The organism is Nonomuraea sp. NPDC051298 (genome assembly GCF_055586305.1).
This window is the reverse complement of sequence record NZ_JBVJIM010000015.1, coordinates 1-56,351: the sequence shown is the minus strand read 5'-3', so window position 1 is coordinate 56,351 and position 56,351 is coordinate 1. Positions and strand designations below refer to the sequence as shown.

Genomic DNA, 56,351 nt, shown 5'->3' with positions numbered 1-56,351 from the left:
CCGGGCAGGTAGTCGCGGACGGGACGGTCGAGATCCAGCACAGCGTCGTCGACCAGTCGCTGGATCAGCGTGGCTGTCCAGATCTTGGTGATCGAGCCGATCTTGAACACCGAGTCGGTCGTGGCCTCGACCTGGGTGCGCAGACTCAGCACGCCCGCGGCCTCGTCCCGGATCTCCCCGTCGGCCAGCACGGCGACCTGCGCGCCCGGTACGCCGTACTTCGCGACAAGCTCGCCCAGATCCCATCCCATCCCGCCAGGCTAGTGCCGTGCCAGGCCACGCTTGCCCTCCTCACGATGCGGCGCAGGCGGGGTGGCCCGACCGCGCCCGTCAGGAGACGGTCTTCACCAGATGGCGCAGCGTCTCGCTCAGCTCGGTCGTGCACGTGATGTGCCTGTCGGCGCCGGGCTGGAGGAGGCCGCGCCGCTCGGCGTCGTACAGGTCGGCGAGTTCCCCGGCGAGCTGGGGCGGGACACCCTCCCGCACCATCAGGCCGACCCATTCCTGCTGCGGGACGGTGACCACCTCCAGCGGCCTGCCGAGAACGGCGCCCAGCTCCTCGGCCACCTGCCGCTCGGTGTAGTGAGGGCAGTCCAGGCCGATGACCTCGTCAGCCGGGGAGGGCGCGGTGAGCGCCTCGGCGACCACCACACCGACGTCCCGCGTCGCGACCATCGGAGTGGACACGTCGGCCGAGTCGCCGAAGACCGGATAGACGCCGAGTTCGCGGGCGGCGTCGAGCACGGTCTCGACCTTCTCCTGGAAGTGCGGCGGGCGGATCGCGGTCAGGGTCACGCCCGTCTCCCGCAGCCGGCCCTCCATGTGGTGGAGCCAGCGGATCGGGCCCGTGCCCTCGGCCAGCTCCGCCCCGATCGACGAGAGCATCACCACATGGGTGATCCCGCTGTCGAGGACCGCTCCGGTGATCGAGTCGGCCAGCCGTCGGTGATCGGCGTCGGCATCGGCCAGCGCCGGGTCCGTCGGCAGCATGACGAACGCCGCGCGGCAACCACGGAAGGACTCCGCCAGCGCCGCCCTGTCGCCGAAGTCGGCGACGGTGATCTCCGCGCCCGCCTGCGCCCAGGCTCCGGCCTTGGCCTCGTCGCGGACCACGGCCCGCACCGCTTCTCCCTTGGCCAGGAGTTCCCTGGCCGCCGCGCCGCCGACGTGGCCCGTCACTCCAGTGATCGCGTACATCGGATACCTCCGGTGAGTCGTCGAGGTGAGTCACCACCCAGTGAACGCGCTCGCAGAGAGACGATCCATATCCCTTCAGCTCGTTCGCATTTCTGTCCGTCTACACTGGCGGTTGTGGACCCGCTCGCCGACCTCCTCGACGGTGTCCGTGCCCGCAGCGCGGCGTTCTGCCAGACCATCCTCGAGCCGCCGTGGTCACTGCGGATCGCCGACGAGGCCACGCTCGCCCTGGCCACCGCGCTGCGCGGGCACGCCTGGATCGTGCCCGACGTGGGTGAGCCGGTGCTGATGCGCACGGGTGACGTGACCATCATCAAGGGGCCGAAGCCGTACACGATCGGCGACGACCCGGCCACCCGGCCGGAGGTCATCGTCAAGCAGGGCAACCGCCTGGTCACCATGGACGACGTCGACGTCACCGACCGGCTCCGGCTCGGGCCGCGTACGAGCGGATACAGCCCCGACGGGTCGGCGATCGTGGCCAGCGGCACCTACCAGGTCATCGGGGAGGTGAGCGAGCGGCTGCTGAACGCCCTGCCGCAGATCGTGCTCGTGCCCCGGTCGAGCGTGCGGTCCCCGATCATGGAACTGCTGGCGCAGGAGGTCAACGGCGAAGGGCCCGGCCAGCAGGTCGTTCTCAACCGGCTCCTCGACCTGGCGCTGATCGCGACCCTGCGCGCCTGGTTCGCCCGCCCTGAGGCCCACGCGCCCGGCTGGTACCAGGCGCAGAGCGATCCGCTGATCGGCCCGGCGCTGCAACTGATCCACGGCGACCCCGCCCATCCCTGGACGGTGGCGCTGCTGGCCGGCAAGGTGGGCGCCTCGCGCGCGGCGTTCGCCCGCCGGTTCACCGCGCTCGTGGGGGAGCCGCCCATGGCCTACCTCACCGGCTGGCGCATGGCGCTCGCCGCCGATCTGCTGCGTTCCTCCGACGCCACGATCGACGCGGTCGCCCGGCACGTCGGCTACGCCAATCCCTTCGCGCTGAGCGTGGCCTTCAAGCGCGTGCGCGGGGTGTCGCCGAGCCGCCACCGCTCGGGCGAGTGAACCCGGCGAAGCTTCGCCCATAGGGGAGGTAAGCCTCCCTCTTCGGCCCAGGGCAGCCTGTCGCCGCTGGTCGCCCTGCCCGCCATGCCGCCGACCTTCGCCCGCCACGGCCGCGAGGCGGGGAATCCGCCCCTGGACAGCGATCCTTATAGCGCTCTAACGTCTATAAGTCTAAAGTGCTAGGACACTAGATAAATGGAGCTGCTAGTGATCGAGTTCCACCTGGACAGCAGGTCGCGTGTGTCGCCGTACCTGCAGTTGGTTCAGCAAGTACGGCACGCGTTACGGCTCGGCCTGCTGCGCGAGGGCGACCAGTTACCGACCGTCAAGGAGGTCGTGGCGCGGTTGGCGATCAACGCCAACACCGTCCTGAAGGCCTACCGGGAACTCGAGCACGAGGGCCTGGTCGCCCCCCGGCCAGGGGTGGGGACGTTCGTGACGACGACGCTCGCCAGTACCTCGCTGGCCGCGCACGGCCCACTGCGGCTGGAACTGCAGCGCTGGCTGGCCAAGGCCCGCCAGGCCGGCCTCGACGACGAAAGCATCGAGGCCCTCTTCATGACCACCTTTCGGACCACCGCTCAGGAGGATGTAGCGTGAACGCGGTCCTGCAGGCCCAAGGACTGGGCAAGAAATACGGAAAGCGCTGGGCGCTGCGCGAGTGCACCGTCGACATCCCGGCGGGCCACGTCGTCGGGCTGGTCGGCCCCAACGGCGCCGGTAAGACCACGCTGCTCAAGCTGGCCGGCGGTCAGCTCGAGCCGACGGCGGGCGGCATCACCGTGCTGGGCGGGCGGCCCGCCGGCGGCCCGGCGCAACTGGCCAGGGTCGGGTTCGTCGCCCAGGACACCCCTGTCTACGCCGGGCTGAGCATCGCCGATCACCTGCGGCTGGGCGCCCGGCTCAACCCCCGCTGGGACGACACCATGGCGCGGGAACGCATCGAGCGCCTCGGTCTCACCCTCGACCGCCGGGCGGGCAAGCTGTCGGGCGGACAACGCGCCCAGCTCGCCCTCACCCTGGGCCTGGCCAAGCGGCCAGAACTGCTCATCCTGGACGAACCGGTGGCCTCGCTCGACCCGCTGGCCCGCCGTGAGTTCATGCAGGGGCTGATGGAGGCCACGGTCGAGCACGAGTTCAGCGTGGTGCTCTCCTCCCACCTGGTCTCCGACCTGGAACGCACGTGTGACTTCCTGATCGTGCTCGTCGACTCCCGTGTCCAGGTGGCCGGGGAGACCGACAAGCTGCTGGCCACCCACCACCGGCTCACCGGCCCACGCCGCGATCCCGACCGGCTCCCCGCCGACCAGCACGTGGTCTCCGCCAGTCACACCGACCGGCAGAGCACGTACGTGGTGCGTACCGGCACTCCGATCCACGACCCCGCCTGGACGGTCACCCAGCTCAGCCTGGAGGACCTCGTCCTGGCCTACATGGACAAGCACGCCGCCGAGAGCCGGCGGGTCTCCCTGGAGGTGCAGCGATGATCTGGCTGACCTGGCGTCAGTTCCGTGGCTCGGCCACGATGATGGCGGCCGTGCTCGGCGTACTCGCCGTCGGCCTGGCGGTGACCGGGCCCGGCTTGGCCTCCGCCTACTCCACCGGGATCGCCGACTGCACCACGGACAACACCTGTGACAGCTTCTACAACCGCTTCTTCGGCGAGTACGACCTCCCGTTCCTGGCGCTGACCCTCGTCGTGCTGGTGCTGCCCGCACTCGTCGGACTCTTCTGGGGCGCCCCGCTGATCACCCGCGAACTGGAGGCGGGCACGCACCTGCTGGTGTGGAACCAGAGCATCACCCGCGCCCGCTGGCTCGCGGTCAAGCTCGGGCTCGTCGGCGTCGTCGCCGTGGCCGCCGCCGGCCTGTGCGGGCTCATGGTGACCTGGTGGTCCGACCCCCTGGACAAGTCGGCCGACGCGAGCATGGCCCTGATGGCGCCCCTGGTGTTCAGCGCGCGCGGCATCGCCCCGATGGGGTACGCGGCCTTCGCCTTCGTCCTCGGCGTGACCGTGGGCATGCTGGTACGCCGCACGCTGCCCGCCATGGCCCTCACCCTGGCCGTCTTCGCCGCGATCCAGTTCGCCCTGCCGTCGATGGTCCGTCCCCATCTCATGACCCCGATCACCGCGACCTACGAGCTGGGCATGGCGAACATGGAGAGCCTCAGCATCCCCCGGGAGGGAGGCGCGCCCCCGCGGATGCACCTGAGGGACGCCGTTCCCGACCAGCCGGGTGCCTGGGTCCTGTCCAGCGAGCTGCTCGACCCGACCGGAAAGATTGCCTCCGGCGGCAGCGGCGGCTCCGGAGCCGTCGTCAACGTCTCCTCGACGTCGGGACCCTGCGCGCCGGGGAGCGCGGCGGCGGGCGCCGGGGACGGCTGCCTGGGCGAGGTCAACCGGCTCGGCTACCGGCAGCAGGTGATCTACCAGCCCCTTGAGCGCTTCTGGCTGTTCCAGTGGATCGAGACCGGGATCTACGCCCTGCTCACCGCCGGCCTGACGTGGCTGTCGTTCTGGTGGATCAGGAGGCGTCTCTCATGACCGCCATCAGGGCTGCGGTCGCCGGGCTCGCGCTCCTGCTGGTCGCGGCCTGCACGGCGCCGGCGGCGCCGCGCAGCGAGTCGAGCTTGGCAGCGAGCACGGTCTGCGCGAAGCCCCAGGGCAGCCTCCCGGCGCAGACGCCCACCACCGTCGACGTCATCGAGCAGGCGTACTTCTGCATCCTCGAAAATTACTACAGCGGTGACACGCTGGACGCCCGCTCGCTGCTGACCGCCGGGTTCGTCGCGTTGACGCGGGAACTCAACCTCAACGGACGTGATGTCTCCGAGGCGACCATGCCGGCGCTGACCGGTAACAGGGAGTCGGACTGGACCGCGTTCGAGGCCGTCTACCGGAAGGTCACCGATCAGGTCCCCGACCTGCGTGACAAGCTGGCCGTCGTCACCCTGGAGGCCATCGTGGCCAGCCTCGACGACAATCACGCCAGGTGGGTGCACGGCGGCGGCGGGCCGCCCCCCGACTACCACGACGGCGACGGCTACGGCCTGGGCCTTCAGGCGAACGTCAACGGCCCCCAGGTGGACGGCAACCCCGGTGCCGCCCTGCCCCCACTGTTCGTCACCACCGTGGAGGGCGGCGCGGCGCAGGCCGCCGGAGTGCGTCCGGGCGACATCATCGAATCGATCAACGGATCGGCGCCCTTCATCGATGGCAAGCCCACGCCCGCGATCGCCGCTCTCTACCGGCGGTACCCCCAAGCAGACGCGGTCGAGCTGCGGCTGCTGCGGCAGAGCACCGGACGCCGCTGGAGCGTGACACTCAAGCCCAGCGTCTACGAGCGGGACCTGGCCGCCCTGCAAGGGGTGACGTCGAAGCTGCTGGACGACGGCAGCGCCTACGTGCGGGTGCGCGGGTTCGCTCCCGACGCGGCGGACCGGGTGTTCAAGGCGATCTCCCGGCTGCGCAACGGGCGGACGCTCACCGGTGTCGTGCTCGACCTGCGGGGCAACGGCGGTGGCAGCCCCACCGAGGCGATCCGGCTGGTGAGCGCGTTCGTCCATGACAAGGTCACCGCCTACCTGTGCACGGTGGACGCCAAGTGCGAGGCCCTGCGGACCGACGACACCGTCGAGCTGCTCAACCTGCCGCTGGCCGTGCTGACCGACCGCAGTTGCGCCTCGGCGTGCGAGCACTTCAGCTCCGCGGTCAAGGACCTGCGTCTCGGCCACCTGGTCGGCACCAGAACCGCCGGTGTCATCTCGGGCCCATCGGAGCCGTTCCAGCTCAGCAACAACACCATGCTGGCCTTCCCCACCAGGCACCACCTCGGGCCCAATCGCGAGACGCTCGACCGGATCGGCGTGCCGCCCGACCACCACGTGCCCCTGACCCCCGAGGACGCGGCCGCCGGGCGTGACCCGGCCCTGGCCAAGGCGCTGACTCTGCTGGAGAAGTGAATGAACCTCTCGATGAGACAGATGCTGGCAGCGGTCGCGGGAGTGGTCGTCCTCGCCGTGTCCGCCTGCTCCGCCCCCGCGCAGCCGCGCTCGGCGACCAGCCCGTCGCCGACGCCCACCGGCCCGGCCGTGCTGCCCGCGCCCACCGGCGACCACCCGGTCGGCACCACGATCCTGCACATGACCGACGAGTCACGTCCCGATCCCTGGAACCTCGACGTCGACGCCAGGGAGCTGAAGGTCACCCTGTGGTATCCGACCGAGCAGAAGGACGGGGAGCGGGCGCCCTACATGACGCCGAAGGAGTCGGAGCTCTTCCTGAAGGGCTCCGAGATCGCGGGCGTGCCGGACGACTCGCTGACCAAGACGCGGACGAACGCCATCAAGGACGCCGAACCCGCAGGGCAGAAGCTCCCGCTGGTGGTGCTCTCGCCCGGCTTCACCAAGCCGTTGAGCTCACTCACGTCCCTGGCCGAGGACCTGGCCAGCCGCGGCTACGTCGTGGTCGGCGTCGACCACACGTACGAGAGCTACGCCACGACCCTGTCCGACGGGCGGGTCGCGGACTGCATCGCGTGCGACGCCGACACCGACGCGGGCTTCGGCCCGAGGGTGGTTCAGGGCCGGGCGGCCGACGTCTCCTTCGTGCTCGACCAGTTGCCGGCGAAGTGGGACGGTTCGGACCTGGTCGACCGCTCCAAGATCGCGATGGTCGGCCAGTCGATCGGCGGGGCCAGCTCGCTGACGACCATGGTGGAGGACTCCCGCGTACGCGCCGGGATCGACATGAACGGCACCACGTACACCCGGATTCCCAAGAGCGGGCTCTCCCGGCCGTTCATGTTCATCGGTTCGGAGCAGCATGTCCCCGGTGGCGACGCCGCCTCATGGGAGCGTGACTGGAAACTGCTGGCCGGGTGGAAGCGCTGGGTGGTGGTGGCGGACACGGAGCACCAGGCGTTCACCGACATCCCGCTCCTGGGGCCCTCCCTCGGCGTCGAGCCCGTCTACGGCCTCCTGCCCGCGGCGCGCGGCGTCGAGATCGCCCGTGCGTACGTGGCGGCCTTCCTCGACCAGCACCTGAAGTCGCAGCCCCAGCCCATCCTGGACAAACCATCATCGAGCTTCCCCGAGGCCAAGTTGTGCCCTGAGGACTGCGCCAAATCCTGAATCCCCGTCCGAACACACATACCGACACACCATGGAGATCGACATGAAGAGCATCCTCGGTCAGCAGCGCTCGCGCAGGAGCATCATGGCGGCCGTCGCGCTGGCCGCGTTCGCATTGACCGGCGCGGCCTGCGGAGGCGGCCAGGCGCCTGACGGGGCCAACGTGTCCTTCGCGCCGAAGGGCGAGGGCGACCCGGCGGCCTTCGCCAAGTGCATGCGCGAGAACGGCGTGCCGTCGTTCCCCGACCCCGACACGGAGGGCGCCGCCGTGGACAAGGACGTAGCCGGCACGCCGGAGTTCAAGAAGGCCGAGGAAACCTGCAAGAAGCACCAGCCGCAGAGCAACCCGAGCACGACCCTCAGCAAGACCGGCGGCAGTTGAGCGTGATCCGCCGGACGGTCACACGGTGGCCGAAGGCGGCTTCCGAACCGACGTCTCGCGGTTGACCGGCCGTCACGTTGTCCACGCCTGGATGACTCGGCGAACAGCAGCGCGACTGGAGGACGGCCCGTCGTCGCGCCCGGGTTGCCGCAGACCTTTGCACAGCCCGACGCGTCGGCGGCCCGCCACCGTGCGGCAGTCGCCGCCCTCGTCCACTGCTGTGGGGGTGGGTCAGGCGGGGTCGAGGGCGTCGGTGTTGCCGACGTGCAGGCGGACGACACCGCTGACGTAGCGGCCGCCCTTGACGTCGCCGGGCACGACCAGGCGCGGGCCTTCCTCGTCCAGCTTCGCGCCGTCCTGGGCGACGGCGAGCAGGACCTTCTTGTCGGAGAAGGACGGGTCCAGCTCAGCCCAGGCCAGGGTGGCGCGGTAGCCGTCGGAGCCGGTGGCGGTGACCACCAGGCGTAGCTGCGCGTTCTTGATGTCGGGGTCGATGCGGGGCTCAGTCAGTTTGAGGACGTCGGCGAGCAGAGGGCCGGTGAAGGTGTGCTTTTCCGGGCCGTGGGAGGTCTGGAAGCGCACGCGGACGGTGTGCTGGGGAAGGGCCCGCAACCGCGCCATGGTGAACGAGCGCGGCTGGTCGACCTGTCCGCGAACCTTGACCGTGCCGGCGGTGCTCTGCTGGACGGAGGATGAGCCGACCGCTGATGCGGTGGCGGGAAGAGGCGCGAGCGTGGTCAGCAGCGCGGCCGCGAGCGCGGTCGTGGCGGCCCAGCGGTTGGAGGTACCGAGGGTCATGACGTGCTCTCCGATCTCGTGGATGCCATGGCAGAACGCTAGATCATGCCGCTGTTTCGGGGAAAGAGCGGTATTCAGACTGGAATGTGCGAAGGGGCGTGGTTGAGGGTTCGTGACGATGTGCCCGGTGAAGTCGATGGACGCTTGTGAGTCCGCACGCCTCTTGCCTTGTTCCGCCGTCAGTAGTGTCATGGGAACGACCAAGCGCTCGCTGGATCGCCGTGTCAGGCCCCGGGGCGGGCGCACGTTCATCGAGAGGAAGCCGACGCTGATGACGGTGACCTTGGACAAGAGCGTCGAAGACTTCGTGGCGACGCCTCGGCAGCTCTTCATCGACGGCCGGTGGGTGGACGCCGCCTCCGGCAAGACCTTCGCCACCCCGAACCCCGCCACCGGCCGACCGCTCGCCCAGGTGGCCGAGGCCGACACCGAGGACGTGGAACGCGCCGTGCGGGCCGCCCGCCGCGCCTTCGGCGGCCCGTGGTCGCGGCTGACCCCGTCCGAGAGGGGCCGGCTGATCTGGAAGATCGGCGACCTGATCCTGGAACACGCAGACGAGCTGGCCCAGCTCGAATCGCTCGACAACGGCAAACCGCTGGCCGTGGCACGGGCGGCGGACATCCCCCTGTCAGCCGACATGTTCCACTACATGGCTGGATGGGCGACCAAGATCGAGGGCAACACGATCACGCCGTCGGTGCCGTACATGCCGGGTGCGGCCTTCCACGCCTACACCCTGCGCGAGCCCGTCGGCGTCATCGGCCAGATCATCCCGTGGAACTTCCCACTGCTCATGGCCGCCTGGAAGCTCGCCCCAGCGCTGGCCACCGGCAACACCGTCATCCTCAAGCCGGCCGAGCAGACCCCGCTGACCGCGCTGCGGCTGGCCGAGCTGATCGCCGCGGCCGGCATCCCGGACGGCGTGGTCAACGTCCTGCCCGGATACGGAGAGACGGCCGGAGCGGCGCTGGCCGCCCACGACGGCGTCGACAAGGTGGCCTTCACCGGCTCCACCGAGGTCGGCAAGCTCATCGTGCACGCGGCGGCGGGCAACCTGAAGAAGGTCACCCTGGAGCTCGGCGGCAAGAGCCCCAACATCGTCTTCGACGACGCCGACCCCGAGATCGCTGTCCAGGGCGCGGCCAACGCCATCTTCTTCAACCACGGCCAGTGCTGCGTGGCCGGATCCCGGCTGTTCGTCCAGCAGAGCCAGTTCGAACGGGTCGTCGAAGGCGTGGCCGACATCGCCCGCGGCATCAAGCTCGGCTCCGGCCTGGAGGCCGACACGCAGATGGGCCCGCTGGTCTCCGAGGAGCAGCTCCAGCGCGTGACCGGCTACCTGGACTCCGGGCGCAGCGAGGGGGCCCGCACGGTCGTCGGCGGCGGCCGTCACGGCGACCGGGGCTACTTCGTCCAGCCCACCGTGATCACCGACACCCGCCCCGACATGAAGATCGTCCGTGAGGAGATCTTCGGCCCGGTCGTGGTGGCCTCGCCGTTCTCGGACCTGGACGAGATCGCCGCCCAGGCCAACGACACCACCTATGGCCTCGGCGCGGGCATCTGGACCCGCGACATCTCCAAGGCCCACGCCCTGGCGGGCAAGATCCGGGCAGGCACCGTCTGGATCAACTGCTACAACGTCTTCGACGCGGCCCTGCCGTTCGGCGGTTACAAGCAGTCCGGCTGGGGCCGCGAGATGGGCCACGCGGTGCTGGAGGCGTACACCGAGGTCAAGGCGGTCTGCACCCAGTTGTAGAGAGTTTCCCTCGGGATCGACGGACCCGGGAAACAACGGGTGGGCGCGCGCGGCGCGCCGCCAGGCGGAACCTCGGCCTCAGCACACGCCGCTCAGGAGAGGTTCACCGGGTGTCGAGCAGGTCGAGGGCGATGTCGACGATCATGTCCTCCTGGCCGCCGACGAGGCGGCGGCGGCCGACTTCGAGCAGGAGGGTGCGTACGTCGATGCCGTATCGGCGGGAGGCGGTCTCGGCGTGGCGCAGGAAGCTGGAGTAGGCGCCGGCGTAGCCGAGGGTGAGGGTTTCGCGGTCGACCTGGACGGGGCGGTCCTGCAGGGGGCGGACGATGTCGTCGGCGGCGTCCTGCAGGGCGAACAGGTCGCAGCCGTGTGTCCACGCGTTGAGGTTGGCCACGGCGATGAACGGTTCGATGGGGCAGTTGCCGGCGCCCGCGCCGTGCCCGGCCAGGGAGGCGTCCACGCGGGTGACGCCCTCCTCGACGGCGACGACGCTGTTGGCCACGGCCAGGGAGAGGTTCTGGTGGGCGTGGACGCCGAGTTGGGTGCCGGGGTCGAGGACGTCGCGGTAGGCGCGGACGCGCTCGCGCACGCCGTCCATGGTCAGGCGGCCGCCGGAGTCGGTGACGTAGACGCAGTGGGCGCCGTAGGACTCCATGAGCTTGGCCTGCCGGGCCAGTTCGGCAGGGGATGCCATGTGGCTGAGCATGAGGAAGCCGGCCACGTCCATGCCGATCTCGCGGGCGGTGGCGATGTGCTGGGCGGCGACGTCGGCCTCGGTGCAGTGGGTGGCGATGCGGATCGAGCGGACGCCCAGGGAGTGGGCGTGCCTGAGTTCGGCGATGGTGCCGATGCCGGGCAGCAGGAGGGTGGTGAGCCTGGCCCGGTGGATGTTGGCGGCGGCGGCCTCGATCCACTCCCAGTCGGTGTTGCTGCCGGGGCCGTAGTTGACGGACGCGCCGGCCAGGCCGTCGCCGTGGGCGACCTCGATGGCGTCCACGCCGGCGGCGTCGAGGGCGGCGGTGATGCGGCCGACGTCGTGGGGGGTGATGCGGTGGCGGACGGCGTGCATGCCGTCCCGCAGGGTGACGTCCTGGAGGTAGAGATTCACGTTGCCGCTCCCGCGATGGCGATCCGCTCGGCCACGCGCAGGGCGGCCGAGGTCATGATGTCGAGATTGCCGGCGTAGGCGGGCAGGTAGTGGGCGGCGCCCTCCACCTCCAGGAACACCGACACGCGGGTGGTGACCGGCTCGGGGGTGAGCGTGGTGACCGGCTCGTCCACGGGGGTGAACTGCACGTCCTGCTTGAGACGGTAGCCGGGGACGTACGTGGCGACCTCGGCCACCATCTCCTCCACCGAGGCACGAACGGCGTCGTGGTCGGCGTCGCCGGTCAGGCAGAAGACCGTGTCACGCATGATCAGCGGCGGGTCGGCCGGGTTCAGCACGATGATCGCCTTGCCGCGCCGCGCGCCCCCGACCTGCTCGATGGCGTGCGCGGTGGTCTCGGTGAACTCGTCGATGTTCGCCCTGGTGCCCGGTCCCGCCGATTTCGAGGCGATCGACGCCACGATCTCGGCGTAGGCGACGGGGGTGACGCGGGAGACGGCGTGCACGATGGGGATGGTGGCCTGGCCGCCGCAGGTGACCATGTTGAGGTTGTTCGCGGTGAGGTGGGTGTCGAGGTTGACCGGGGGCACGACGAACGGGCCGATGGCGGCGGGGGTGAGGTCGATGAGGGTCTTGCCGTACGGTTCCAGCTTGGCGGCGTTGGCGAGGTGGGCCTTGGCGGAGGTGGCGTCGAAGACGATGTCGATGTCGGCGAAGCCGTCCATGGCGATCAGGCCGTCCACGCCCTCGTGGGTGGTGGGCACCTTCAGGCGGCGGGCGCGGGCCAGGCCGTCGGAGGAGGGGTCGATGCCGACCATGGCGCCCATCTCCAGGGCGCCGGAGAGACGCAGCACTTTGATCATCAGGTCGGTGCCGATGTTGCCGGAGCCGATCACGGCCACTTTGGTGTTGTTCATGAAGGATCGTCCTCGAAGGTCACGGCCACCGAGCCGAGCCCGGAAATTTCGGCCTTTATGGTGATGCCGGGGGAGACCGGGACCATCGGTCCCAGCGCGCCGGACAGGATGACCTGACCCGCGCGCAGGGGGTCGCCGAAGTCGCGGGCGGTGCGGGCCAGCCACAGCAGCGCGTTGAGCGGGTCGCCCAAGCAGGCGGCCGGTCCCCTGCGAGACCAGCTCGTCGTCGGCGTACATGCGCATGGTCGCTTCGACCGGCTCGAACGCGCTCAGGGGAACGCGTTCGGAGCCCAGCGCGTACAGGCCGCTGGAGGCGTTGTCGGCGACGGTGTCGGTGATCGTGATGTCCCAGTCGGCGATGCGGCTGTCCACGATCTCCAGGGCGGGGACGGCGTACTCGACCGCCGCCCGCACCGCGGCCGCATCGAGGTCGCCGGTCAGGTCGGCGGCGAGCACGAAGGCCACCTCCGCCTCGATCTTGGGTTGCAGCAGACGGTCGGCGCGCGTGCGGCCGGACACCTCCATGTCGGCGAAGAGCACGCCGAAGTCCGGCTGGTCCACGCCGAGTTGCCGCTGCACGGCGGGGGAGGTGAGGCCGATCTTCCTGCCGGTCACGGGAGCGGTGCGGCGGCGGGCGTTCAGGCGGCGCTGAACCTCGTAGGCGCTGGGGACGTCGGTGACGAGGTCGCGGACCGGCCGGCACGGCCTGCCGGTGGAGGCCGCGTCCGCCAGCCGGTCCACCGCCCGGTCGATGGCGGTCATCGCGCGGCGTTCCCGGATGCCGGGGTCGCCTCGCCGGTCAGGAAGGGCTCCACGACGGCGAGGAAGTCCGCGGTGCGTTCGATCATCGTCCAGTGGCCGCAGCCGGCCAGGATGTGCATCCGGGCATCGGGCAGCAGGTCCAGCAGGGCGGCCGAGGAGCTCCACGGGACGACTTGGTCGTCGCGGCCGTGTACCAGCAGCACCGGCTGGGTGATCGCGTTGAGCTCCGCGCCGGACAGGGCCAGGTCGTCCACCCACCGCTGGCGCGGCGGCGGGAACATGGCCGCCCACGAGTCGCGTACCGAAGGGCGCGTGCTCGCCTCGTAACGCATCTGGACCAGGTCGTCGGTGATCAGCTCGCGGTTGTAGGCGAACAGGCCGATGACCCGGCGCGACTCCTCGATGCTGGGCTCGTACCGCCAGACCCCGTCCAGTCCCTCGGGCAGCGGCATCGCGACGCCCATGCTGCCCATCAGCACGATGCGGCGCAGCAGGTCCGGACGGGCCGCCGCGAGCGACAGCGCGATCGCGCCGCCCATCGAGTTGCCGATCACGTCGGCGCGGTCCACGCCGAGCTGGTCGAGCAGGGCCAGCGCGTGCCCGGTCCAGGCGCCCCGCCCGTACGTGCGCGGCTCCCCGGTGGCCGTGCCGCCGAAGCCCAGTTGGTCCGGCGCGATGACCCGGCGCGACGCCGAGAGGACGGGAATGATCTGCCGCCAGTTGGCCAGCGCCGTCACCCCGGGACCCGAGCCGTGCAGGAGCAGCAGCGGAGGCGCCGAGGCGCCGGACGGCGGTTCGCCGGTGTCGATGACGCTGGTGGCGACCCCGTCGATCTCGACGGTCCTGGCCGTCGGGGTCACGTTCACGGTCGTGCTCATTGGTCACTCCTCGTCGTTCGTGGTTGCGCCCGCCGCTGTGGCAGGCAGGGCGCTGAGCAGGGCGGTGGCCGTGTCGAGGTCGGTCACGTCGGCGAAGACGGTGCCCATCACGCGCAGGCTCGCCCGGTGCAGTTCGTCGAAGTAGCCGGCGACGGCGTCGGTCACGACCACGGCCTTCAGGTCGCGGAAGAACGCGTCGCGTACCGTCGACTCGACGCAGAAGTCGGTGCGTACGCCCGCCACCACGACGCGCCCGATCCCGCGCTCCTGAAGCATCCGCGCCAAGGGCGTCTCGTAGAACGCGCTGAACCGGGTCTTGACGATCTCGATGTCGCCGTCCCGCACGTCCAGGCCGGAGACCAGCTCGCCGCCCCAGGTGCCGGCGCGCAGCCCGGCGTGGCGCAGGAACGGGCTGCGCTCGCCGAGCAGCCCGACCTCTCCGTCGCCGGACCACTCCATCCGCACCCACATCACCGGACGTCCGCCCGCGCGGGCCGCGGCGACCAGCGTGTTGATCGCGGTGACCAGCTCGGGAAGGGCATCCACGGTGAGTCCCGCGCGGGCGAAGACGCCGTCGGGGTGGCAGTAGTCGTTCTGCACGTCGATCACGACCAGCGCGGTCCCATCCGTCCGGCCGCTCATCCGACCAGCCTTCGGGTCACCGGCTCGACGTCGATGGACAGCAGCCGCTGGACGTTGCCGCCGAGGATCGCCGCCGCGTCCGCCGCGGGCAGGCCGAGGTCGGAGACCGTCTGCAGCGGCACCTCGTCGGCCAGGTCGAACGGCATGTCGGTGCCGAGCAGCACGTGCCCGGCGGTGACGTCCTCGATCAGCCGCCGCAGCGTGGTGCCGTTGAACACGGCGGTGTCGTAGTACAGGCCGGTCAGGTAGTCGGCGGGCAGCTCCGGCGTGGTACGGGCCACCGGCTTGCGCCGCCAGCCGAGGTTCAGCCGGCCGCCGACGCCGTGCACGCAGCCACCGCCGTGCGCCAGGCACAGCACCAGACCGTGCCGGTCCAGCACGCCGCCGAGGATCAGCCGGGAAGCGGCCAGCGCGGTCTCCACCGGGTAGCCCAGCAACTGAACCAGGTAGTACGACGCCAGCCGCTCGGCGGCCGAGGCCCGGCTCGGATGCAGCAGGGTGAAGCTACGGCGGGCCGACAGCTCCCCCCACAGCTCCTCGTTCCTCGGGTCGTCGAGCTCGACACCGCCGCCGAAGGAGCCGATGGCGGCCCCGGCGAAGCCGAGCCGGTCGAGGCAGCGCACCAGCTCCGCAGTCGCCTCCGGATGTCCTATCGGCACCGTGGCCAGGGCGAACAGCCGGCCGGGCGCGGCGGCCACGAACTCGGCGAGTGCGTCGTTCACCCGGCGGGTCACGTCCATGACCAGGCCGGGATCCTCGCACATCGAGCCGAACACGAACGGTGGCGCGGAGACGAGCTGCGCGTCCACGCCGGTGGCGTCCATCGCGGCGAGCCGGGCGGCCACGTCGTACTGCTGGGGCGCGACCGGGATCCGCGACCAGCCCACCAGGCCGCTCAGCCGAGGGTCGAGCGTGATCGCGCCCTCGGACAGCGCCGCGAGGTCGGCGTGGCCCGAGGCGGCCAGGTCGCGCAGCAACGGCATGGGCAGAGCGTGCGCGTGCACGTCGATCACGGGGGTCCGGGTGGCCGGGCGGTCCGGCGCGGATCCGGGCCGCCGTCCGGGCTCAATCACCACGGTTCGCCATGTACTGGTCGTACTCATCGCCGAGCAACGATCGGATGAGGGCCATGGCCGGGGCGGAGGTGCCCGCCTTCTCGCCCGTGCCGTACACCAGACGGGCGAGCTGGCTGAGCAGGTAGGGGTGCAGCCCCAGCTCGTACAGCCTGCGGAAGTCCCGATCGCGGATCGCCTCGCGTTCCTCGCCGGTCAGCGGGTACTCGGCGAGCACGGACTCCTCGTCCGTCTCGAAGCGGGCCCGTAGGCCGTCGTTCCATTTCAGGTCCTGGACCAGGTCGTTGGTCCGCAGTTGTGGCCGGAAGTAGTCCAGCGCCATCACTTCACCTCCGCCGTGTCGTCGGTCGCCGTCATGTCCCAGCGCACCGCGCCGACGCCGCAGCGCCAGTCCTCGAAGGCGACGTAGCCCAGCGAGGCGCACGGCCGCTCGCCGATGGCGCCGAGGACGACGACCCAGGACAGCAGCTCGGCGGTGCCGCCGGACCCGGCCTCCTCCATGCGGTCGAAGGTGGCCTCGGCCAGTATCTTGTCGTGGTCGCCTGCCTCCAGCAGGTCCAGCCACCAGCGGTCGAACTTCTCGTCGATCTCCAGGTAGCGCGGGCCGCCCGGCTCGTGGCTGAGGCCGCCCGAGCCGAACAGGCCGACCCGCAGGTCGCCGGGCAACTCGTCGCGGATCGCCGCGCCGAGCGCGGCGCCGAAGGCGTAGCAGGCCCGCTCGTCCGGGACCGGGGGGATGGTGCAGTTCTGCAGCACCGGTACCAGTGGTACGCCGAGGTCCGCGAGCCCGAGTTTGGTCACGGGCACCGAGACGTTGTCATCGAAGCGCAGGTTCTCCCGAGCGCCGTCGACGGTGACGCCGGTCGTGCCGCGCAGCCGGTCGTACAGGGCGGTGGCCACCTCGGGGGCGCCCGGAATGTCGTAGTCCGGCACGCGCAGCCATGGCTTGAACCACTCGTCCGGCCCCTGGTGGCGATCCGCCAGCCCGAAGGTGAAGTCGATGCCGGAGCCCACCCGGTGGTTGGCGACGTGGTCGTTCCCGATGAGCAGGAGTACGTCGATGTCCGACTCCACGATGGCCTGGCGGAGCGCGGCGTACGCCTCGTTCACCACCTGCCGGTCCTCCTCCGGCGCCCTGTCGAACCAGCCGGTCAGCCCCGGCGCGTGGCTGGCGGCGACCGCCAGCGAGATCTCGGCCATATCGTCCTTGCCTCCTGCTCAGTCGTTCTCGGACAGCGCCGCCGCGACGGCGTCCGCCATGGCTTTGGCGTGGTGGTCGTAGTACCGCCACTCGTCGTAGGACGGGTGCGGGTCGCCGTGGTACCCCAGCGGCGTCACCTTGGGCGCGTGCTCCCCGCCCCTGCGCCACTCGGCCAGCTCCGGCGCCGACAGGTACGCGGCGGCCAGGTGCTCCTGCTCGTCCCAGTTGACCAGCTCCGGGAAGTACCGCCCGACCAGCGCGGTCTCGGTCTCGCCGCCGTGGGTCCTCAGCCGGCCGCGCCACTCCTCCGGCGGGTCGTACAGGCGCCACATGGGCTCCTGGCCGGTCTGCTCCAGCCGCTCCAGGGAGGCCCCGTCGTCGAGCCACTGGACGCCCGGGTGCCCTGCGGCGTGCTTGGCCCGCACGACGTCCGCGACCATCTGCTTGTGCCGGAGGTCTCCCTGGTGGTTGACCAGGAACACGCGGCTGAACCCGCTCTCCAGCACGGTGTCCAGGATGTCGGACAGCAGGCCCTCGGCGATTTCGCGGCGTACCCGGAAGGAGCCGGGGAAGGCCCCGGTGACGAAGTTGATGCCCCAGTAGTACGGCGGCGCGATCAGGCTCTCCACGCCCCGCTCGGCCAGCCGCCGCCGGGTGAGGCGGCACAGCAGGTACGAGCCGTACACGTCGGTGCCGAGCGGCAGGTGCGGACCGTGCGCCTCGATGACCCCCAGCGGCAGGAACATGGGCGGGTTGCGCAGCGCGGCGGCCTCGAGCTCCTGACCCGTCATCTCGGCGACGGTGTCCTCGAAGATCGAATATGACAAGGTGACCTCCCTTCCTGTGGGTTCTCGGCGACGGCGGTCTCGTGGATCACTCGTCTCCTCCCTCCCGCGCGACCCAGGACTCGCCGTCGAAGTGCTGCACGACGTGCCCGTGCACCGGTGGCGCCGTGGGGTCGGTGGAGTCGAGCGTGACGCCCGGCAGGAGTACGTCCGAGATCGAGTCGCCCTTGAGCGAGTGCACGGCGTCCATGAGGGCCTGCCGGGTGGGCGCCTTGGTCTGCCGCAGCGCGGCGACCATCGTCTGAGCCTCGCCGTAGGCGATCTCCCCGTTCACCAGGTTGCCGAGCGCCTTGGGGAAGGACTTGATGCGGTCGAGGTACTGGGCGACTCCGGGATCGTCCTTCCACTGCGGGTCGTCGGCGGCCTTGATGAACGAAGCCGAGTACAACGTGCGGAGACCGGTGAGCTTGCCCACCTTGAGGACGCCGGTGATGTCGGAGGTGTTGTTGGCCATATAGATGTCCGGTGACCAGCCGAGCGTCCCGGCGTGCTTGATGCCGCTGATCATCAGCGGTGGGAGCACGACGGCCATGAACAGCACGTCCGCCTTGGTGCCGGCCAGCGAGGAGATCTGGCTGTCGACCGTCGAGTCGGTACGCCCGTACGTCGCGATCTTGACGATCTCGACCTGGGAGCCGGCGATGCCCTGCTCCAGCCCGTTCAGGTAGCCCTGCCCGAGGTCGTCGTTCTGGCGCAGCACGGCCACCGTGATCGGCTTGTTCTGCGCCGCCAGGTATTTGCCGTACGCCTCGCCCTCGGAGTCGGGCGTCGGACCCCAGCCGATCGTCCAGGGGTTCTTGGCGCGGTCACTGAACTGCGCCCCACCCGCATGGGTGAAGAGGTGCGGCACCTTGTCCGCGTTGGCCCGCGCCATGATGGCCTGGTTCGGGCCGGTCCCCAGCGGGTGGAACACCGCGAACACCTCGTCCTGATGGACCAGCCGCTGGTAGTTCTGCACGCTCTTGGCGGGGTCGTAGGCGTCGTCGTAGTACAGGTATTCGATCTTGCGGGTCTTGCCGTCGGCCATCTTGACGCCGCCCTGCGCGTTGACGTGCGCGAAGTACGCCTGCGCGGCGGCGACCGTCGCCTCGCCGATCGCCGCGAGCGGCCCGGACAGCGGCTGGCTGGTGCCGATCTTGACGGTGGTGTCGGTGATGCCGGGGTCGGCGCCGGCCGAACCGGTCGCGTCCGAGCCGCGGCCGCAGGCCGCCAGCAGCAGCAGACTCGCTGTGCCCGCGGCCAGCGCCAGGTGTCGGGTGAACAGTCTCAACGCATCGCTCCAGGGGGTGGGAAGGAACATTTCAGTCAGGCGCTCGCGTGCTGCTCGGCGCTGGGCGGCGCGGCCGCCGGAGTCGCCGGACGCGCACTCGTCAGCAGGCGGGACCATCCGGCCCGCAGCGCTCCGCTGAGTCCGCTCGGCACCACGAAGAGCACGATCAGCAAGGCGACGCCGAAGAACAGCGCGGAGCGTCCAGGGGTGGCCTTGTCGGTGATGTTCGGCACGAGGATGTAGAAGGCCGCCCCGATCACGCACCCCAGCGGGCTGCGCACTCCTCCTACCACCAAGGCGACCAGCATGGAGATCGACAGCGTCAGGGCGAGCGAGTCCACGCCGATGTAGTGCACCGCGGTGAGGTACAGCCAGCCCCCCACCCCGCCGTACGCCGCCGCGACCGTGAAGGCGAGCACCTTGTAGCGCTGCACCGGGATCCCGACCGACGAGGCGGCGATCTCGCTGGTCCGGATCAGCGTCAGCGCCCGTCCCACGCGGCCCGCCAGCAGGTTGTGCGCCAGCAGGAACATCACCGCCCCCACCGCGAGCACCAGCAGGTACTGCCACTGGTCGTCGGCGAGGCCGCTCCACGCCGGCGCCCGCACCGTGGTGACCGCCAGCCCGACCGGTCCCCCCGTCAGCCAGTCCAGCCGGATCGCCAGCGGCGCCATGACCACGGGCAGCGCCAGCGTGATCACGCCGAACGCGAAGCCGCGCAGCCGCACCGCCGGTATGGCCACGATCACGCCCGCGATCACGCACAGAACCACCGCCAGCAGGAACGAGAGCGGCGCCGGCCAGCCCTGCGCGAAACCGTAGCCGCCGGAGTACGCGCCGATTCCGAAGAACGCGCTCTGACCGAGCGTCACCTGGCCGGCGTGTCCGGTGAGCACGTCCATCCCGCGGAGCGAGACGGCCAGCGCGATCACCAGCGCCAACTGCAGATTCGTGTACGGCGAGGCGTTGAACGGAATCGCGACCAGGACGGCGGCCGCCACCGCGCCCAACACCCATCTGGTCGTCCGCCGCGCTGTGAGCCTCGCGAGCCCGCCGCGCCATCCTTCCTCTGCAACGCGGGTCATACCCGCATCACCTCCCGCCGCCCGAACAGTCCCTGCGGCCGGATCAGCAACACGACCGCCATGATCACAAGAGGCACCGCGATCTGCAGGTCGGTGCCGACCAGCGGGATGTAGGTGCCGGCCAGGTTCTGCACGACGCCGAGCACCCAGGCGGCCACCACGGCGCCGATCGGGCTGTCCAGCCCGCCCAGGATCGCCGCCGCCACCGCGTAGATCAGAACGCTGTCGAGCATGCCCGGCTGCAGCGAGATCTTGGGGGCGATCAGCACCCCGCCCAGGCTTCCCACCGCCCCCGCCAGCGCCCAGCCGGTCATCAGCAGGACGCCGATCGGCAGCCCGGACAGCGCGCTGGACTGCGGATTGTCCGCCACGGCGCGCAGCGCGAGCCCCAGCCGGGTCCGCTGGAACAGCACCTGCATGACCACGATGACGGCGACCAGCACGGCCACCGTGCCGACGTCGTGCACGGTGAAGCGCGCCGAGCCGAGGCCGAGGGCGTCCGACGGAAACAGCGACGCGATGGTCTTCAGGTCGGCGCCCCAGATCCAGATCACCACGCCGTTGATCGTGGTCATGAGCCCGACGGTCACGATGATCATCGTGAGGTGCTCGCGCCCCTCGAAGCGCCGGATCAGCAGCCGCTCGATGACCGCTCCCATCGCGATCGCGATCACGACGGCCAGGACGACGGCCAGGACGATCGGCACGCCCGTCTGGCTCATCGCCCAGGCCAGATAGGTGGAGAGCACGGCCATCTGCCCCTGGGCAAAGTTGATCATCCCCGTGGACCGGTAGACGAGCACCAGGGCCAGCGCGAGCGCCGCGTAGATCGAACCCGTGGTCATCCCATCGATGACCTGTTGCACTATGTTCATCGACAGCTCCTCACGTGCCCAGGTAGGCTCGGCGCACGTCGTCCCGGCCGACGATCTCCGCGGCCGGCCCGGCCACCGCGACGCGGCCGGATTCGAGCACGGACGCCCAGTCGGCGACGCTCAGCGCCAGGGTCGCGTTCTGCTCGACGACCAGCATCGACACGCCCCACTCGGCGCGTAGCCCGACCAGCGCGTCGAAGACGCGACGGGTGATCACGGGTGCGAGGCCGAGCGACGGCTCGTCCAGGACCAGCAGTTTCGGGCGGCTCATGAGCGCCCGGCACACCGCCAGCATCTGCTGCTCGCCGCCGGACATCGTGCCGGCCGCGGCCTTGATCCGCTTGGCCAGCGCAGGGAACATCGCCAGACAGCGATCCAGATCGGCGCGAACCGCCGGCCGGTCGCGCCGCAGCAGGGCGCCGACCAGCAGGTTGTCCCGCACGCTGAGGTTGGCCAAGGTGCCACGGCCCTGCGGGACGTGCGCCACGCCGAGGCGGGCGATCCGCTCGGTGCTCAGGCTCGTGATGTCCTGCCCGTCGAAGACGATCTCGCCACGCCGCGCGATCATGCCGCACAGCGCGCGCAGGGTCGTCGTCTTGCCCGCGCCGTTCGCTCCCAGGAGCGCTGTCGTGCCGCCCTCCTCGACGGTCAGCGTGACGCCGTGCAGCACTTCGGCGGCGCCGTACCCGGCCCGCAGGTCGCGGATCTCCAGCAGCGCCATCACGCCGCTCCGAGGTAGGCCTCGACGACCGCCGGGTCCCGCTGCACCTGTGCGGCGGTGCCCTCGGCGACCTTCACGCCCTCCACCAGCGCGATCACCTTGTCGGTGATCGCCGAGATCATGCCCATGTGGTGCTCGACGAGGAGCACCGCGATCCGGTGGTCGACGCGGATCCGCTTGATGACCTCGGCCAGGTCCATCACCTCTTCGTGGGTCAGCCCCGAGGCGAGTTCGTCCAGCAGCAGCAGCTTCGGCCCGGTGAGCAGCGCACGGGCCAGTTCGACCCGCTTCTGGCCGCCGTAGGACAGTTCGCCTGCGGGCAGGTCGGCCTGGTGCTCGATCTCCAGGTAGCCGAGCAGGTCCCGGGCGGCGGCGATGGTGCGCCGCTCCTGCCGGACGGCCTGCGGCAACCGCAGCGCGTACGACAGCGGGCCGGAACGGATGCCGATGTGGCCACCGGTGAGAACGTTCTCCAGCACGGTGTACCCGGGCTCCAGGATCGGATGCTGGAACGTCCGCGCCACGCCGTACCGCGGCATCTCGTGCGGCCTGCGCCGCGTCACGTCCACGCCCTCGACGCGGATCCGGCCCGAGGTCGCCGGGTAGTAGCCGCAGACGCAGTTGAACAGGGATGTCTTGCCCGCGCCGTTCGGCCCGACGAGCCCGACGATCGTCGCCGGTTCGACGGCCATGTTCACATCCGAGAGGGCTCGGACGCCGCCGAGCAGCAGTGACAGTTCGGTGATTTCAAGGCTGGGCCGGAGGTCTCCGGACGGCGCATCGGGCTCAGGCACACGCGGGTCCCATCTCTCTGCTCAGGTGGGTACCAGGGGGGTACCGACCCAATGAATGCATCGAATATATAGTTTGGTCCGCGACGGTGACAAGAGGCGCTAAGTCCGGTTTATACCTCTTTGGTAAACCTGCTGTTACGGGGGATACACGGCGCGTTCAGGCGGACGAACTGGCCCGGCCGATCGCCGGTCATCGGCCGCGCGAGACCCACGAAGCGGGCACCTTCATCCGAAGCGGGGGCGCCGCCGCCCGGACAGCACGAAGATCCGGTCCACGCCGGTGACCGAATGTGTGGAAAGAGAGCCGCGACCTGCGCGCGGCGCAGTCGTCAGCGGCCCGCGGTCAGGCGCACGTGCCGCTCCCCGGCACGCCGGGCGGCTTCCACATCGCCTGCGCAGACCGCCTCCACGATGGCGATATGCGCCTCCCGGGCCTCGTCGCCGCCGAAGCCGGCGCCGGGGACCACCGCGTTCACCTGGCTCTCGATGAAGTCGAGCAGGCCGAGGTACATGTGCTGGAGCACGACATTGGCGCTCATGTCGGCAAGTTTGCGATGCAGCGCCCAGTTCGCCGTGAGGTAGGCGTTCGGGTCGTCGAGACTGTTCACCAGCTTCTCGAGCAGCGCTCTCAGCGCGGGGACGTCATCGTCGGTGCGATGACGCGCGGCCTCGACCACGACCATCGGATCCAGCGCGTCGCGCACCGCCAGGCAGTCGGCCACGGTGACCGCCTCGCTGCGCAGCTCCAGAACCTTGTTACCGAGCCGGACGAACCCGGCCGGTTCGCTGACAAAGATTCCCCCGCCGTTGCCCGGCCGCGTCTCCACCAGCCCGCGAGACTCCAGCATCCGGATCGTCTCGCTCACCGTCGCCGCGGCGACGCCGTACTTGACCCGCAGATCTTCGCGCGTGCCCAGCCGATCACCGCGCGCCCACTCCCCGGACAGGATCCTGCTCTCCAGCTCGCGCACCAGGGCCTCGGCTCGTGACATCTTGGGCGGCAAGGGCGCGACATCCGGCACGTGAGCAATCCCGATCTCTCGTGGGCCCCGTCGGACGCCCCCGCGCCCGGCGGTCGACCGGAGGAACACCGGTCACGTCCATTAACTATACTCGATAGGTCTGATCGCGACGCGAGGGCAGTTCTCGCAGCGCTCGGCACCCTCCTGCGCCGCTTCCCCGCACTGGAACTGGCCGTGCCCGCCGACCGGATCGGCCTGCGGCGCGCGCTGACCGCCCTGCCGGTACGCACCCGCCCGAGCAGTCAGCCGTCCTGAGGGGTCAACCGTCCGACGTGGGCGGGTACAGGCTGCGGAGGCCCTTGGAGAGGAACAGCAGGCCGAACACGATCATCAGGAGCAGGGTGAGCGCGCCGTTGTGCTGGATCAGCCAGCCTCGCATGCGTTGGAGTCGTTGGTCGCCGCCCGCGGTGAGCGCGGTGGCGTAGGGGGTGAGCACGCCGACGCTGCCGATGACGACGAACACGGCCGCGAGGACGAGCTGCCGGCCGAGGGGGAGTGGCTCGCCGGCGGCGGCGATGGCGCCGCCGGCCAGGGAGGCGAGGTTGACCGGGTTGGCCACGATGAGCATGGCGGCCACGCCGATGATCTTGGGGGCGGTCATGGTGTCCATGGCGGCGATCCAGCGGGGCGCCTCGGGGGCCTTGCCTTCCCCGCGGCGGGCGGCTCTGCGGATGCCCACGAGGGCCATCAGGATCAGGAGCACGCCGATGATCAGGCTGAGCCGGCCGAGCCAGGCGGGTTTGGCCTGGCCGGTGACCTCGGCGGCGCCGAGCAGGGCGATGAGGGCGAGCAGGACGGCCCAGCTCATGATCAGCCAGGTGGCCTCGAACAGCAGGGCCTTCGCCCGGCCGTTCGCGCTGATCAGCAGGGCGATGACGGCCACGACCGGGAACGGCGAGACGATCAGGCCCAACGTGTACGGCAGCATGTCGGCGAACGCCTCACCCATGGTCATTCTCCCGGTAGTCGCGAGTCACGTACCCCCTTTGAACTGGGATGATGCTTGACGATCCGAGGTGCCGCGCCGCCGACGGCCGACCGCTCGGCGTGCGTACCCGGAGCCGGAGCGGCCCTCGACCACGGTCAGGTCTCTGTCTGCATGCCAAGCCTGCCTTCTGACCTCGTCAAATGCTCAATGCTCGGTTTTCGGACCGCAGCGCCCACGGAAAGACTGGCAACAGGGGCAATCCGCCGCCCACGTGGCCCGGGCCGAACGGAGCTTGGTTGATGCGCGACAGTTCACACCGGTTTCCGATCCACCTCGACAGGAATCACCTGCCCGAGCCCGAGTGGGGCTACGCCAACGCGCACATCGGGACGTACGCGACCGAGTCAACCCCTGATTTCCCGTCGCCCCGGCAGGCCCCGGACGGGGCGCCGAACATCCTCCTGGTGCTGCTCGACGACGTGGGGTTCGGCTGGCCGAGTGTGAACGGCGGCCTGGTCAGGATGCCGACGGCCGAGCGACTGGCCGATCGCGGGCTGTTCTACAACCAGTTCCACACCACGGCGCTGTGCTCGCCGTCGCGCGCGGCGTTGCTCACCGGACGCAATCACCACACCGTCGCGACCGGGGTGATCCAGGAGATGGCCACCGGCTACCCGGGGTACAGCGGCATCATCCCGAAGGGCACCGCGACCTTCGCCGAGTTGCTCAAGCACGCCGGCTACACCTCGGCCTGGTTCGGCAAGAACCACAACGTGCCCGACAACCAGACGAGCGCGGCGGGTCCGTTCGACAACTGGCCGACGCACCAGGGCTTCGACTACTTCTACGGGTTCATCGCGGGCGAGACCGACCAGTTCTTCCCGTCGCTGTACCGTGACACCCAGCCGATCGAGCCTCCGGCTCGGCCGGAGGACGGCTACCAGCTCACCCGGGACCTGGCCGACGAGTGCATCGGCTGGATCACCAGGCAGCAGGCGATCGCTCCCGACCGCCCGTTCCTGGCCTATCTGTCTCCCGGCGCGGCGCACGCTCCGCACCAGCCGCCGCTGGACTGGCGTGGCCGCAACGAGGGCCGCTTCGACATGGGGTGGGACGAGTACCGCCGGATCGTGCACCAGAACCAGCTCGATCGCGGCATCATCCCGCCGGGCACCCGGCTCACCGAGCGACCTGAGCAGATCCCGTCGTGGGACAGCCGGCCCGCCGAGCATCGCCGGCTCTTCGCGCGTCAGGCGGAGAACTTCGCCGACTTCCTCGAGCACACCGACCACGAGGTGGGCCGGGTCATCGACGCGATCCAGGAACTGGGCGTGCTCGACGACACGCTCGTGATCTACATCCTCGGCGACAACGGCTCCAGCGGCGAAGGGTCACTGGTCGGCACCCCCAACGAGGTCATGAGCCTCAACGGGCGCCAGCCGTCGATCGACGAGACGATCGGCTTCGCCGACTCCTGGGGCCTGCCCGGCACGTCGCCGCACTATGCCGTCGGCTGGGCCCACGCCGGTGACACACCCTTCCAGTGGACGAAGCAGGTGGCCTCGCACTTCGGCGGCACCCGCAACAGCATGATCGTGTCGTGGCCGGCAGGCGTCTCCGACATCGGGAAGGTGCGCTCCCAGTTCCACCACATCATCGACGTCACGCCGACACTGCTCGAGATCGTCGGCATGACACACCCCACAGAGGTGAACGGCTACGTCCAGCGGCCCATCGAGGGAACCAGCTTCGCCTACACGTTCGCAGCCGCGAATGCCGGCGCACCGAGCCGTCACACGCGGCAGTACTTCGAGATGATGGGCAACCGGGCGATGTACTCCGACGGCTGGATCGCGTCCTGCCGGCACGGCCGCCTGCCCTGGGAGACCAGGGGCACGCACAGTTGGGACGACGACGTGTGGGAGTTGTACAACCTCGCCGACGACTTCAGCCAAGCTGTCGACCTCGCACAACAGGAGCCGGAACGCCTGCGGGAGCTCCAGGACATGTTCATGGCCGAAGCCGCCCGCTACAACGTCTTCCCCCTCGACGACCGCTTCGCCGAACGACTCGACGTGACCCTCCGCCCCAGCCACTTCGCCGGGCGGAACCGGGTCACCTTCCACGAGGGCATGGTCCGCCTGCCGGAGGGAAGCGGACCCAAGCTCGTCAGCGTCCCGCTCACCATGACGGCCACGGTCGACGTCCCGGATTCGGGCGCCGAGGGCGTGATCTTCGCCGTCGGCGGCGACACCGCCGGGTGGTCGCTGTTCTGCTGGGAGGGCAGAGCCCGGTTCCACTACAACTACTTCGGCCTCCGGCGCTACGACCTCAACTCGCCCGACGCGCTCGCACCCGGCAGCCACACGATAGAGGTGACGATCACGCCACGGACCACCCGACCGGGAGACCCCGCGGACGTCACCATGTCGATCGACGGAGCACAGGCGGGCGAGTTGCGACTGCCGGAGCAGATCCCCATGAGATGCGGCACCGAGTGCATGGACGTCGGCATGGACTGCGTCTCACCCGTCTGCGACGACTACTCCGACAGGGGCCTGTTCCGGTTCACCGGCAAGATCCACGGGATCACCTTCGACTTCCCGCAGGTGATCCCGCCGACCGGGCACGAACGGCTCGAACTGGCCACGAAGATGGACTGACCGGCGATCACACGCGATCGAGCGCGGCGCTCGGCGGCCGGAGAGCCCGGTCATTGCCTGCCTCGGCCCTGACCGGCGTTTGGGGAGGCGGCGGGTATGAGCCGAGGGACAGCGGTGACAGAGCGAGGAGGCTGCCGGGGCGATGGGCATCGATCGGTACCAGGCTCTGGCGGCGCTGCCGCTGGAGGGCGGATATCCCACCCCGGAGGCCGCCCGCGCCCTGGACGAGGAACTGTTCTTCCAGCGTGCGACACAGACGTACCTGTGGGCGCTGCCGGCCATGAACATGTACGCGATGCGGACGGCCCTGGGCGACCTGTCCGGCTACGGCTACAACGTGATGTCGGTGTTCGAGAAGCGACTGAAGCCGAACACGCTGATCGCGACCCCGAACTCCGATGTGATCTACGGTCTGGCCTTCGCCGACCTGAGCCGGACGGGCCCGCTGGTGATCGACGTGCCCCCGCACCTGCAGGCGCTGCTGGACGACTTCTGGCACCGGCCGCTGACCGGACCCGAGATCGACGGAGTACGCTTCCTTGGCGATGTCGGCATTCCCGGCCCGGACCGCGGCAAGGGCGGCCGGTACCTCATCGTGCCCCAGGGCCACCAAGCCGAGGTGGATGAGCGAGAGTGCTTCGTCTTCACGAGCCCGACCAACGGCGTCTTCATCTTCGTACGCGGCTTCTTCTCCTCGGTCGACGACCTCGGGCCGGGGGTGGCGTCGGTGGAGTCCATCACCATCCGCCCGCTCGGGGGAGAGGCCGAGCCGATGAGGTTCCGGCACGTCTCCGACCTGCCGGTGAACGCGCTGTTCCCCGCCGACGCGACCTACTTCGACCTGCTGGACCGGTTCGTGCAGAGCGAATCCGACGACGCCGTGGACCCGTACATGCACGGCGTGCTGGCCGCCCTGGGCATCGCCAGGGGCGAGACCTTCGCGCCGTCCGACCGGCGGCGGAAACTGCTCGACCTGGCCGCGCGGACCGCGTGGAAGATGGCCAAGAACATCGCGGCGAACTTCGACCGTCAGGACGAGGCCAGGTGGTGGCCGAGCCGCCACTGGGTCACACACGTCAAGACCACGCCAGACGATTTCCTGCACACGGTGCTGGACGAGGAGTGGCGGGTCCGTGCCACCGGGCACACCGACGTGGACGCCAAGGCCCACATGTTCGTCAATCACTACTCCATCAGTACCGGCATGATGTCGTCGGTCGTCGGAATGGGCGCCAAGTACGGCAACGCCTACAAGGACAGCGACGGCGACTACCTGAGAGGTGAGAACGTCTACCGTCTCGACCTGCCTCCCGACCCTCCCGCCAGCCTGTTCTGGTCGGTGACGGTCTACGACGCCGAGACGGCGGGCGGGGTGGCCGCCGCAGGCCAGGAGTACCCGTCGCTGAACAGCATGAACGACCTCCACTACAACCCCGATGGCTCGATCACCCTGCACACCGGCCCACAGCCGCCTGACGGGGCGAAGAACTGGCTCAAGACCGTCCCAGGACGGGGCTGGTTCGGTCTCTTCCGCTTCTACGGCCCCACCCGGAGGTTCTTCGACAACGAGTACCGCCCGGGGGACTTCGTCAAGGCCGAGCGGAGGACGTGAACGCGCACCGCGCGAGGCACCTGCGCCGCCTCAGGGAGGGGCGGGCGCAAGAGATCTCGAGGACTACCCGGCCGGCTCGCGCAGCTTCCCGACGGAACCCGCGTCCACGGATGGAGCGTCGATCTCGACGCCGGTGCGTCTCCTCGTTGCCGCCCGGAGGCGTCCAGAAACGGCGGCCATGGCCCGGCGCCGAGCGCTCAGGTGTGCAGGGATCGTCCGGGCAGCGGCGAGCAGGCTCCGGACGGTGACGGTGTCGAAGCGGTTGACAGGTGCGCTGACCGGGGTCCAGGCCACCGCCAGCAGGCCGCCCAGCAGCCCCAGAACCATGCCGACGAGAAAACCGCCCAGGTTGGAGTAGACGAACGACGCCATGGACAGCAACATCGCCACCAGCCCCAGGAAGACCCGCTGGGCGGGCTGCAGCCAGACGAGCACCCCGACGATCACCATGCCCAGGGCGAGCAGGTAGCCGGCTCCGACCGTGCCGAACACGACGGCCACCGGCAGCGCGTTGACCGCGAGGGGGATCGAGAGCAACTCCACCCCCGCCACCACGATGAACCCGCCGCCCCAGAACGGGCGGGAACGCCGCCACGACCTCATGATCCCCATCCCTTCCGTTCGCACGGTGATCGGCCGGCCTGCCCGTTCCGTCTCAGAAGCATTCGTGCTCGCCGCGCTCCATCTTGATGCCGAGGTCGGGCAGGCTGAACGTCGCGGCCGTGATGGCCCACGCGGTCAGTCTGATGTCGCTCAGCGTGAGCGATCGGCCCTGGCCGCCGAAGCCGCCGACGGGACCCCGCAGGCCGGGGACCTCGTCCAAGGTGCTGGCGTCGCGGCCCAGCTCGATGTCCCGCAGCGTGGCCGCGCTCTGCCCCACCGCCACGTCGATCACCAGGTTCTCGATCGTCACCTCGTTGCCGCCCTGGCCACCGGTGATCCTGAGCGTCGCCGTGCCGACAGGCGTCTTCACGAGCACGCTCTGGCACAGGTCGGTGACCACGGCCCGCCGGACGCCGATCGCGACGACGGGTATCACCCGGCCCTGCTTGGTGCGCACCACGTCCGTGGCCAGCGCGAGACCCTGGCCGCGCAACTCCCCGGTGTAGAGCTTGAAGCTGGTGCCCGAGACCACGAACGTGGCACCGATGACCCCTTGAGCCGTCGCGCCGACCAGCAACGACGTCACCGCGGCGACAGGAACGAACATCAAGGCGAAGCGCTTCCACCGCACGCGTCCCTGCTCCGCCATGATCCCGCTCCACATCGCTTCGCCGCCGGACGAGCCGACGATCGAGTACCGGCGGTGACAGTCCGCCCTATGCCCAAGCATGGGCGACGGCTACGGTGTCCGCCGCGACCCGCGCCGGACGCCGCAGTGCTTATGGCCTGCTACTGGACGAACTTGCCGAAAACCAGAAGGACAGCCCCGTACGGACCAATCAGGTTTCTCGGCACACCTGTAAAGAACCCATCGAACACCATCAAGATCACTCAAGGAAGGAACACCCGCTCGCGCAGGGGCCTGCGGCCGGCCGGTGCCGCGGTGCGCCGTCAAGAAAATGTCTGTCGCCTTGACACCGCCGCTGTTATGGTGATCGCGGAGCGCCGGGAAGTCTGGTCGGCAAGATCGTTCACTGACCGGCCGGAGGCGTTCCATGGTCTTTCCCACGCGGTGCCCCTGATGGGCATCCTGCTGACGGCGTTCGCAGGTGTGCTCCTGCTGGCCGTTCTGCTGTCCAGCCTGGCCCACCGTACGATCCTGTCCACCGCCGCGCTGTTCCTGGTGGCCGGGTTCGTGCTGGGCGACGGCGTGCTCGGTGTGGTCACCTTACGGCCAGGCGACGACCTGGTCGCTACGCTGGCCGAGTTGGCGCTGTTCACCGTGCTGTTCACCGATGGCATGCGGGTGGGCTGGACGGAGTTGCGCAGCGCCTGGCGGCTACCCGGACGTGCGCTCGGCTGGGGCCTGCCGCTCACCCTGGCCATCACCGCGCTCGGCGCGCACTACCTGCTCGGCCTGGGCTGGATCGAGGCGTTCCTCATCGGCGCGATCCTCGCGCCCACCGACCCCGTCTTCGCCGCCGCACTGGTCGGCAACGACAAGGTGCCGCCCCGGCTGCGGCAACTCCTCAACGTCGAATCCGGCGTCAACGACGGCCTGGCACTGCCGTTCGTCATCGTCTTCCTCGCCGTCGCCGCCGGCTCTGACGACCTGAACCTCGGCACGCTGGCGCTGGAGCTCGGCCTGGGCGTCGTCATCGGCGTCGCCATCCCTTGGGCGGCGATCAAGTTGGAGCAGACCCGCTGGTTCGCCGCCTCGACCCAGTACGAGCCGCTCAACGCCCTGGCGATCGGCCTGCTCGTGCTCGCCGTCGGCAAGGCCACGCACGGCAACCTGTTCCTGGCCGCGTTCTCGGCAGGGATCACCGTGGCCACGTTCGGGCCGCGGCAGCGCGAGTCGTTCGAGCACTTCGGCGAGCTGATCGCCGAGGTGTTCAAGCTCGCCGCGCTGCTGGTGTTCGGCGCGCTCATCACCCCGGCGCTGCTCGGCTCGGTCGGCTGGCAGGGCTGGCTGTTCGCCGTGCTCGCCCTGGTCGTGGCCAGGCCGGTGGCGATCTGGGTGTCATTCCTGCGTTCTGGACTGTCGGTACGCGAGCAGGCGGCCGTGGCCTGGTTCGGTCCCAAAGGCTTCGCCTCGGTCGTGTACGGGCTGCTCGTGCTCGGCTCCGGCCTCGCACCCGCCGAGCAGGTGTTCCAGCTCCTCGCCGTGACCATCGTGGCCTCGATCCTGCTGCACTCCTCCACCGACATCGTCGTGGCGCGCTGGTTCGACGACGAGCGCGAGGTCCCGGCCTGGTACGGGAGCATCACCCGCAGGACCCGCCAACGGGAGTGACCGCGGCCGGACTCCCCGGCAGACGACTTGCCCTTCGCCCTGGTCCGAGGTCGTGCTCCCCTCTCATGCAAGAAGGTGCCCTGATGTCCACACCTGATGCGGCCTTCGCCGAGCGAGCCACCGTCGCCGCGCGCCTGCCGGCGGGCCCGGTGGAGTACCGGCTGGAGGGCGAAGGGCCCGAGACGATCCTGGTGTTCCACGGCGGTCACATGCGGGCGGGGCTGGCGCTGGGCGAGGAGGTTTTCACCGACGCCGGCTTCACGCTGCTGGCACCCTCGCGCCCAGGGTACGGACGTACGCCGCTGACCACGGGCACCACCCCGGCCGGGTTCGCCGACGCCACCGCCCAACTGTGCCAGACCTTGGGCATCGAACGCCTGACCGCGGTCGTGGGCATCTCGGCCGGAGGGCGTACCGCGTTGACCCTGGCCGCCCGCCACCCCCGACTGGTCGAGCGTGTCATCCTGCAAAGCGCCGTGGGGTTCCTGCCCTGGCCTGACCGGCTGACCCGGCTGGGCGGCCGGGCGGTGTTCCACGCCCAGGTGGAGGCCGGCACCTGGGCTCTCCTACGATCCCTGGTCCGCCGCGCGCCGTCACTGGCGCTGCGGTTGCTGCTGCGCGACCTGTCCATCCTGCCCGCGCGCCAGGTCCTGGCCGGCCTGTCGGCCGCCGAGCGGGACACGCTGGCCGGACTGTTCACCGCCATGCGCTCGGGGAGCGGATTCGTCGCCGACATGCTCCCCGTGCCGGACTGCGCCGCACAGGTCAGCCAGTCCGCACTGATCATCGCCACCCGCAACGACCGGTCCGTACCTTTCGCCCACGCCGAATCCCTGGCAGCGGCGATGCCGAACGCCGAGCTGGTGGACAGCCGGGCCGACAGTCACCTGATCTGGTTCGGCCCTGACTATCCGCGCATCGCCGCGAAGATCCGGGCCTTCCTCGCCGCAGGCTGACGGCGGCTACCGCTTCTCGGCGTGGACGAAGCGTTCGAGGTCGGACACCGGCAGCTCACGGCCCGCCGGCTCCAGGTAACGGGTGCGATAGTCGGCGGCGCCGACCTGCTCCCGCTCCACCCAGCCATCACCTGCCAGCAGGCCGCCGACCTCTCCCGGAGCCAGACCGAACCGCCATAGTCGCCGCTCGACCACGAACTCCTCATGCAGCGCCGTGCGCCTGACGCACCCGAGGCTCACGTCACCCGCCTGACGCGATGCCTCCTCGATCCGCTCCAGGTCTTCAGGCGCTGCTGGCCAAGCGGCCCTCGCCGACGGTCATCTCGGGCCAGAACTCCCGGTAGCGGCCGGAGTGGAAGACGAGCGGCTCCCCTTCGGCCCGCTGGTAGCGCTCCACCGCCCCGATGAAGATGTGATGGTCGCCGCCGTCGTGGACGCGCTCCGTACGGCAGACGAAACTGGCCAGCGTCCCGGCGAGTACCGGCAGGGGCGTGCCGAGCAGCTCCACCCCGGCGAACTTGTCGGTCGAGGGCGTGGCGAAGCGCCTGGACAGGTGGTCCTGGTCGGCGGCGAGGACGTTGATGGCGAACCGTCCGGCCCGCAGGAAGAGCGGCGCGCTGGGCGCCCGGTTCGACAGGCACCAGAGCACCAGCGGCGGCTCGAGCGAGACCGAGGTGAAGGAGTTGACGGTCACGCCGGCCCGCTCCCCATCGGCGGTCACCGTCGTGATCACCGCCACCCCGGTCGCGAACTGCCCGAGGGCCTCACGGAGCGATCTCATGCCGCGACCCTGCTGAGGTACGCCTCGGCACGGCCGGCGTCCATGAACCAGTCGGCGTAGTCGGCCGGGTTGTCGAAGCCGTTGACGAAACGGGAGGCGATCTCCGCACGCTGCCCGGCGGCGCCCAGGAGCGCCAGGTGGTGGGGTTCGGCAGGCGCCAGCAGGGCGTTGGTCCAGTTCGTGACGTGCTGGGCCTGCGTCCAGAAGAGTTCGAAGGTCCGCCGCATCCAGTCCGCGTCGAACGGCTGCGCGCCCCGCTCCACGATGGCCCGCAGGTAGGTGGCGGCGCACTTGGCGGCGTTGTTGCTGCCCTGCCCGGTGATCGGGTCGTTGAGCACCACGACGTCGGCGACGCCGAGCACCGGTGCGCCGGAGGGCAGAACGGCGACAGGACGGCGAACCGTGGGGGCGAAGCGGCCGGTCAGGACCGCGTTGGCGTCGGTGAGTTCGATCCCGGCGCAGCGCTCGGCCTCCCAGGGGAAGAAGGTCTCCAGGATTCGGCGGCTGCGGGCCAGATGCTCGGCGGGGCCGCGTACGTCGCCCCAGCAGTCCATGGGCCCGCCTGGCACGCCCTCGAACACCATGATCTCGCAGGGGCCGGTGTGGGTGAGCGCGGGGAAGACGAAGTACTCGCCCACGCCGGGGAGCAAGTTGAAGCAGACCGCCGAGTGATCGGGCCGCGGGGTGAGACCGTTGACGTAGGTGACCGCCAGCGCGCGCTGCGGAGCGGCGTACGGGGAGCGCGCGGGGTCCCGCTCGAAGAGCGAGGCGATCTGTCCCTTCCCCGCGGCGACGAGGACCAGGTCGTACCGGGCGGCATAGCTCTCCAGGTCCTCTGGGGTGGCGTCGTGCAGGATGAGCTTGCCGCCGAGCCGTTCGAACTCGCCCATCCAGGCCGGCATCTTCAGCCTCTGGTCGACCGAGCGGGCGGGAACGTCCAGCCGCGCCGCCCAGTCGAGTGCCTTGCCGCCCTCCGGGCCGGGAACCGTGAGCGCGATGCCCTCGATGGGCGGGCAGACGTCGGCCCACCGGTCCAGGCCGAGCTCACGCTCGTGAGCCTGCGCGGTGCCGAACATGGCCTGGCCGGACATCACCCGGCCGTCGCGGATGGACTCGGGGGTGCGGTTGGAGACCACGGTGACGTCGTAGCCGTGCTGAAGCAGGCCGATGGCCAGGTGGAGACCGGCTTGACCGGCACCGACGACGAGGATCTCGCGCATGGTGGTGTGTCCCTTCGGTGTCAGGAGTGGAGGTTGCGATCGGCGCCTGACAAGAAAGGTACGGTCGGCGCGTCCGCCCGAGCCATCCGCTGAGCGCGGATCTCATCCACCTGACGCGGAACCCCTGCGCAACGTCTCCGACGGCGGCTGCCCGTACCTTTCGCGGTACTGGGCGGCGAACCGTCCCTGGTGCAGGAAGCCCCACCGGGCGGCCACCGTGGTCACCGTGGCCCTGGCGGGGTCGGCCGTCCTGAGCTCGTCGTGGACCCGCGTCAGTCGTACCTGCCTGAGGTGGGCCATGGGGGTCAGCCCGAGATGCGCGCGGAAACCTTCCTGCAGAGAGCGGCTGCTGACCGCGACGGCGCCGGCGACGTCGGCGGTGGTGAGCGGGAGGTGCGCGTGCCCTTCCATGAACTCCATCGCCCGGCGCACGACCTTCGGCAGAGCGGGCGGCCTGGGCGCCGTCAGCCGCTCGAGGTAGTTGGAGGGCTGCATGGTCAGCAGCAGGGTGATCAGGGCGTTCTCCAGGTGCGCGATGGCCAGCGGATGGCCGGTCAGCCCGTCGTCGCGCTCTGCCTCCCTGACGAGCAGGTCGGCCATGTCCCGCCAGGACCGGGTCCAGCCCATCGTCAGGTCCATGCCGGGGTCGAAGACGACCGGGGCGTCGAGGTGTTCGCCGAGCATCTGCTCCAACGAGCGCTCGATCGAGGTGCGCTCGAACTTGACCACCAACTGGGGGCAGCCTGCGGCCCAGCGCATGTCGAGGTGGCGGGTGGGCGAGGGCAGCGAGGCCAGCGACGAGGTCGAGACGATCTCCTTGTCACCGACGCGGATCAGGCTGCGCCCGGCGAGCGGGATCATGACAAGGAAGAACGTGTCGAGGTCGCCTGGTTCGATGTGCACGTCGGCCCCGTAGTCGAGGTAGTTGACGCGGACCGAGCCGAGCTGGACGGAGTTGAACCGGGCCGACAGCAGGTTCGCGTCCCCGGCCAGCTCCAGCCGGTGCGGGCAGAACACCTTGGCGACCTCGCCGCGGACCTCGTCGAGGTCGGAGCTGGCGAAGACGGCACGATTGCTGAGGAGCACACCAGATGATCGCCGTTCTCGCCCCCGGTCTTACATGTAAAAGGACGCACAACAGAGCCTGAACCGCGTACGCGGCGTTCGTCGCAGCGGACACCGTGGCGCATGCTGCGCCCGATGACCTGCGAGGCCAGGCAAACTCGACCCCGCGAGGAGATCGACCAGTGGGCCCGGCATGGCAGGATGTCCTTCGGGATGGAGTATGACCGGGGATCTCCCGCGCTCCCGCGTGGGTGCCCCGGGTAGCTCGAGTCCAGGCTCGGGTATTTCACATACTGCATTCCGTATGTAAAATCACAACAAAATTGGAGGGGAGTACTCCTTCGCGGCCGCGTCGTCATCACGGACCTGTCTTGGGCCCGGTGCGGTCGGTCCGCAGTCATGCGGGCGGAGAAGACCTCCGACGGACGTGTCAACGCCAAGTCGGAGGAGCGCTCATGCCCCCACCTATGCCCGTGCCCGCCTGGCTGTGGGTAGCCACCATCGCGGCCCTGATCGGGCTCATCGTCATCGACCTGATCGTCGTCAACAGGAGACCCCACAAGGTCACGATCGCCGAGGCGACGCGGTGGATCGCCTTCTACGTCGGCTGCGCCGTCGCTTTCGGCGCAGGTGTGTGGATCTTCGGCGGCGGCGAGTACGCGGCCGCCTACTTCACCGGTTACATCACCGAGTACTCGCTGAGCGTGGACAACCTGTTCATCTTCATGATGATCATGGCGAGCTTCGCCGTGCCCGCGATCCATCAGCACCGCGTGCTGCTCATCGGGATCATGATGGCGCTGGTCATGCGCGGGATCTTCATCGGGGTGGGCGCGCAGGCCGTACAGCGCTTCAGTTGGGTGTTCTGGATCTTCGGCGGCATCCTGATCTACACCGCGTGGAAGTTCGCCTTCAACAACAACGAGGACGAGGACTACGACCCCAACGGCGGCGTCGTGCGACTGGTACGCAAGCTGTTTCCGGTCACCGACGAGTACCACGGCTCCCGGCTGACCATCAAACGCGACGGTCGCCGCTGGCTGACCCCGATGTTCATCGTCATGATCGCCATCGGTGGCGCCGACCTGGTCTTCGCGGTCGACTCCATCCCCGCCATCTTCGGCATCACCCAGGACGCCTACCTGGTCTTCGCGGCCAACGCGTTCGCGCTGATGGGGCTGAGACAGCTCTACTTCCTGCTCGGCGGACTGGTGGAGAAACTCGTCTACCTCGCCTACGGCCTGGCGGTCATCCTCGGTTTCATCGGCGTCAAACTCGTCCTGCACGCCCTGCACGAGAACGAACTGCCGTTCATCAACGGCGGCGAGCACGTCACCTGGGTGCCCGAGATCAACAACTGGGTCTCGCTGGCCGTCATCGTCACCGTGCTCGGCGTCACGACGGTGGCCAGCCTGATCAAGTCCAGGCGCGACCCGAGCCAGGACGCCGAACTGCCCGAGCCCAAGCCGGGGCCCGAGCCCGAGCCCGAGCCGGCCGATCCGGCACGCAACTGACCGACCGTGGGGAGCAGGCTCGCGCCCGTCCGCGGGCCTGCGGTCCATGCCCTGACCTCCAGTCCTTGCGAGGTCTGCGGACCTTGAACGTTCCTGACCTGGCACGATGCTGATCCAGTCTCCGGCCTCCGCGACCACGCATTCCTGACCACCGAACGGCCCTGACGGCGAGCGCGGGTCCCGGGCGGCTGGGGCGATTCCCCAGCCGCCCGGAGAAGCGGAGCACTCAGCGCCGCCCTCGGCGCCTCTGTCCACTTGACGCCCTAGAAGGCGGACCACGTACAGGGACGTGCGGGGAGAGGGGTGGTGAGCTGCTGATCCGCTCACGGGATCGGGGGGGCGCGTCCGACACGCGTGAGTAGCGACGCGCGATTCAGGGTGGTGCGTTACCGGGTCACTAGTCGGTTCCGATGTCGACCCTGTACGTCGGGCCGAAGTTGTAGGTGTTGAAGGTGCCGCTGGTCGCGCCGACCTTCAGATCGACGGTGTCGCCGGCCTGGTGCCTGTACCCGTAGGCGTGGATGGGGACTGGAGTGTCAGCGCACCAGAATCTGTAGACCTGCCCGGCGCCGTGTGTGGCGCCGACGTCCAGCCGGACGGACTGGTGCGTCAAGGTGGCGTGGTGGCAGTAGGCGTCGAGTTCACCGTGGATGATGTACGTGTTGGGGCCTTGGGAGGTGACGGTGCCGTTGAACCGGACATCGTACTTGATGTTGCCCCAGCCGTCCTGATCCAGGTACTGGACATGGACGGGGACCGTGGCCGCGCTTGCCGGTGTCGCGGTGGACATCGTCAGCAGAGCCGAGCCGAGGACGGCCCCGGCGAGTCCCGTGCGACGCGAGCGGCGTGATGAGCGTGATGAGGTACGGGCCATGCGTACTTCCTTCCGGATGGAACGGGGCGGCTGCTGTCCAGGCCGCCATTGCCAACTCTAAGTAATCATGCGACGACGCTAAGTGATGTTCCCTCAAGGTGAGAGCCTGCTGGCCCACGACGGAAATTGCCTGCACACCCTGTGCCGTGCCGATACGCGTGTACCGGCTCTCACCTGGGATGCAAGAGATGGCCTTTCCACCTGGCGTAACGCGCGTAGCGCGATCTGTCCCGGGACGGGTCTCACGATGGCGACCCTGTCGTGAGTGCTAGCTACGCGCCAGCTTTGCCAGGTGGGCGACGGCAATGGCGACGCCATTCCTGATCCAGGAAGCGGGCCAGGCGCTCGGGCGGGGTCCAGGTGTCGTCCGGTGGCATCGTCCAGCAGCCGATGGGGCGGGCGGAGGTGGGCCAGTCGGCGGGCGCGGGCAGCAGATGCGGGCTCCAGGCGTGCAGCACGCTGCCCGTCTTGATCAGCTCGGCCATTGGCGGGAAGCCGTCCTCCAGGCCGAGTGCTTCGGCCCGCCAGGTGCGGATCGTGCCCCGGTAGGGTGCCTCGATCGCGGCGGCGACCCGCCAGTTCGCCCGGTTGAGCGGGCCTGGTGGCCGTACCGGGAAGATGGGGGAAGGGGGCGAAGGAGTGGCCCCGGTCAGCGAGGCCACCAGCTCAGCGCACCGATGCACTGGCTGTGCGTGGACCACCAGCGGATACACACACCATGCCCGCAGATCGACGACCGGCCCCTCTCGCCGCTCTCCTGACCTCGCTGCCCCACGAACGGCCATCGGCTGATCGTCCGCTCGACGGCTCATCCGGGAGCCAGGTCCTTTCCTGCGCTCTGAAACGTCTCGCCGTCGAGCAGGCTCTGCACGATCGGCCCAGCCCATACGACGATGTCGTCGTGGTCGGCCGAGGCGACAGGGGCGACGCGCAGGCCGTACCTGGCGATCGCCAGTCCCATGAGCTGGGCGGTGATGAGGGCGGCGCGCATCGCGCGGTCGGGACCTTCGATTTTCTCTGCGACCTGCGCGGTGAACTCCCTGTCGATGAACTCGCGCAGCATCTGCGCCGACGGATCGTGGCTGCCTGCGGACATGGTCAGGGCGAGGATCGGCTCCAGGCTCGTGCTCGCGTCCCACAGTTGGAGGAAGCGCCGGACCAACTCGGCGCCGACTCCGGCGCTGCCATGGGCGAGCAGGGCGGCGACCGGCTCGCGTGGGCTGCCGGGCGCCCGCAGCGCGGCGGCGAACAGCTTGTCCTTGCCGCCGAAGAAATAGCTGATCATCGAAGGGTCCACGCCGGCGTCCGCGGCGATGGCGCGCACGGTGGCCTTGTCGTAGCCGTCGCTGGCGAAGCGGGCGCGTGCGGCTTCGAGGATCTTGCGGCGGCTCTCCATGCCGCTGCGCCACCGGCCTGATCGTGCGGTCATGAGGCGATCCTACATTTTCTCCAACAGGCGTTGAAGTATCTCGCCGGTCTGGCTATATTCTCCAACGGGTGATGAAGAATGGATGTGTTGATCGTCGGCGGCGGCTTGAGTGGGCTGGCCGTGGCGGCTCTCCTCGGCCAGGTTGGTGTGACGTGTTCGGTGGTGGAGCGCGAACGGGAGATGCCCAGAGCGCCGAGGAACCACCGGCTCAATCCGCGCACCATGCAGGTGCTGCGTGGAGCGGGGTTGGAGGAGCCGGTCCGCGCCATCGAGCTGGGGCGCGAGAGCGGCGGCCTGATCGTGGCCGACACGGTCACGGGCTCGGCGAGGGCGAGCGTTCGCTCGCCCTCGCCGTGGGACCCGATACCCCCGTCCGTCAGCGAGGTGCCCGTGTGCACCTGCAACGAGCGGGAACTGGAGACGGTCATGCGCGCTCAGGCGCGCGAACGCGGTGCCGAGGTACGGCCGGGCGTCACGCTGACCGGCTTCGAGGCCGGTCCGGACCGAGTCACGGGCGTGCTGGACGACGGCACGACGGTCGAGGCTCGCTACCTGATCGCGGCCTCCGGTTCCGCCCTCAGGGATGCGGCCGGGGTGTCCGCGCACGGGCCCGGCAGGCTCGGCCGCCAGCTCACCATCAGCTTCCGTGCTGATCTCGATCTGAGCGACGGCTATGTGCTCGGCAGCGTGAACGGGCTGCTCCTGCCTGAGGAACCAGGGATGTTCGGGCTCACCGTGCCGATGACCGGCCTCACGACCGAACAGTGCGTGGAGCTGGTCAGAACCGCGGTCGGGCGTGCGGATCTACCCGTCGAACTGGTCGGTCTCGAGCCGGTCGAGATCGCGGCAGAGGTCGCCGACCGGTTCGTGTCCGGGCGCGTGCTGCTGCTGGGCAAGTCCGCGTACGTGTCGCCGCCCACACCCGGTCTGATCGGCAACGCGCGTATCCAGGACGCGCACAACCTCGCATGGAAGCTCGCACTGGTCCTGTCGGGCGAGGCGGGTCCTGGCCTGCTCGACACCTACGACACCGAGCGCAGGCCGCTGGCGGAGCTGACCGTGCGCGACGGGCTGAGCAGGCTCCCTGCGCACATGACCGCGCCCACCGTGACCGCCGAGGCGCTGACGGTGGATCGCCTGACGTTCGAGCTGGGCTACCGCTACGGCGCCGGCGACCCGTTCGAGGATCCACGAAGGCCAACACGGCAGCCGGGCGGCATGGTGCCGCACTTCGACCTGTCGGCCCGCTCGTTCGTCCTGCTCGCCGACGGCGACGAACAGCGCTGGCGCGCGGCCGCCGGCCCGCTCGGCGTCGAGGTACGCGCGGGCGGCGGCGGAGCGGAGGCGCTGCTCGTGCGGCCCGACGGCTTCGTCGCGTGGCGCTCCACCGAGCCCGACCACCTCACCGAGGCGCTGGAGCGCCTCCTCCACAGAGAAAGGTCTTGACATGAACGAACCCCTGCGCGTGCTCATCGCGGGCGCCGGCCTGGGCGGGCTCTGCCTGGCCCAACGACTGCACCAGGCCGGCGTGGACGTGCTGGTCCTCGAACGCGACGCCGGGCCGTACAGCCGAGCCCAGGGCCATCGCGTCCACATCGACCAGCGCGGCGAGGACGCGCTCCGCGCCTGCCTGCCCGGACCGCTTTTCGAGCTGTACCAGGCCACGCGCGGTCAGCCGAGCGAGCGGATGATGCTGATCAACGCCGAAGGCGAGCGGCTAGAGGAGGTCCCCCTGCCCGCACTCCCCGACGGCACCTCGATCATCAGGACGGGCAGGGCGGTCAGCAGGAACACCCTGCGCGAGATCATGCTCGGCGGCCTGGACGGCGTGGTGCGCTTCGGCAAGGCGGTCACCCGCTACGAGCAGGACGAGCGAGGGCAGGTCCGGGCCTGGTTCGCCGACGGCACCAGCGAGAGCGGCGACGTCCTGGTCGGCGCCGACGGGATCGGCTCAGCCGTACGCACTCAGCGCCTGCCGCAAGCGCGGGTGCAGGATCTGGAGATCCGGTGGATCGGTGGCAAGGGCCCGATCACCGGCGAGATCGAACGCTCGCTCCCGGACGGGATCGAGCACGCCTTCGCGGCCGTGACGGGCATGGACCCCGCGATGATGATCGGATACCTGCGGTTCGAGAACCAGCCGCGGCCCACCGCCGAACACCTCGCGCCAGACGTGCTCCTCACCGACGCCGGCGACTTCGTCATGTGGGCGATCACCGTGCACCGCGACCGGCTCGACGCGTCCGACGCCCACCTGCCCGGACCCGAGCTGCACCGGCGAGCCCTCGAGCTCACCGCGGACGCGCACCCGGCCATGCGGCGGATCATCGAGCGATCATGGCCCGAGCAGACCTTCCATCTCTCCATCGGCACGACCCTCCCGATCCCGGCGTGGGCGAGCGACCAGGTGACGCTCCTCGGCGACGCCGTCCACGCCATGCCGCCCTCCCGCGCCTCCGGCGCCAACACCGCGCTGAGCGATGCCGCCGACCTGGCCCGCCACTTGATCACCGTCCAACAGGGCAGCAGCACCCTGCTGGAGGCGATCAGCGCCTACGAGCGCACCATGATCGAGCGCGGCTTCGCAGCAGTCGAGTCCTCGATGAACGCGATCGACGCGATCGCCCGGAAGATCATCAGGTGAACCGCATCGAGTCCACCGTCTGCGTGGCCGGCGGCGGCCCCGCCGGCCTGATGCTCGGCCTCCTGCTGGCCAGAGCCGGCATCCAGGTCACGGTGCTGGAAAAGCACGCCGACTTCCTGCGGGACTTCCGTGGCGACACCGTGCACCCCGCCACCCTGGAGGTCCTGGACCAACTCGGACTGATCGACCGTTTCCACGCGCTGCCACATCGCAAAGTTCCGGCCATCGAAATGGTGCAGGGTGGCCGACGGGTGGAGATGGCCGACTTCCGGCTGCTGCGCGTGCGGTTCCCGTACCTGGCGTTCATCCCCCAGTGGGAGTTCCTGAACCTGCTGGCCGAGGTCGGCGCCGGCCTGCCGGCCTTCCGGCTCCTCATGCGGTCTCAGGCCCACGACCTCGTACGCGACGGCGGGCGTGTGACCGGCGTGCGATTCCGCGATGCCGATGGCGAGCACGAGCTACGGGCCCAGCTCACCGTCGGCGCGGACGGCCGCCACTCCGCGATCCGCCTGGCCGCAGCCCTGCCCTCACGAGCCTTCGGCGCACCCACCGATGTGGGACTGTTCAAGATCAGCCGTCGGGACGACGATCCGGACGAAGGATTGTGCATCCGGGTCGGAGGCGGCTCCGTCCTGAGCCTGATCGATCGGGGAAGCTACTGGCAGGCCAGCTTCGAGATCACCAAGGGCACGGCGCCGTCCGGTATCGAGTACGTAAGAGAACAGGTGGCCGCGCTCGCCCCCTTCCTCGCCGACCGAGTGAGCGAGATCCACGAGCTCCACCGACTCGACGTGCGCATCGACCCGCTACGTCGCTGGCACGCCCCCGGGCTCTTGTGCATCGGCGATGCCGCGCACGCCATGTCACCGATCGGCGGATTCGGCGTCAACCTCGCCATCCAGGACGCCGTCGCCACGGCGAACCTGCTGACGGCGCCCCTGCTGCGCGCGCAACGACACGGCACCCCGATTCCAGCGGCCGCGCTGGCCGCGGTGAAACGGAGAAGACGACTGCCGACTGTGGCGGCCCAGACGTTGCAGCGGCTGATCCAGCGTTTCGGCGTCGAACCGGCCATGAGGGGAGACCGGCTCCGTCAACCGATCGCGGGCTCACGCCTGGCCCGCCAGACGATGGCGTACATGGTCGGGGTCGGCCTCCGGCCTGAACGCATCACAACCCCGCCCGGCTCCGCTGATCGGTGAGCACCAGCGAGTTGGCTGACCAACGGGGTGCAGTCGTGAAATATGCAGGTCAGGGCCTCGGGCCTAGTTTCTGTCAGGGGGTGAGGGCGTGGGCGAGGTGGGCGGTGATGGCGTCGATGGTCTCCAGGTCCCCGGCCAGCTCGGCGTCGACGAGCAGGCCGAAGTGGTCTTCGATGTCGACGCTGAGGGTGAGGGCGAGAATCGAGTCCAGGCCGTAGGTCTGCAGGGGAGCGGCCGGGTCGATCCGGTCGGCAGGGAGGTTGAGGTAGTCGGCCCGGGCGGTCACCTGACGGCGGGCGGCGTCCTCGACCGTGCGCATTCTCCCATCCATTGGGCCGGCCAGGACGCTTGATCCGTCTGCAGTCTCGGTAGCTGGATCGATGATTGCCAGACCTGGAAATCGCCGGTCACTCGGCCATGATGCCCAGGTTGTTGAGTCGCTTGACGTGCCCTGGTGTCTCTCGCGGAGATGGGTAAGGCGCTGGGTGAAGGTGTCGGTATGCTCGTCGCGGATGGCCAGGGCGTGCAGGTCGCGGATGAGCTCGACGGCTTGGTCGTATTCGCGGGGCTTCTTGGTGGCGATGGAGGCCTCCACCCGGTCCCATGCCGCTTCGAGGTCCTGGGCGAGTCGGTTCAGGTGGAGTTCCCGGGCTTGCCGTTGCTGCTGTTCCCGGCGGGCTTGTTCTTCGGCGTGCCGGGCCGACTCCTGTTGCTCGCGGGCGTGGCGGCGGACGGCGGCGGTGTCCAGCAGTTCGGCGATCGTCCGTCCCGCCTCCACCTCTTGGTCGGTGGTTTCGCCGCCGAACTCGCGCAGCAGTTCCCAGCGGACCCGTGCGGCGTCCTCCTCGACCACCCGCAGCAGCAGCGCGTCCTTGCGCTTGGCAGACAGAGCGCCGATCTAGGCGGCCAGGGTCTTTCGATCATGCCGTACGGCTTGCGTTGGCGGGCTGGCTTCGACGGCGGCGGCGAGCAGGTCGTCGTCCAGACGCAGGAAGTCAGCCAGGGCCCGTTGCGGCGCGCTGAGCGTACCCAGTCCCGGCGGGACGGGTGGCTCCAGTTCGTCCTCTTCCTCGTAGTCGAAGGCGTCCTCGTCACGCTCCCAGGTCCCGTACGCCGACAGCCAGGCCAGATAGAGCGGCCGCAGGTCACCTGTGGCCAGTTCGGCGCGGATGCCGACGATCGCCGACAGCGAGCGTTCGACGTCGTCTTCCCAGTACTCCTCTTCCGCCTCGCTGGTGAAGTCGAGGATGAGGTGTTCGCCGCTGGTCCAGGCGCTGACCTGGTCGCCTACGCAGTAGCGTTGGGCCTGCTTGAGGTCGAGCACGGCCGCGGGCAGGCGGAGCATGACCCGATGGGCGCCCCAGTTGGCCAGGTACAGGTGGGCGTCGTAGTAACGCTCTACCATGCGGGACGGGTCCCCGCGGAAATCGCCCCAGTGGTATTCGTTGGTGAAGCTGGTGGCGGTGATGTGGGCCCGGGTGGAAAGGGCGCGCACCTCAGCCTGCTGCTGGTCGGTGAGAGGCCGGTCGATGGCCAGGAACTCGTAGCACTGGTATTCGCTCATGCTTTCACCCGGCCCAGCGGCGGAAGGCATGGATCCATTCGGCTCCGGCCGGTGGCGGGTCGGGCAGCGGCAGGTCGAGGATGCCGATTGCCTGCTTGTGCTTGCCATGGCGGCAGATCGCCACGATGCCGCTCCCGACCAGGAAATCGTCAGGGCTGTGCGGGGGTGATGTCGATGTGCGGGAAGTCCTCGCCTTTGAAGAGCAGGGGTTGGTCGAGGTCTTTGGCGAGGGCGTAGGCGAAGCAGTCGCCCATGTTGAGCTTGGCCTTGGAATTGTTGCCCTTGCCGTAGATCTGGTACGCCCGGCGCGCGATCCTGGCCTGATGGGGTGTCACCGGCTCGATGATGAGGCCCATCTCATCAACTGGTGTGTCGAAGGCGTTGCACATGGCCTCACCACGGTTGTCCGCCACAATGGCCGCTTCGACGTAGTTGACGGCCGAGATACGACACACGGGCCGCGGCGATGGCGTGGGCGAATTGGGTGGCCTCGGGCTCACCGTTGCGTGCAGTCGAGCGCTCGGCAGGAACAGGCGCCGGTTGCCGGCCGACCGTGTCCCCGCCTCGTCCGCGCCGTGTCATGGCTGTGTCACGGTCGCGCCGGCCGGTGGTGCGGGTCAGCGCACGTTGACCGGGCGCAGTGTGAAGCCGTCGTTCGGCTTGCCTGCCAGCAGGGCGGCCAGGCCGCCTGTTCCGCTTCAAAACTCGTACACACGGTTTGAGCTGGTGTTTCTTCGGGTCTGTCAGGCAGCCCTCCGGTACTCGTTGATGGCTCCGCTGAGCACCTTTCGGCGCTGAACCCGGCCCTCCAGCGGCACCACGACGTGCTCGTCTTGATCAGGTGGGCGTTGTTGGCGGGTTCAAAGCCAACACTTACGTCTGTTCGATGGCCGGCGACAACGTTCACTGGGAGGGCCTGCGCAACGAGTTCCTGCCGGCCGCCGCCACCGCCGGGAATTGGTAGAGCAGGGCTTCAGCGGGTTCCTGTGGCGTGCGAGAGGGGCTTGCCGGACGATGCCAGGTGAGCTGCCAGCGGAAGCCGGAACACGAAGCGGGCTCCGCCACTGGCGGACCTGTCTGCCTCGATGGTGCCGCGATGGGCGTGGGCGATTTCGAGGGCGATCGGCAGCCCGAGTCCGGTGCCGTTACGGTCACGCTTGCAAGAGGCGGTGAGACGTACGAATCGCTCGAAGATCCGACTGCGGTCGGCCTCGGCGATCCCATCGCCGTCGTCGGAGACGATCAGTTCAGCGCTTTTCCCGTTGCGGTGTACTTCCACCACTACCTGGTGCCTCGCGTGCCGATGGGCGTTGTCCAGCAGGTTCGTGAGCACCCGCATGAGATCATTGCGGATGCCCATGACCATCACGGCGGGTTCGAGCCGAAGTTCGTTGCTGAGCCGGTCCGCTCGGCGCAGGGACTCTGCGGCCACCAGTTCCGCCAGGTTGACCGCCGTCGGCTTCCTGGCACCGTTGTGCCGGTTCTTGTTCCCCATCGCCTCGATCCGCGAGAGGAGCAGCAGGTCGGCGACGATCGCCTCCAGCCGGTCGACATCGCACAATGCCTGCTCGACCAGGTCCTCCATGCACGTCTGACGTGGATGCAACTGCGCCTCCTCCAAGCGGAGGCGCAACCCGGCTATGGGGTTACGAAGCTCATGCGACACTTCGGAGGCGAACCGTCGCTGCTGCCGGAGCGCCTGCTCCAGCCGTCCCATGCAACGAGTGACGGATCGGGTGAGCCGGGTGACCTCGTCCTCGCCGGGAAACGTCAGGAGCTCGTCATGCACGGGCCATCTGTTCGCGTCGCAGTCCGTGGTTTCTGGATTGCCGAGTGCGTCGACATACTGGCGCAGCTTGATCAGGCGGTCCATCGTTCGATGGTGCCCCGGCGTCCCGACCCTGCACATCCCACATCCGTGCAGGTTGAGGGCGGGAACTCTGCTCCGGTCCGCGCCCTCACCTCTGGCGTCACACGAGAAGCGTCCGGTCACGGTGAGCACGCCATCCGGCTTCGGCGCCCCGTCGAACGGCTACTCTTCGGAGCTGTCCGCCTCCAGCAGGTCGCAGGCGACATTGAGCAGCAGGTGCACGTCCGCGGGTTTCTGCACGTACTCGTTGGCACCCGCGGCGAGCGCCTTCTCCCGCTCCCCGGCGATGACCTTGGCGGTGAGCGCGATGATCGGGAGATCGGCGTGCCGGGGATCGCTGCGGATCGCCCTCATGGCCTGATAGCCATCGACCACGGGCATCATGAGGTCCATCAGGACGAGCGACACCTGCGGGTGGTGCGTGAGAGCCTCGATGCCCTCCTCGCCGTTCGCGGCGTGCAGCACCGACATCCCTGCCCGTTCGAGGACGTGGGTGAGTGCGTTGACCAGGCGGGCGTCGTCGTCGACGATGAGGACCTGGGCACCTGACAGCACTTCCGCCGTGTGGTCGGCCTTCCGCTCAGATGGTCGGTCCGCTCGGCTCGTACGCTCGTCGAGCTCGTTCCGGACGTTGAGCCCGGCAGGTTGCCCCGCGGCGGCGGCTTGCGGCTCCCCGGGCGTGGGCTCCGCGGGTCCGGGCTCGATCTCCGTGGGTGCGGCTGTGGCCGCCTCTCCGCGGTCGGCCGGCTCTTCTTCCAGCTCGTCCGGGGTCAGGCGGACCACGGGTACGTACAGCGTGAATGTGCTGCCGTGGCCCAGCCCGCTCTCGGCCACGATCTTGCCGCCGAGCAGGCCGGCGAGTTCGCGGCTGATGGAAAGGCCGAGACCGGTGCCGCTGGTGTGGCCGCTGGGACCATGCACCTGTTCGAACGCCTCGAAGATCGTGGTCAGCTTCTCGCGCGGGATGCCGATGCCCGTGTCCTCGACGGTGAAGGCGATGACGCCCTCGGCCGAGTCCGGTGACTCGCCGTCGACCTGGGCGGCCCGCTCCACGCGCAGCTTGACATGGCCTTCGGAGGTGAACTTGAAGGCGTTGGAAAGCAGGTTGCGCAGGATCTGCTGGAGCCGCTGCCCGTCGGAGTAAAGGTCATGAGGCGCGTCTTCGGCCACCTCGATTCCGAACTCGAGCCCATGGTCGGCCGCGATGGGACGGAAGGTGGTGTTCACGTAGTCGAGCAGCGTGGCCAGCGGAAGGTACTTCGGCCGGATGTCCATCCGTCCGGCCTCGACCTTCGACAGGTCGAGGATGTCGTTGATGAGCTGCAGCAGATCGGACCCCGACCAGTAGATGTTGTGCGCGAACTGCTCCTCTTCGGCGGACAGGTGACCCTGGGAGTTGTCGGACAGCAGCCGGGCGTAGATGAGCAGTGAGCTCAGCGGGGAGCGTAGCTCGTGCGACATGTTCGCCAGGAACTCCGATTTGTACTGCGAGGCCGATGAGAGGAGCGCAGCCTTCTCCGCGAGCTGCTCGTTGGAGCGCCGCAACTCGGCCTGCTGCCTCTGCAACTCCTCGGAGCGTTCCTGGAGCTGCGTCGTCAGCCGCTGCGACTCGCTGAGCAGCGCCTCCGTGCGCGAGTTGGCGATGATGGTGTTGATCGCGACCCCGATGGTGTCGACGAACTGGTCGAAGAAGGCCAGGTGCACGTCGGAGAAGCGGCTGAAGGAGGCCAGTTCGATGACGCCGAGCACCTTGTCCTCGAAGGGAATCGGGATGATGACGACGCTCGTCGGAGTGCCCTGCCCGAGGCCCGAGCGGATGGTGATGTAGTCGGACGGGGCGTCCACCAAGAGGATGCGCTTCTGCTCCCGGACGGCCTGCTCCACGAGGCCATGCCCCGGCATCCCGGTGGTATCGACGGTTCGCCCCTGCGAGCCATAGCCGGCGATGTAGGCGAGCCCTCTCGCGGGTCCGCCCTCGCTGTCCGTCTCGGCCAGGAAGAACGCGCCGAACTGCGCGTTGACCAGCGGCGTGAGCTCGCGCAGCACCAGGTCGGCGACCTCCGTGAGGTCGCGGTGACCCTGCATCAGCCCGGCCAGGCGGGTGAGGTTGCCCTCCAGCCAATCCTTGGCGCGCGTGGTCTCCCGAAGGTTGGAGACCATCTGGTTGATGTTGTCCTTGAGCTCGGAGACCTCACCGCGGGTCTCAACCGTGATGGTTCTTGACATGTCGCCCTGCGTGACGGCGGAGGTCACCTCGGCAATGGCGCGGACCTGGGTGGTGAGGTTGAGCGCGAGTTCGTTGACGTTGTCGGTGAGGTCTTTCCAGACTCCTGAGACGCCGCGGACCTGCGCCTGTCCGCCCAGGTTGCCCTCGGTGCCGACCTCGCGGGCCACTCGGGTCACTTCGGAGGAGAACGACGACAGCGTGTCGACCATCGTGTTGATCGTGGACTTCAGTTCCAGGATTTCGCCCCGCGCATCGACGTCGATCTTCTTGCCGAGGTCTCCTTCGGCCACCGCCGTGGCGATCTGGGCGATGTTGCGTACTTGGGAGGTGAGGTTGTCGGCCATGAAGTTGACGTTGTCGGTGAGGTCCTTCCACACTCCTGAGACGCCGCGGACGTGGGCTCGCCCACCGAGTCGCCCGTCCGTGCCGACTTCCCGTGCCACTCGGGTGACCTCGTCGGCGAACGCCGACAGTTGGTCCACCATCGTGTTGACAGTGTTCTTCAGCTGCAGGATCTCGCCCTGGGCGTCAACGGTGATCTTCTTCGACAGATCGCCGTTGGCCACGGACGTCGTCACATCGGCGATGTTACGGACCTGGGTGGTGAGGTTGAGCGCGAGTTCGTTGACGTTGTCGGTGAGGTCCTTCCAGACTCCTGAGACGCCGCGGACCTGCGCCTGTCCGCCCAGGTTGCCCTCGGTGCCGACCTCGCGGGCCACTCGGGTCACTTCGGAGGAGAACGACGACAGCGTGTCGACCATCGTGTTGATCGTGGACTTCAGTTCCAGGATTTCGCCCCGCGCATCGACGTCGATCTTCTTGCCGAGGTCTCCTTCGGCCACCGCCGTGGCGACCTGGGCGATGTTGCGTACTTGGGAGGTGAGGTTGTCGGCCATGAAGTTGACGTTGTCGGTGAGGTCCTTCCACACTCCTGAGACGCCGCGGACGTGGGCTCGCCCACCGAGTCGCCCGTCCGTGCCGACTTCCCGTGCGACTCGGGTGACCTCGTCGGCGAACGCGGACAGTTGGTCCACCATGGTGTTGACAGTGTTCTTGAGCTGCAGGATCTCGCCCTGGGCGTCAACGGTGATCTTCTTCGACAGATCGCCGTTGGCCACGGACGTCGTCACATCGGCGATGTTACGGACCTGGGTGGTGAGGTTGAGCGCCATGAAGTTGACGTTGTCGGTGAGGTCCTTCCACACTCCTGACACGCCGCGGACCTGCGCCTGTCCGCCCAGGTTGCCCTCGGTGCCGACCTCGCGGGCCACTCGGGTGACCTCGTCGGCGAACGCCGACAGTTGGTCCACCATCGTGTTGACGGTGAGCTTCAGTTCGAGCAGCTCACCCGTCGCCTCGACGGTCACCGACCGGGTCAGGTCGCCGCGGGCGACGGCCGTCGTCACCACCGCGATGTCCCGCACCTGGGCGGTGAGCCTGCTGGCCATCGTGTTGACGGCCTCCGTCACGTCCCGCCAACTGCCGGACTGTCCCTTCACCTTGGCGTGACCGCCGAGGCGTCCTTCCGCGCCCACCTCGCGGGCCACCCGGGTGACCTCGCCGGTGAACAGTGACAACTGGTCGACCATCTGGTTGACCGTCTGCCCGAGCCGACGCAGGCTGCCGCACAGTGGCCGGCGGTCGTCATGCAGATCGACCCGCTGGGTGAGGTCGCCCCCCGCGACCGCTTCCAGGACGCGCGTCGCGTTGGCGGTCGGCACGACCAGCACATCGACGAGAGAGTTCGCCGTACCGACGGCCGCCGCCCAGGCGCCCTGGCCGGGGCTGGCTGACAGCCGCTCGTCGAGCCGGCCGTGACGTACGACCTCGCGGTGAACCCGGTTCATCTCGTCCACGAAATGCCGATTGCGGTCGGCGATCTGGTTGAAGACGGCGGCGAACTCGGCGAGCACGCCGTCCTGGTCGGCCGGCAGGCGGACCCGGAAGTCCCCATCGCGAAACGCCTCCATCGCCGCCAGCAGCGGGCGCAACTCGATCGGCCGAATCGTGGATGGAGAGGTGGCGTTCTGGACACCCATTGACGTATCCCCCTTCGTCGGCGTCCATCCCGAATTTAGCTATGTTATCCCGATAACTCGCCCTTTTGTCTTTTTTGGTGTTATTTGGGGATTGGGCGGTGGGGTATTTGGTTCAGATGACATGGCCTGACCGACACGTTAATCTGCCATGTGTTGCCTTTGATGTGACCCGATGCCGCGCACTTCATGGAGATCGCCGGTGACCGCGACCACACGGCGGCAGAACCCGGGAAATGTTGCGCCTTTACCTAACTCGTTGTCTTATGTAGCCATGGGGGGCAACCGGGGGAAAAACTCCCCAGAACCCGTCGGCGCGAAGACCGAGTCGCCGTCGTCCTGGCCTGGCTGGCGCGGCCGTGCCCATGAATGGCGTTCCGTCACCGACCTCCTGCGGGCCATCGATACGGGCCGGGGCGGCATCGTGCTGGTCGAGGGCCAGTCAGGGATGGGAAAGACCCAACTGCTCCACGAGGCCGCCGAAGCCGCCGCGCGGACTCGTATCGCGGTCGCCCACGGCGCAGCCGACGAACTCGAGCGCCTGGCTCCCCTGGTGCCTCTGGCGGCGGCCTTCGACGAGCCGACACTCACCTCACCGGAGCCGATGCCGGAGCCGACGTGGTCCGCCGAGGCGGCTGATCTACGGCTGTCGCTGGTGGAGCGGTTGTGCGCCCTGCTGGAGGAACGAGTCGGGCGGGGCCCGATGCTGATCACCCTGGACGACCTGCACTGGGCCGATCCGACCACCCAGATGGTGCTGCGGTCGCTGCTTCCGGACTTGGCCTCGTATCCACTGGGGTGGATTCTGGCCCGTACCAGCGGGATCGGCGACCGCGGCGTGGACGGGCTTTACGAACTGCTGGAGCATGAGGGCGCCGACCGGGTCGTCCTCGGGCCGCTCGACGACCTGGCGGTGGCTGAGATCGCCGCCGACGTCTTCGGCGCGCCGCCCGAGCCGGACACCCTGGAGATGGCGGCGGACGCGAAAGGAAATCCATTCCTGCTCGTCGAGCTGCTGAGAGCGTGCAAGCTCGCCGGCGTGGTCGAGGTCACCACGGGCAGCGCCCGGCTGACCTCGACGGCGGGAGTCCAGGCCGGCGCGAGTAGCTCACTGGTCGGATTGTCCGCGTCGACCCGGCATCTGCTCCAGGTGGCCGCGATCCTGGGCCGATCGTTCTCCGTGGACGATCTGGCCGAGATGCTCGGAGAGCCGGTCGACCGGCTGCTGCCGGGGCTCGCCGAGGTGGTTCGCGCGGGCATCGTCATGCCCACGGCCGGTCGGCTGACATTCCGGCACGACCTGCTGTGGCAGGTCGTAACGGACATGATCTCCGAGCCGGTGCGCACGGCACTGCAGCGACGGGCCGGATGCATGCTGCTGCAACGCGGCGCGATCGTGCCCGCCGCCGCGCACTTCATGCGCTGCGCCAAGATCGGCGATTCGCGGGCGCTCGACGGGCTGGACCGTGCCGCACGCGCGGTGCTGCCCTACTCGCCGCAGTCCGCGGTGGATCTCGCCGTCCGTGCGCTCGAACTCACCACCCCGGGCGACTGCGACCTCCTGCCACGTACGGCGGTGGCGGTGGAGACGCTGACGGCCGCGGGACGGCTCGCCGAGGCGATCGAATCCGCGCGGGCGGCGCTGGTGCGTGCGCCACCCGGGCCATGGACCGATCGCCTGCGGTGTGAACTGGCCTCCGTCCTGCTGCAGAGCGGTCGCGCGGCCGAGGCCGTGGCCGAGGCCGAGGACCTGCTCGCGCGGCGCGCCCTCGGCGACGAGCTGCGCGGCGTCGCCGAGCTCATGGTGTTTCACGGGCTGATAGGACTGCACGACTTCGGGCGGGGCCGTGAGCGGGCCAAGACGGTCCTCGCGGACCGGGCGGCGCACAAGGACACCGCACTGGTCGGGGCACTGCTGCTCAGCGCGCACATCGCCTGGGAGGATGCGCGGGCCGACGACGCGTTCCGCGACATCCACGACGCAGTGCGCATCGCGAACACCGGATCCATCGCCGCCCGGCGCGCCCAGCCACGACTGTTCATGGTCCGCTGCCTCTTCGGGGTGGGACGGTACGCGGAGGCCCAGAGCGTGATCCAGGCCGCCGCCGCCGACTTCGAGGCCAATGGACCGGCGGCCCACATCGCCAGCCCCGCCTTCTTCCGGGCCTGCCTGTCGCTGGCCACCGGCCACCCGGACGATGCCGTCGCAGAGGCCGAGGCGGGGCTGAAGGCCGCCGATGAGATGGGCGCGCACGCGTACGCGCTGCTCGGGCTGGCCGTCATGTCCATCGTCGAGTTGCGCCGCGGCAACGTGGAAGCGGCCGCGCGGCACATTGAGCGCCTGGAGATCGCGCAACAAGCGGCGCACGGCCCCACGTACGGGTCGGTCTGGGCTGCCTGGGCGATTGCGCTGCTCCGTGAGGCCCGGGACGGCCCGGAACGAGCCATGGAGGCGCTCGAGAGCTGCTATGCGGACGTCAGAGAACGGCGCTGGATGTTCATGCTCGAACCGAACGCGGCGGCTTGGATGACCCGTACCGCCCTGGCGGCAGGACGCCGCTCGGCCGCCGCGCACGTCGCGGAGACGGCCCGGCAGATCGCGCACGACAATCCCGGCTTCCCCGGTCTCGCCGCCTCAGCCGCTCATGCGCACGGAATCCTCCACGGGGACGCCACAGCGCTGACCGAGGCGACAGCCCACCACAGCGACCCGTGGGGCGCCGCCTCCGCCGCAGAGGACCTGGGCGTCCTGCTGCTCTCCGGCGCCTCGGACGGTGCCCGTTGCGGCGACACAAAGGCCGCCATCGCCAGGTTCGAAGAGGCAGCCGACGGCTACCTGAAAGTCGGCGCAACGCGGGACGCGGCCCGGACGCGTGCGCGGCTGCGGGAGTTGGGCGTACGCCGCCGCCACTGGGCCTACGCCGAGCGGCCCAGCAGCGGATGGAGCAGCCTCACCGACACCGAACACAGGGTCGCGACCTTCGTCGCCCAAGGACTCACCAATCGTCAGGTGGCCACCCAGATGTTCCTGTCGCCCCACACGGTCTCGTTCCACCTGCGCCAGATCTTTCGCAAACTGGGCATCGCCTCCCGGGTGGAACTGGCTCGCGACGCCGCCGAACAACCGCCTCATGAGCTACCGGCGAACGACGACTCCCGCCGCTGATCGCTCTCCCTTGGTGGGAGCGGTCCCTCGAGCCTGGGCCTGGGGGCATGTGTGGGAGAAGTCATGATCTGGCGAGGAACTTCGGCGGGGTTGTGGCCGTCATGTCCAATATGAAGGATGAGCCGCAGAACGATCGGTTCCGGCATCTGCCGGAGCGGCCAGACCCGGCAGCGTGGCGGTCCGGTGTGGATGAGGGGCCGTTGCCGCAGGTGATCGCCGAGCCGGCGGAGGCGGGGGACACCGGCCTGCGCTGGGTGGCGCCCGAGCTCGAAGCGGCACGGCAGATCAGCGACGCGATCGTACGGCGCCGCGGTTCTCGCGACTGAACGGAACATGGGGACGGCTCCTTCCAACTGGCTAACTTCCATCCTGAAATCGCAGGTCACGCCTGCGGGTGCCGACTAGTCATCCGGCCAGGTCAAGCCACGCGTCGGTATTCCTTCAGTACACCCCCGAGCCCGATCACGTCGGCGGACATCGAGCAAGGTGATCGACGCCACGTCGATGTCGGCATCGGAGAGCGGTCGAAGCGGGGCAGCCTGCCGGAGGCCCGGTGGGGACGGTGTTCGTTGTAGAAGGTCTCGAACTCGCGCAGCGCATGCAGAAGGTGGCGCTGGATCGGACGGTGGGCGGGCGCCCTGGCCACCGGTGAGCACTGCCTGCGGCGTGCCGGCGCCGCAGGCGCAGACGGTCGTCACCGTGAGGTAGGCCAAGCGCAGCAGCACGACTGATCATCATGCCGCTATTAGGCGCCGTCCGCCATGCCTTTGACCTGCATGGATGAATATTCGGCACCTGCAGGCTTGACCAGTGCTTGGACGGGTCCGCGGTCAGTCCGGGCGTGTCCCGCCCGCAAATCCTTCCACCACGTTCTTCTGGTGGGTGTCGCTCGGGTCTGGCTGGACGATTCGGTCTTAGACGCCCGATACCCGGCAGCGCAAACCGGCTCATTTCGATCTTGCTGTCGGCCCGCCGATGTGTCGGACGCGTGCCGAAGAGCATGTGACGAGCATGAACTCGGCCATCTCCGCCTCGCAGAAGAGGGTCGAGAATCGAGAAAGCGCAGGTCACGTGGTGTACCGCTCGAATATGGCGTTGCGTGCCCTGAGCTGCGGTTAAGCCGCGTGGTGGTACTCGCTGATCATTCCTGCAACTACGGGTTTTCGGCGGATGGATCGCAGGTTGTTGAGGTCGATCACGTCGCGGGCGGGCTGCGTTGCGATGTCCGGGGGACGTTGGTGTCGGGACTGGTGCGGCCTATGCCGGTTGTAGTGGATCAGGTACTCGTGGAGTACGAACGCCAGGTGGCGTTCATTGAGGATCAGGACCCGGTCCAGGAGTTCACGGCGCAGGGTACCGATGACCCGCTCGCAGATACCGTTCATCCTCGGCGTCCGCGACATGGTGGTGACGACCCGCAGCCCTTCGGCGGCGAAGACCCCTCTGAAGGCGGAGGTGAAGAGCGGATCCCGATCGTGGATCATGAACCGCAGCCCGGCGAGACGGTCACCCAGATCCATCGCCAGGTTGCGGGCCTGCTGCACGGTCCATGCTCCGGTCGGGTGCGCGGTCACTCCGGCCAGGTGCAGTCGCCGGGTGCCGTGCTCGATGAAGACCAGCACATACAGCCGTTTGAGAAGCGCGGTCTCGACCACCAGGAAGTCGCACGCGATGATCGCGTGGGCTTGCGCGGTCAGGAACTGCCGCCAGGTCGGCCCAGCCCGGCGAGGTGCCGGATCGATACCGGCGGCGCGCAGGATCTCCCACACCGTGGGGGGCTCGCCGCGAAGCGTGGACACCGGGCTGTTATGCGGCGAGCAGCACTCTAGCGGTGGTCTGCTGCTCGTAGTCGACTGGGCTGAGGTAGCCGAGGGTGGAATGCCTTCGGCGGGTGTTGTAACGAGTGATCCACTTGAAGACGGCCAGGCGGGCCTCACGTGCTGAGGACCAGCGCTTGGCGCCTTGGAGGGTCTCGCGTTTGAGGCTGGCGTTGAACGCCTCCGCGGCGGCGTTGTCGGCGCTGGTACCGACGGCGCCCATGGACTGGCGCACGCCGAGCTCGGCGCAGACCTTGGCGAACTCGGCCGAGGTGTACTGGGCGGATTCAACCGGTCGTCGCAACACCTTGATCCGGAGGTGTTGCATGGGCAGACCAGCGGGGTGGATGACGACGCGCACCGGGCGGCCGGCGA

General features: G+C 69.3%; 52 protein-coding genes (1 of these 52 running past the window's edge). 18 read left to right on the top strand and 34 right to left on the bottom strand.

Annotation, left to right across the window (positions count from 1 at the left end; all coding sequences use genetic code 11):
• Together ACZ6S0_RS34770 and ACZ6S0_RS34765 are read right to left on the bottom strand one after the other, a co-directional pair.
• A protein-coding gene (locus ACZ6S0_RS34770; protein WP_465923563.1) for a serine hydrolase domain-containing protein crosses the window boundary here: on the bottom strand, positions 1-251 show its beginning. 1,060 nt of this gene lie to the left of the window's left edge; the window shows 251 of its 1,311 coding nt (coding positions 1-251); its start codon is at positions 249-251; its stop codon lies off the left edge, out of view.
• A gap of 79 nt (positions 252-330) precedes the next feature.
• A complete protein-coding gene (locus ACZ6S0_RS34765) occupies positions 331-1,197 on the bottom strand; it encodes an NAD(P)H-binding protein (RefSeq protein ID WP_465923562.1) in 867 nt (288 codons plus the stop codon).
• A 114-nt stretch (positions 1,198-1,311) separates the two neighbouring features.
• On the opposite strand from ACZ6S0_RS34765, the gene ACZ6S0_RS34760 reads away from it, so the two are divergent.
• The 7 genes from ACZ6S0_RS34760 (at position 1,312) to ACZ6S0_RS34730 (ending at position 7,759) form a co-directional block, all read left to right on the top strand.
• Positions 1,312-2,244: an AraC family transcriptional regulator gene (locus tag ACZ6S0_RS34760; protein ID WP_465923561.1), complete on the top strand. Its 933-nt coding sequence runs from the start codon at positions 1,312-1,314 to the stop codon at positions 2,242-2,244.
• Between the two features lie 195 nt (positions 2,245-2,439).
• Complete coding sequence (locus ACZ6S0_RS34755) at positions 2,440-2,844, top strand: GntR family transcriptional regulator (protein ID WP_465923560.1); 405 nt, start codon at positions 2,440-2,442, stop codon at positions 2,842-2,844.
• Entirely contained in the window at positions 2,841-3,731 is an 891-nt protein-coding gene (locus ACZ6S0_RS34750; protein ID WP_465923559.1) for an ABC transporter ATP-binding protein, read from the top strand. Before ACZ6S0_RS34755 ends, ACZ6S0_RS34750 begins: the two co-directional genes overlap by 4 nt.
• Positions 3,728-4,789, top strand: coding sequence for an ABC transporter permease (locus tag ACZ6S0_RS34745; RefSeq protein ID WP_465923558.1), 1,062 nt, complete (start codon positions 3,728-3,730; stop codon positions 4,787-4,789). The genes ACZ6S0_RS34750 and ACZ6S0_RS34745 overlap by 4 nt, the downstream gene beginning before the upstream one ends.
• Complete coding sequence (locus tag ACZ6S0_RS34740; RefSeq protein WP_465923557.1) at positions 4,786-6,207, top strand: S41 family peptidase; 1,422 nt, start codon at positions 4,786-4,788, stop codon at positions 6,205-6,207. Before ACZ6S0_RS34745 ends, ACZ6S0_RS34740 begins: the two co-directional genes overlap by 4 nt.
• A 12-nt stretch (positions 6,208-6,219) precedes the next feature.
• Positions 6,220-7,377: an alpha/beta hydrolase family protein gene (locus ACZ6S0_RS34735; RefSeq protein WP_465923556.1), complete on the top strand. Its 1,158-nt coding sequence runs from the start codon at positions 6,220-6,222 to the stop codon at positions 7,375-7,377.
• A 43-nt stretch (positions 7,378-7,420) separates the two neighbouring features.
• A complete protein-coding gene (locus tag ACZ6S0_RS34730) occupies positions 7,421-7,759 on the top strand; it encodes a hypothetical protein (RefSeq protein ID WP_465923555.1) in 339 nt (112 codons plus the stop codon).
• Between the two features lie 231 nt (positions 7,760-7,990).
• On the opposite strand, the gene ACZ6S0_RS34725 is transcribed toward ACZ6S0_RS34730, so the two are convergent.
• Entirely contained in the window at positions 7,991-8,557 is a 567-nt protein-coding gene (locus ACZ6S0_RS34725) for a molybdopterin-dependent oxidoreductase (protein WP_465923554.1), read from the bottom strand.
• A 271-nt stretch (positions 8,558-8,828) separates the two neighbouring features.
• Between ACZ6S0_RS34725 and ACZ6S0_RS34720 the strand changes: the two genes are divergently transcribed.
• Positions 8,829-10,316 carry an aldehyde dehydrogenase family protein gene (locus tag ACZ6S0_RS34720; protein ID WP_465923553.1) on the top strand — a complete coding sequence of 496 codons (1,488 nt, stop codon included), beginning with the start codon at positions 8,829-8,831 and terminating at the stop codon, positions 10,314-10,316.
• A 103-nt stretch (positions 10,317-10,419) separates the two neighbouring features.
• On the opposite strand, the gene dmpG is transcribed toward ACZ6S0_RS34720, so the two are convergent.
• The 15 genes from dmpG to ACZ6S0_RS34645 form a co-directional block, all read right to left on the bottom strand.
• Complete coding sequence (gene dmpG / locus ACZ6S0_RS34715) at positions 10,420-11,424, bottom strand: 4-hydroxy-2-oxovalerate aldolase (RefSeq protein WP_465923552.1); 1,005 nt, start codon at positions 11,422-11,424, stop codon at positions 10,420-10,422.
• Positions 11,421-13,103, bottom strand: coding sequence for an acetaldehyde dehydrogenase (acetylating) (locus ACZ6S0_RS34710; protein WP_465923551.1), 1,683 nt, complete (start codon positions 13,101-13,103; stop codon positions 11,421-11,423). Before ACZ6S0_RS34710 ends, dmpG begins: the two co-directional genes overlap by 4 nt.
• Positions 13,100-13,981: an alpha/beta fold hydrolase gene (locus tag ACZ6S0_RS34705; RefSeq protein ID WP_465923550.1), complete on the bottom strand. Its 882-nt coding sequence runs from the start codon at positions 13,979-13,981 to the stop codon at positions 13,100-13,102. The genes ACZ6S0_RS34710 and ACZ6S0_RS34705 overlap by 4 nt, the downstream gene beginning before the upstream one ends.
• Positions 13,982-13,984: 3 nt before the next feature.
• A complete protein-coding gene (locus tag ACZ6S0_RS34700; RefSeq protein WP_465923549.1) occupies positions 13,985-14,623 on the bottom strand; it encodes a cysteine hydrolase family protein in 639 nt (212 codons plus the stop codon).
• Positions 14,620-15,636 carry an amidohydrolase family protein gene (locus tag ACZ6S0_RS34695; protein WP_465923548.1) on the bottom strand — a complete coding sequence of 339 codons (1,017 nt, stop codon included), beginning with the start codon at positions 15,634-15,636 and terminating at the stop codon, positions 14,620-14,622. The genes ACZ6S0_RS34700 and ACZ6S0_RS34695 overlap by 4 nt, the downstream gene beginning before the upstream one ends.
• A gap of 52 nt (positions 15,637-15,688) precedes the next feature.
• Positions 15,689-16,018 (bottom strand): extradiol ring-cleavage dioxygenase, encoded by a 330-nt coding sequence (locus tag ACZ6S0_RS34690; RefSeq protein ID WP_465923547.1) that lies wholly within the window; start codon positions 16,016-16,018, stop codon positions 15,689-15,691.
• Positions 16,018-16,896 carry a DODA-type extradiol aromatic ring-opening family dioxygenase gene (locus ACZ6S0_RS34685; protein ID WP_465923546.1) on the bottom strand — a complete coding sequence of 293 codons (879 nt, stop codon included), beginning with the start codon at positions 16,894-16,896 and terminating at the stop codon, positions 16,018-16,020. Before ACZ6S0_RS34685 ends, ACZ6S0_RS34690 begins: the two co-directional genes overlap by 1 nt.
• A gap of 18 nt (positions 16,897-16,914) precedes the next feature.
• Positions 16,915-17,724, bottom strand: a complete 810-nt coding sequence (locus tag ACZ6S0_RS34680; protein ID WP_465923545.1) for a creatininase family protein — start codon at positions 17,722-17,724, stop codon at positions 16,915-16,917.
• Positions 17,725-17,770: 46 nt separating this feature from the next.
• Positions 17,771-19,012: an ABC transporter substrate-binding protein gene (locus tag ACZ6S0_RS34675; protein WP_465923544.1), complete on the bottom strand. Its 1,242-nt coding sequence runs from the start codon at positions 19,010-19,012 to the stop codon at positions 17,771-17,773.
• 35 nt (positions 19,013-19,047) lie between these two features.
• Positions 19,048-20,097 (bottom strand): branched-chain amino acid ABC transporter permease, encoded by a 1,050-nt coding sequence (locus tag ACZ6S0_RS34670; RefSeq protein ID WP_465923543.1) that lies wholly within the window; start codon positions 20,095-20,097, stop codon positions 19,048-19,050.
• Complete coding sequence (locus ACZ6S0_RS34665; protein ID WP_465923542.1) at positions 20,094-20,972, bottom strand: branched-chain amino acid ABC transporter permease; 879 nt, start codon at positions 20,970-20,972, stop codon at positions 20,094-20,096. Before ACZ6S0_RS34665 ends, ACZ6S0_RS34670 begins: the two co-directional genes overlap by 4 nt.
• A 10-nt stretch (positions 20,973-20,982) precedes the next feature.
• On the bottom strand, positions 20,983-21,693 hold the full coding sequence (locus tag ACZ6S0_RS34660; protein ID WP_465923541.1) for an ABC transporter ATP-binding protein: 711 nt from the start codon (positions 21,691-21,693) through the stop codon (positions 20,983-20,985).
• Positions 21,693-22,487, bottom strand: a complete 795-nt coding sequence (locus tag ACZ6S0_RS34655) for an ABC transporter ATP-binding protein (RefSeq protein ID WP_465923540.1) — start codon at positions 22,485-22,487, stop codon at positions 21,693-21,695. Before ACZ6S0_RS34655 ends, ACZ6S0_RS34660 begins: the two co-directional genes overlap by 1 nt.
• A gap of 329 nt (positions 22,488-22,816) precedes the next feature.
• Positions 22,817-23,509, bottom strand: coding sequence for a FadR/GntR family transcriptional regulator (locus ACZ6S0_RS34650; RefSeq protein WP_465923539.1), 693 nt, complete (start codon positions 23,507-23,509; stop codon positions 22,817-22,819).
• A 259-nt stretch (positions 23,510-23,768) separates the two neighbouring features.
• Positions 23,769-24,458, bottom strand: coding sequence for a GAP family protein (locus ACZ6S0_RS34645; RefSeq protein ID WP_465923538.1), 690 nt, complete (start codon positions 24,456-24,458; stop codon positions 23,769-23,771).
• A 278-nt stretch (positions 24,459-24,736) separates the two neighbouring features.
• On the opposite strand from ACZ6S0_RS34645, the gene ACZ6S0_RS34640 reads away from it, so the two are divergent.
• Complete coding sequence (locus ACZ6S0_RS34640) at positions 24,737-27,100, top strand: arylsulfatase (protein WP_465923537.1); 2,364 nt, start codon at positions 24,737-24,739, stop codon at positions 27,098-27,100.
• 142 nt (positions 27,101-27,242) lie between these two features.
• Positions 27,243-28,712, top strand: a complete 1,470-nt coding sequence (locus tag ACZ6S0_RS34635; RefSeq protein WP_465923536.1) for a DUF1254 domain-containing protein — start codon at positions 27,243-27,245, stop codon at positions 28,710-28,712.
• Positions 28,713-28,775: 63 nt separating this feature from the next.
• Here the strand turns inward: ACZ6S0_RS34635 and ACZ6S0_RS34630 are convergent, their stop codons facing one another.
• Both ACZ6S0_RS34630 and ACZ6S0_RS34625 read right to left on the bottom strand, forming a co-directional pair.
• Complete coding sequence (locus ACZ6S0_RS34630) at positions 28,776-29,315, bottom strand: DUF6114 domain-containing protein (protein ID WP_465923535.1); 540 nt, start codon at positions 29,313-29,315, stop codon at positions 28,776-28,778.
• Between the two features lie 52 nt (positions 29,316-29,367).
• Positions 29,368-29,964, bottom strand: coding sequence for a DUF6230 family protein (locus ACZ6S0_RS34625; RefSeq protein ID WP_465923534.1), 597 nt, complete (start codon positions 29,962-29,964; stop codon positions 29,368-29,370).
• 432 nt (positions 29,965-30,396) lie between these two features.
• On the opposite strand from ACZ6S0_RS34625, the gene ACZ6S0_RS34620 reads away from it, so the two are divergent.
• Both ACZ6S0_RS34620 and ACZ6S0_RS34615 read left to right on the top strand, forming a co-directional pair.
• A complete protein-coding gene (locus ACZ6S0_RS34620; protein WP_465923533.1) occupies positions 30,397-31,611 on the top strand; it encodes a cation:proton antiporter in 1,215 nt (404 codons plus the stop codon).
• Positions 31,612-31,694: 83 nt separating this feature from the next.
• Positions 31,695-32,567: an alpha/beta fold hydrolase gene (locus ACZ6S0_RS34615; RefSeq protein WP_465923532.1), complete on the top strand. Its 873-nt coding sequence runs from the start codon at positions 31,695-31,697 to the stop codon at positions 32,565-32,567.
• Between the two features lie 6 nt (positions 32,568-32,573).
• Here the strand turns inward: ACZ6S0_RS34615 and ACZ6S0_RS34610 are convergent, their stop codons facing one another.
• From ACZ6S0_RS34610 to ACZ6S0_RS34595, 4 genes are all read right to left on the bottom strand, one after another.
• The gene (locus ACZ6S0_RS34610; RefSeq protein WP_465923531.1) at positions 32,574-32,807 is read right to left on the bottom strand and encodes a hypothetical protein; all 234 of its coding nucleotides are present in this window, start codon (positions 32,805-32,807) and stop codon (positions 32,574-32,576) included.
• Positions 32,808-32,850: 43 nt separating this feature from the next.
• Complete coding sequence (locus tag ACZ6S0_RS34605; protein WP_465923530.1) at positions 32,851-33,348, bottom strand: flavin reductase family protein; 498 nt, start codon at positions 33,346-33,348, stop codon at positions 32,851-32,853.
• Entirely contained in the window at positions 33,345-34,568 is a 1,224-nt protein-coding gene (locus ACZ6S0_RS34600; protein WP_465923529.1) for a styrene monooxygenase/indole monooxygenase family protein, read from the bottom strand. Before ACZ6S0_RS34600 ends, ACZ6S0_RS34605 begins: the two co-directional genes overlap by 4 nt.
• 102 nt (positions 34,569-34,670) lie before the next feature.
• Positions 34,671-35,654 carry an AraC family transcriptional regulator gene (locus tag ACZ6S0_RS34595; RefSeq protein WP_465923528.1) on the bottom strand — a complete coding sequence of 328 codons (984 nt, stop codon included), beginning with the start codon at positions 35,652-35,654 and terminating at the stop codon, positions 34,671-34,673.
• 434 nt (positions 35,655-36,088) lie between these two features.
• Between ACZ6S0_RS34595 and ACZ6S0_RS34590 the strand changes: the two genes are divergently transcribed.
• Complete coding sequence (locus ACZ6S0_RS34590) at positions 36,089-37,147, top strand: TerC family protein (protein ID WP_465923527.1); 1,059 nt, start codon at positions 36,089-36,091, stop codon at positions 37,145-37,147.
• Between the two features lie 397 nt (positions 37,148-37,544).
• On the opposite strand, the gene ACZ6S0_RS34585 is transcribed toward ACZ6S0_RS34590, so the two are convergent.
• From ACZ6S0_RS34585 to ACZ6S0_RS34575, 3 genes are all read right to left on the bottom strand, one after another.
• A complete protein-coding gene (locus ACZ6S0_RS34585) occupies positions 37,545-38,021 on the bottom strand; it encodes a hypothetical protein (protein WP_465923526.1) in 477 nt (158 codons plus the stop codon).
• A 272-nt stretch (positions 38,022-38,293) separates the two neighbouring features.
• A complete protein-coding gene (locus ACZ6S0_RS34580; RefSeq protein ID WP_465923525.1) occupies positions 38,294-38,704 on the bottom strand; it encodes a hypothetical protein in 411 nt (136 codons plus the stop codon).
• 125 nt (positions 38,705-38,829) lie between these two features.
• Complete coding sequence (locus tag ACZ6S0_RS34575; RefSeq protein ID WP_465923524.1) at positions 38,830-39,450, bottom strand: TetR/AcrR family transcriptional regulator; 621 nt, start codon at positions 39,448-39,450, stop codon at positions 38,830-38,832.
• A 78-nt stretch (positions 39,451-39,528) separates the two neighbouring features.
• Here ACZ6S0_RS34575 and ACZ6S0_RS34570 point away from each other — a divergent pair, with 78 nt between their 5' ends.
• The 3 genes from ACZ6S0_RS34570 to ACZ6S0_RS34560 are packed head-to-tail and all read left to right on the top strand — an operon-like array spanning position 39,529 to position 43,296.
• Entirely contained in the window at positions 39,529-40,896 is a 1,368-nt protein-coding gene (locus ACZ6S0_RS34570) for an FAD-dependent monooxygenase (protein WP_465923523.1), read from the top strand.
• A 1-nt stretch (position 40,897) separates the two neighbouring features.
• On the top strand, positions 40,898-42,094 hold the full coding sequence (locus ACZ6S0_RS34565; protein ID WP_465923522.1) for an FAD-dependent oxidoreductase: 1,197 nt from the start codon (positions 40,898-40,900) through the stop codon (positions 42,092-42,094).
• Entirely contained in the window at positions 42,091-43,296 is a 1,206-nt protein-coding gene (locus ACZ6S0_RS34560; protein ID WP_465923521.1) for an FAD-dependent oxidoreductase, read from the top strand. The genes ACZ6S0_RS34565 and ACZ6S0_RS34560 overlap by 4 nt, the downstream gene beginning before the upstream one ends.
• Positions 43,297-43,369: 73 nt before the next feature.
• On the opposite strand, the gene ACZ6S0_RS34555 is transcribed toward ACZ6S0_RS34560, so the two are convergent.
• The 5 genes from ACZ6S0_RS34555 to ACZ6S0_RS34535 form a co-directional block, all read right to left on the bottom strand.
• Complete coding sequence (locus tag ACZ6S0_RS34555) at positions 43,370-44,149, bottom strand: acyl carrier protein (RefSeq protein ID WP_465923520.1); 780 nt, start codon at positions 44,147-44,149, stop codon at positions 43,370-43,372.
• Between the two features lie 45 nt (positions 44,150-44,194).
• Positions 44,195-44,860 carry a hypothetical protein gene (locus ACZ6S0_RS34550; RefSeq protein ID WP_465923519.1) on the bottom strand — a complete coding sequence of 222 codons (666 nt, stop codon included), beginning with the start codon at positions 44,858-44,860 and terminating at the stop codon, positions 44,195-44,197.
• Positions 44,861-45,009: 149 nt separating this feature from the next.
• On the bottom strand, positions 45,010-45,249 hold the full coding sequence (locus ACZ6S0_RS34545; RefSeq protein WP_465923775.1) for a PIN domain-containing protein: 240 nt from the start codon (positions 45,247-45,249) through the stop codon (positions 45,010-45,012).
• A 584-nt stretch (positions 45,250-45,833) separates the two neighbouring features.
• Positions 45,834-46,733, bottom strand: coding sequence for a sensor histidine kinase (locus tag ACZ6S0_RS34540; protein ID WP_465923518.1), 900 nt, complete (start codon positions 46,731-46,733; stop codon positions 45,834-45,836).
• Between the two features lie 159 nt (positions 46,734-46,892).
• Positions 46,893-50,996 carry a HAMP domain-containing protein gene (locus ACZ6S0_RS34535; protein WP_465923517.1) on the bottom strand — a complete coding sequence of 1,368 codons (4,104 nt, stop codon included), beginning with the start codon at positions 50,994-50,996 and terminating at the stop codon, positions 46,893-46,895.
• Positions 50,997-51,267: 271 nt separating this feature from the next.
• On the opposite strand from ACZ6S0_RS34535, the gene ACZ6S0_RS34530 reads away from it, so the two are divergent.
• Both ACZ6S0_RS34530 and ACZ6S0_RS34525 read left to right on the top strand, forming a co-directional pair.
• The gene (locus ACZ6S0_RS34530; RefSeq protein ID WP_465923516.1) at positions 51,268-54,159 is read left to right on the top strand and encodes a helix-turn-helix transcriptional regulator; all 2,892 of its coding nucleotides are present in this window, start codon (positions 51,268-51,270) and stop codon (positions 54,157-54,159) included.
• Between the two features lie 110 nt (positions 54,160-54,269).
• Positions 54,270-54,485, top strand: a complete 216-nt coding sequence (locus tag ACZ6S0_RS34525) for a hypothetical protein (protein WP_465923515.1) — start codon at positions 54,270-54,272, stop codon at positions 54,483-54,485.
• Between the two features lie 789 nt (positions 54,486-55,274).
• Here ACZ6S0_RS34525 and ACZ6S0_RS34520 read toward each other — a convergent pair.
• Together ACZ6S0_RS34520 and ACZ6S0_RS34515 are read right to left on the bottom strand one after the other, a co-directional pair.
• Complete coding sequence (locus tag ACZ6S0_RS34520; RefSeq protein WP_465923514.1) at positions 55,275-55,928, bottom strand: integrase core domain-containing protein; 654 nt, start codon at positions 55,926-55,928, stop codon at positions 55,275-55,277.
• Positions 55,929-55,965: 37 nt separating this feature from the next.
• The coding region (locus tag ACZ6S0_RS34515; RefSeq protein WP_465923513.1) for a transposase at positions 55,966-56,351 on the bottom strand (386 nt) is incomplete at its 5' end.

What these genes read in the sequence shown, in the direction of transcription:
- ACZ6S0_RS34765 (WP_465923562.1), bottom strand. Translation starts at nt 1,197, where the DNA reads ATGTACGCGATCACTGGAGTGACGGGCCACGTCGGCGGCGCGGCGGCC.
- ACZ6S0_RS34755 (WP_465923560.1), top strand. Translation starts at nt 2,440, where the DNA reads ATGGAGCTGCTAGTGATCGAGTTCCACCTGGACAGCAGGTCGCGTGTG.
- ACZ6S0_RS34745 (WP_465923558.1), top strand. Translation starts at nt 3,728, where the DNA reads ATGATCTGGCTGACCTGGCGTCAGTTCCGTGGCTCGGCCACGATGATG.
- ACZ6S0_RS34740 (WP_465923557.1), top strand. Translation starts at nt 4,786, where the DNA reads ATGACCGCCATCAGGGCTGCGGTCGCCGGGCTCGCGCTCCTGCTGGTC.
- ACZ6S0_RS34735 (WP_465923556.1), top strand. Translation starts at nt 6,220, where the DNA reads ATGAGACAGATGCTGGCAGCGGTCGCGGGAGTGGTCGTCCTCGCCGTG.
- ACZ6S0_RS34730 (WP_465923555.1), top strand. Translation starts at nt 7,421, where the DNA reads ATGAAGAGCATCCTCGGTCAGCAGCGCTCGCGCAGGAGCATCATGGCG.
- ACZ6S0_RS34725 (WP_465923554.1), bottom strand. Translation starts at nt 8,557, where the DNA reads ATGACCCTCGGTACCTCCAACCGCTGGGCCGCCACGACCGCGCTCGCG.
- ACZ6S0_RS34720 (WP_465923553.1), top strand. Translation starts at nt 8,829, where the DNA reads ATGACGGTGACCTTGGACAAGAGCGTCGAAGACTTCGTGGCGACGCCT.
- ACZ6S0_RS34710 (WP_465923551.1), bottom strand. Translation starts at nt 13,103, where the DNA reads ATGACCGCCATCGACCGGGCGGTGGACCGGCTGGCGGACGCGGCCTCC.
- ACZ6S0_RS34705 (WP_465923550.1), bottom strand. Translation starts at nt 13,981, where the DNA reads ATGAGCACGACCGTGAACGTGACCCCGACGGCCAGGACCGTCGAGATC.
- ACZ6S0_RS34700 (WP_465923549.1), bottom strand. Translation starts at nt 14,623, where the DNA reads ATGAGCGGCCGGACGGATGGGACCGCGCTGGTCGTGATCGACGTGCAG.
- ACZ6S0_RS34690 (WP_465923547.1), bottom strand. Translation starts at nt 16,018, where the DNA reads ATGGCGCTGGACTACTTCCGGCCACAACTGCGGACCAACGACCTGGTC.
- ACZ6S0_RS34685 (WP_465923546.1), bottom strand. Translation starts at nt 16,896, where the DNA reads ATGGCCGAGATCTCGCTGGCGGTCGCCGCCAGCCACGCGCCGGGGCTG.
- ACZ6S0_RS34670 (WP_465923543.1), bottom strand. Translation starts at nt 20,097, where the DNA reads ATGACCCGCGTTGCAGAGGAAGGATGGCGCGGCGGGCTCGCGAGGCTC.
- ACZ6S0_RS34665 (WP_465923542.1), bottom strand. Translation starts at nt 20,972, where the DNA reads ATGAACATAGTGCAACAGGTCATCGATGGGATGACCACGGGTTCGATC.
- ACZ6S0_RS34660 (WP_465923541.1), bottom strand. Translation starts at nt 21,693, where the DNA reads ATGGCGCTGCTGGAGATCCGCGACCTGCGGGCCGGGTACGGCGCCGCC.
- ACZ6S0_RS34645 (WP_465923538.1), bottom strand. Translation starts at nt 24,458, where the DNA reads ATGGGTGAGGCGTTCGCCGACATGCTGCCGTACACGTTGGGCCTGATC.
- ACZ6S0_RS34640 (WP_465923537.1), top strand. Translation starts at nt 24,737, where the DNA reads ATGCGCGACAGTTCACACCGGTTTCCGATCCACCTCGACAGGAATCAC.
- ACZ6S0_RS34635 (WP_465923536.1), top strand. Translation starts at nt 27,243, where the DNA reads ATGGGCATCGATCGGTACCAGGCTCTGGCGGCGCTGCCGCTGGAGGGC.
- ACZ6S0_RS34630 (WP_465923535.1), bottom strand. Translation starts at nt 29,315, where the DNA reads ATGAGGTCGTGGCGGCGTTCCCGCCCGTTCTGGGGCGGCGGGTTCATC.
- ACZ6S0_RS34625 (WP_465923534.1), bottom strand. Translation starts at nt 29,964, where the DNA reads ATGGCGGAGCAGGGACGCGTGCGGTGGAAGCGCTTCGCCTTGATGTTC.
- ACZ6S0_RS34620 (WP_465923533.1), top strand. Translation starts at nt 30,397, where the DNA reads ATGGGCATCCTGCTGACGGCGTTCGCAGGTGTGCTCCTGCTGGCCGTT.
- ACZ6S0_RS34615 (WP_465923532.1), top strand. Translation starts at nt 31,695, where the DNA reads ATGTCCACACCTGATGCGGCCTTCGCCGAGCGAGCCACCGTCGCCGCG.
- ACZ6S0_RS34605 (WP_465923530.1), bottom strand. Translation starts at nt 33,348, where the DNA reads ATGAGATCGCTCCGTGAGGCCCTCGGGCAGTTCGCGACCGGGGTGGCG.
- ACZ6S0_RS34600 (WP_465923529.1), bottom strand. Translation starts at nt 34,568, where the DNA reads ATGCGCGAGATCCTCGTCGTCGGTGCCGGTCAAGCCGGTCTCCACCTG.
- ACZ6S0_RS34590 (WP_465923527.1), top strand. Translation starts at nt 36,089, where the DNA reads ATGCCCCCACCTATGCCCGTGCCCGCCTGGCTGTGGGTAGCCACCATC.
- ACZ6S0_RS34585 (WP_465923526.1), bottom strand. Translation starts at nt 38,021, where the DNA reads ATGGCCCGTACCTCATCACGCTCATCACGCCGCTCGCGTCGCACGGGA.
- ACZ6S0_RS34575 (WP_465923524.1), bottom strand. Translation starts at nt 39,450, where the DNA reads ATGACCGCACGATCAGGCCGGTGGCGCAGCGGCATGGAGAGCCGCCGC.
- ACZ6S0_RS34570 (WP_465923523.1), top strand. Translation starts at nt 39,529, where the DNA reads ATGGATGTGTTGATCGTCGGCGGCGGCTTGAGTGGGCTGGCCGTGGCG.
- ACZ6S0_RS34565 (WP_465923522.1), top strand. Translation starts at nt 40,898, where the DNA reads ATGAACGAACCCCTGCGCGTGCTCATCGCGGGCGCCGGCCTGGGCGGG.
- ACZ6S0_RS34550 (WP_465923519.1), bottom strand. Translation starts at nt 44,860, where the DNA reads ATGAGCGAATACCAGTGCTACGAGTTCCTGGCCATCGACCGGCCTCTC.
- ACZ6S0_RS34545 (WP_465923775.1), bottom strand. Translation starts at nt 45,249, where the DNA reads ATGTGCAACGCCTTCGACACACCAGTTGATGAGATGGGCCTCATCATC.
- ACZ6S0_RS34540 (WP_465923518.1), bottom strand. Translation starts at nt 46,733, where the DNA reads ATGGACCGCCTGATCAAGCTGCGCCAGTATGTCGACGCACTCGGCAAT.
- ACZ6S0_RS34535 (WP_465923517.1), bottom strand. Translation starts at nt 50,996, where the DNA reads ATGGGTGTCCAGAACGCCACCTCTCCATCCACGATTCGGCCGATCGAG.
- ACZ6S0_RS34530 (WP_465923516.1), top strand. Translation starts at nt 51,268, where the DNA reads ATGGGGGGCAACCGGGGGAAAAACTCCCCAGAACCCGTCGGCGCGAAG.
- ACZ6S0_RS34525 (WP_465923515.1), top strand. Translation starts at nt 54,270, where the DNA reads ATGAAGGATGAGCCGCAGAACGATCGGTTCCGGCATCTGCCGGAGCGG.